Origin of the sequence: Anaerostipes hominis (ex Lee et al. 2021) (assembly GCF_002270485.1) — a bacterium.
GTDB lineage: Bacteria > Bacillota > Clostridia > Lachnospirales > Lachnospiraceae > Anaerostipes > Anaerostipes hominis.
The window spans coordinates 1-46,361 of the sequence record NZ_NQOG01000022.1 but is presented as its reverse complement, the minus strand read 5'-3'; the positions used below and the strand labels follow the sequence as shown (position 1 = coordinate 46,361).

At 42.2% G+C, this 46,361-nt stretch carries 43 protein-coding genes and 1 tRNA gene; 29 read left to right on the top strand and 15 right to left on the bottom strand.

What is annotated here, in order from left to right:
- Nucleotides 1-200: 200 nt before the first annotated feature.
- Nucleotides 201-971 carry a hypothetical protein gene (locus tag CI597_RS14960; RefSeq protein ID WP_235824654.1) on the bottom strand — a complete coding sequence of 257 codons (771 nt, stop codon included), beginning with the start codon at nucleotides 969-971 and terminating at the stop codon, nucleotides 201-203.
- Nucleotides 972-1,079: 108 nt separating this feature from the next.
- Here CI597_RS14960 and CI597_RS14955 point away from each other — a divergent pair, with 108 nt between their 5' ends.
- Nucleotides 1,080-2,030 carry an alpha/beta fold hydrolase gene (locus CI597_RS14955; protein ID WP_024729062.1) on the top strand — a complete coding sequence of 317 codons (951 nt, stop codon included), beginning with the start codon at nucleotides 1,080-1,082 and terminating at the stop codon, nucleotides 2,028-2,030.
- Here the strand turns inward: CI597_RS14955 and rsmG are convergent.
- Genes rsmG through rpmH form a run of 8 tightly spaced genes read right to left on the bottom strand, consistent with a single transcriptional unit; the run spans nucleotide 2,027 to nucleotide 8,610 of the window.
- Nucleotides 2,027-2,737, bottom strand: coding sequence for a 16S rRNA (guanine(527)-N(7))-methyltransferase RsmG (rsmG, locus tag CI597_RS14950; protein WP_024729061.1), 711 nt, complete (start codon nucleotides 2,735-2,737; stop codon nucleotides 2,027-2,029). The genes CI597_RS14955 and rsmG overlap by 4 nt on opposite strands.
- A gap of 8 nt (nucleotides 2,738-2,745) precedes the next feature.
- Entirely contained in the window at nucleotides 2,746-4,629 is a 1,884-nt protein-coding gene (gene mnmG, locus CI597_RS14945) for a tRNA uridine-5-carboxymethylaminomethyl(34) synthesis enzyme MnmG (RefSeq protein WP_024729060.1), read from the bottom strand.
- A 2-nt stretch (nucleotides 4,630-4,631) separates the two neighbouring features.
- Nucleotides 4,632-6,005, bottom strand: coding sequence for a tRNA uridine-5-carboxymethylaminomethyl(34) synthesis GTPase MnmE (gene mnmE, locus CI597_RS14940; protein ID WP_024729059.1), 1,374 nt, complete (start codon nucleotides 6,003-6,005; stop codon nucleotides 4,632-4,634).
- A 55-nt stretch (nucleotides 6,006-6,060) separates the two neighbouring features.
- Nucleotides 6,061-6,843, bottom strand: a complete 783-nt coding sequence (gene jag / locus CI597_RS14935; protein WP_024729058.1) for an RNA-binding cell elongation regulator Jag/EloR — start codon at nucleotides 6,841-6,843, stop codon at nucleotides 6,061-6,063.
- Between the two features lies 1 nt (nucleotide 6,844).
- Nucleotides 6,845-7,840: a YidC/Oxa1 family membrane protein insertase gene (locus CI597_RS14930; protein WP_024729057.1), complete on the bottom strand. Its 996-nt coding sequence runs from the start codon at nucleotides 7,838-7,840 to the stop codon at nucleotides 6,845-6,847.
- Nucleotides 7,837-8,079: a membrane protein insertion efficiency factor YidD gene (gene yidD / locus CI597_RS14925; protein WP_024729056.1), complete on the bottom strand. Its 243-nt coding sequence runs from the start codon at nucleotides 8,077-8,079 to the stop codon at nucleotides 7,837-7,839. The genes CI597_RS14930 and yidD overlap by 4 nt, the downstream gene beginning before the upstream one ends.
- Nucleotides 8,076-8,423 carry a ribonuclease P protein component gene (gene rnpA, locus CI597_RS14920; RefSeq protein WP_024729055.1) on the bottom strand — a complete coding sequence of 116 codons (348 nt, stop codon included), beginning with the start codon at nucleotides 8,421-8,423 and terminating at the stop codon, nucleotides 8,076-8,078. The genes yidD and rnpA overlap by 4 nt, the downstream gene beginning before the upstream one ends.
- Nucleotides 8,424-8,475: 52 nt before the next feature.
- Nucleotides 8,476-8,610: a 50S ribosomal protein L34 gene (gene rpmH, locus CI597_RS14915; protein ID WP_006568113.1), complete on the bottom strand. Its 135-nt coding sequence runs from the start codon at nucleotides 8,608-8,610 to the stop codon at nucleotides 8,476-8,478.
- A gap of 429 nt (nucleotides 8,611-9,039) precedes the next feature.
- Between rpmH and dnaA the strand changes: the two genes are divergently transcribed.
- The 11 genes from dnaA (at nucleotide 9,040) to CI597_RS14860 (ending at nucleotide 21,233) form a co-directional block, all read left to right on the top strand.
- Nucleotides 9,040-10,383, top strand: a complete 1,344-nt coding sequence (gene dnaA / locus CI597_RS14910) for a chromosomal replication initiator protein DnaA (protein WP_024729054.1) — start codon at nucleotides 9,040-9,042, stop codon at nucleotides 10,381-10,383.
- 254 nt (nucleotides 10,384-10,637) lie between these two features.
- Nucleotides 10,638-11,741 carry a DNA polymerase III subunit beta gene (gene dnaN, locus CI597_RS14905; protein ID WP_024729053.1) on the top strand — a complete coding sequence of 368 codons (1,104 nt, stop codon included), beginning with the start codon at nucleotides 10,638-10,640 and terminating at the stop codon, nucleotides 11,739-11,741.
- Between the two features lie 13 nt (nucleotides 11,742-11,754).
- On the top strand, nucleotides 11,755-11,964 hold the full coding sequence (locus tag CI597_RS14900) for an RNA-binding S4 domain-containing protein (RefSeq protein WP_024729052.1): 210 nt from the start codon (nucleotides 11,755-11,757) through the stop codon (nucleotides 11,962-11,964).
- Nucleotides 11,965-11,975: 11 nt separating this feature from the next.
- The gene (gene recF / locus CI597_RS14895; protein WP_024729051.1) at nucleotides 11,976-13,061 is read left to right on the top strand and encodes a DNA replication/repair protein RecF; all 1,086 of its coding nucleotides are present in this window, start codon (nucleotides 11,976-11,978) and stop codon (nucleotides 13,059-13,061) included.
- Nucleotides 13,062-13,070: 9 nt separating this feature from the next.
- Complete coding sequence (gene gyrB / locus CI597_RS14890) at nucleotides 13,071-14,993, top strand: DNA topoisomerase (ATP-hydrolyzing) subunit B (RefSeq protein WP_024729050.1); 1,923 nt, start codon at nucleotides 13,071-13,073, stop codon at nucleotides 14,991-14,993.
- Between the two features lie 15 nt (nucleotides 14,994-15,008).
- Complete coding sequence (gyrA, locus tag CI597_RS14885) at nucleotides 15,009-17,495, top strand: DNA gyrase subunit A (protein WP_024729049.1); 2,487 nt, start codon at nucleotides 15,009-15,011, stop codon at nucleotides 17,493-17,495.
- A 93-nt stretch (nucleotides 17,496-17,588) separates the two neighbouring features.
- Nucleotides 17,589-18,431, top strand: coding sequence for a fumarate hydratase (locus CI597_RS14880; protein WP_024729048.1), 843 nt, complete (start codon nucleotides 17,589-17,591; stop codon nucleotides 18,429-18,431).
- A 12-nt stretch (nucleotides 18,432-18,443) separates the two neighbouring features.
- Complete coding sequence (locus tag CI597_RS14875; protein WP_024729047.1) at nucleotides 18,444-19,004, top strand: Fe-S-containing hydro-lyase; 561 nt, start codon at nucleotides 18,444-18,446, stop codon at nucleotides 19,002-19,004.
- A 76-nt stretch (nucleotides 19,005-19,080) separates the two neighbouring features.
- Entirely contained in the window at nucleotides 19,081-19,689 is a 609-nt protein-coding gene (locus CI597_RS14870; RefSeq protein ID WP_024729046.1) for a DUF4867 family protein, read from the top strand.
- Between the two features lie 258 nt (nucleotides 19,690-19,947).
- Nucleotides 19,948-20,679, top strand: a complete 732-nt coding sequence (locus CI597_RS14865) for a hypothetical protein (protein ID WP_024729045.1) — start codon at nucleotides 19,948-19,950, stop codon at nucleotides 20,677-20,679.
- A gap of 5 nt (nucleotides 20,680-20,684) precedes the next feature.
- Nucleotides 20,685-21,233, top strand: a complete 549-nt coding sequence (locus CI597_RS14860) for an MFS transporter (RefSeq protein ID WP_081723920.1) — start codon at nucleotides 20,685-20,687, stop codon at nucleotides 21,231-21,233.
- Between the two features lie 60 nt (nucleotides 21,234-21,293).
- Here CI597_RS14860 and CI597_RS14855 read toward each other — a convergent pair whose 3' ends face one another.
- The 5 genes from CI597_RS14855 to CI597_RS14835 all read right to left on the bottom strand — a co-directional run bounded on the left by CI597_RS14855 (nucleotide 21,294) and on the right by CI597_RS14835 (nucleotide 25,252).
- Nucleotides 21,294-21,839, bottom strand: a complete 546-nt coding sequence (locus CI597_RS14855) for a PD-(D/E)XK nuclease family transposase (RefSeq protein ID WP_024729043.1) — start codon at nucleotides 21,837-21,839, stop codon at nucleotides 21,294-21,296.
- Between the two features lie 229 nt (nucleotides 21,840-22,068).
- Nucleotides 22,069-23,097, bottom strand: coding sequence for a LacI family DNA-binding transcriptional regulator (locus tag CI597_RS14850; RefSeq protein ID WP_024729042.1), 1,029 nt, complete (start codon nucleotides 23,095-23,097; stop codon nucleotides 22,069-22,071).
- A 193-nt stretch (nucleotides 23,098-23,290) separates the two neighbouring features.
- Entirely contained in the window at nucleotides 23,291-24,169 is an 879-nt protein-coding gene (locus CI597_RS14845) for an MFS transporter (RefSeq protein ID WP_024729041.1), read from the bottom strand.
- A 7-nt stretch (nucleotides 24,170-24,176) separates the two neighbouring features.
- A complete protein-coding gene (locus tag CI597_RS18205; protein ID WP_024729040.1) occupies nucleotides 24,177-24,644 on the bottom strand; it encodes a hypothetical protein in 468 nt (155 codons plus the stop codon).
- 62 nt (nucleotides 24,645-24,706) lie between these two features.
- Nucleotides 24,707-25,252 (bottom strand): hypothetical protein, encoded by a 546-nt coding sequence (locus CI597_RS14835; RefSeq protein WP_024729039.1) that lies wholly within the window; start codon nucleotides 25,250-25,252, stop codon nucleotides 24,707-24,709.
- Nucleotides 25,253-25,588: 336 nt separating this feature from the next.
- On the opposite strand from CI597_RS14835, the gene CI597_RS18025 reads away from it, so the two are divergent.
- A complete protein-coding gene (locus tag CI597_RS18025; protein WP_024729038.1) occupies nucleotides 25,589-25,837 on the top strand; it encodes a hypothetical protein in 249 nt (82 codons plus the stop codon).
- Nucleotides 25,729-26,175, top strand: coding sequence for a DUF4867 family protein (locus tag CI597_RS14830; RefSeq protein WP_081723919.1), 447 nt, complete (start codon nucleotides 25,729-25,731; stop codon nucleotides 26,173-26,175). Before CI597_RS18025 ends, CI597_RS14830 begins: the two co-directional genes overlap by 109 nt.
- An 84-nt stretch (nucleotides 26,176-26,259) precedes the next feature.
- Here the strand turns inward: CI597_RS14830 and CI597_RS14825 are convergent, their stop codons facing one another.
- Nucleotides 26,260-26,610, bottom strand: coding sequence for a PTS fructose transporter subunit IIB (locus CI597_RS14825; protein WP_024729036.1), 351 nt, complete (start codon nucleotides 26,608-26,610; stop codon nucleotides 26,260-26,262).
- Between the two features lie 224 nt (nucleotides 26,611-26,834).
- Between CI597_RS14825 and CI597_RS14820 the strand changes: the two genes are divergently transcribed.
- The 15 genes from CI597_RS14820 (at nucleotide 26,835) to CI597_RS14750 (ending at nucleotide 46,057) form a co-directional block, all read left to right on the top strand.
- Nucleotides 26,835-27,950 (top strand): GntR family transcriptional regulator, encoded by a 1,116-nt coding sequence (locus tag CI597_RS14820; RefSeq protein ID WP_024729035.1) that lies wholly within the window; start codon nucleotides 26,835-26,837, stop codon nucleotides 27,948-27,950.
- Nucleotides 27,947-29,440, top strand: a complete 1,494-nt coding sequence (araA, locus tag CI597_RS14815) for an L-arabinose isomerase (protein ID WP_024729034.1) — start codon at nucleotides 27,947-27,949, stop codon at nucleotides 29,438-29,440. Before CI597_RS14820 ends, araA begins: the two co-directional genes overlap by 4 nt.
- A 45-nt stretch (nucleotides 29,441-29,485) precedes the next feature.
- Nucleotides 29,486-31,090 (top strand): xylulokinase, encoded by a 1,605-nt coding sequence (locus tag CI597_RS14810; RefSeq protein ID WP_369882360.1) that lies wholly within the window; start codon nucleotides 29,486-29,488, stop codon nucleotides 31,088-31,090.
- 17 nt (nucleotides 31,091-31,107) lie between these two features.
- The gene (locus tag CI597_RS14805) at nucleotides 31,108-31,794 is read left to right on the top strand and encodes an L-ribulose-5-phosphate 4-epimerase (protein ID WP_024729032.1); all 687 of its coding nucleotides are present in this window, start codon (nucleotides 31,108-31,110) and stop codon (nucleotides 31,792-31,794) included.
- Between the two features lie 75 nt (nucleotides 31,795-31,869).
- Entirely contained in the window at nucleotides 31,870-33,495 is a 1,626-nt protein-coding gene (locus tag CI597_RS14800) for a response regulator (RefSeq protein ID WP_024729031.1), read from the top strand.
- Complete coding sequence (locus CI597_RS14795; protein WP_034550536.1) at nucleotides 33,495-34,934, top strand: sensor histidine kinase; 1,440 nt, start codon at nucleotides 33,495-33,497, stop codon at nucleotides 34,932-34,934. Before CI597_RS14800 ends, CI597_RS14795 begins: the two co-directional genes overlap by 1 nt.
- 284 nt (nucleotides 34,935-35,218) lie before the next feature.
- Complete coding sequence (locus CI597_RS14790) at nucleotides 35,219-36,217, top strand: ABC transporter substrate-binding protein (RefSeq protein ID WP_024729029.1); 999 nt, start codon at nucleotides 35,219-35,221, stop codon at nucleotides 36,215-36,217.
- A gap of 131 nt (nucleotides 36,218-36,348) precedes the next feature.
- Nucleotides 36,349-37,866, top strand: coding sequence for a sugar ABC transporter ATP-binding protein (locus tag CI597_RS14785; protein ID WP_024729028.1), 1,518 nt, complete (start codon nucleotides 36,349-36,351; stop codon nucleotides 37,864-37,866).
- A complete protein-coding gene (locus tag CI597_RS14780; RefSeq protein ID WP_024729027.1) occupies nucleotides 37,866-38,909 on the top strand; it encodes an ABC transporter permease in 1,044 nt (347 codons plus the stop codon). Before CI597_RS14785 ends, CI597_RS14780 begins: the two co-directional genes overlap by 1 nt.
- The gene (locus CI597_RS14775; RefSeq protein WP_024729026.1) at nucleotides 38,906-39,943 is read left to right on the top strand and encodes an ABC transporter permease subunit; all 1,038 of its coding nucleotides are present in this window, start codon (nucleotides 38,906-38,908) and stop codon (nucleotides 39,941-39,943) included. Before CI597_RS14780 ends, CI597_RS14775 begins: the two co-directional genes overlap by 4 nt.
- 14 nt (nucleotides 39,944-39,957) lie before the next feature.
- Nucleotides 39,958-41,442, top strand: coding sequence for an L-fucose/L-arabinose isomerase family protein (locus CI597_RS14770; RefSeq protein ID WP_024729025.1), 1,485 nt, complete (start codon nucleotides 39,958-39,960; stop codon nucleotides 41,440-41,442).
- A 139-nt stretch (nucleotides 41,443-41,581) separates the two neighbouring features.
- Nucleotides 41,582-42,631 carry an aldose epimerase family protein gene (locus CI597_RS14765; RefSeq protein ID WP_024729024.1) on the top strand — a complete coding sequence of 350 codons (1,050 nt, stop codon included), beginning with the start codon at nucleotides 41,582-41,584 and terminating at the stop codon, nucleotides 42,629-42,631.
- Between the two features lie 88 nt (nucleotides 42,632-42,719).
- Nucleotides 42,720-44,195, top strand: a complete 1,476-nt coding sequence (locus tag CI597_RS14760) for an L-fucose/L-arabinose isomerase family protein (protein WP_024729023.1) — start codon at nucleotides 42,720-42,722, stop codon at nucleotides 44,193-44,195.
- A 20-nt stretch (nucleotides 44,196-44,215) separates the two neighbouring features.
- Nucleotides 44,216-45,682: a xylulokinase gene (gene xylB / locus CI597_RS14755; RefSeq protein WP_024729022.1), complete on the top strand. Its 1,467-nt coding sequence runs from the start codon at nucleotides 44,216-44,218 to the stop codon at nucleotides 45,680-45,682.
- A 287-nt stretch (nucleotides 45,683-45,969) separates the two neighbouring features.
- Nucleotides 45,970-46,057 (top strand) — tRNA-Ser (locus CI597_RS14750).
- Nucleotides 46,058-46,361 lie beyond the last annotated feature (304 nt).

The window sequence follows — 46,361 nt, the reverse complement described above, 5'->3', positions numbered from 1 at the left end:
TGCCCCCTGTTGACCGTGAAATCACGGTAGAACAGGCCATCATCATAGCAAGGAATCAAGGTTATAAGATCAAGTCAGCAACTGCATAACCTTAACTTTTCAATATTCACTTTTTAAAGTAGCCACCGGAAGATGGCTTATTTGTTATGCGATTAAATAAATGGATACCCTCTACTTCTCATTTTCAATCTTCTCCTCACTTATACTTCTATAATTGCCTGCAATACCACTGAATTCTCCTGCCATCTGGTAATTGCAAATTCTCTTGTCAACATGTCTTCCAATATATTTCTGTTTTTTTTAAATTTTTGTATAGACACCTGTTTCTTGGGTTTCATGACAAACTGCAGCATAATTCTGTCCTGTTCGATAAAGGTATCTATGTTTAAAGACCGGATTCCTATTTTTTGAACAGAAAATTTCATCATCTGATGAAATCCTGTCAAAAATGAAAATGTAAAAATAACCGGTGAATCTTTTTCTATTCTTTCACAGCTGACTATAATCTCGGGATGAACCTCTCTGAAATGGTTCATAAGTTCATAAAATGCAGGAAGAAACAGAATTTCCTCCTGACTCTTATCCAACTCCTCCAGGCCGGAAACCACAAAATAAGTTTCTTCCAGTCCTTTTAAATAAGATTTCAGCCTGTCACACTTTTTTTGGATTTTTCGTATATTTCTGGATAGTGTATCTAATGCATGTTCCACTTCTCTTGTATCCGGCTCCTTCACTTCTTCCATGCGGTTTTCATCTAAGGACAAAGGAGAAAATACAGACCGGATCTGTCTCTTTTCTTTTTCCAGCATCACACACCGGATCAGCCGCTCTTTTTCTTCTTCCAGCTTATATTTTTCTTCTATAAATTTTTCTTTCTCAGCCACACACTCCATATATTCTTCGGATAAATAGGCAGCCAGATCTGACATCAGCTGATCCTTATCAATCTTCTTCTCATCCAAATATCTCACCACCTCTTCTCTCTATGATAAACGAATTTTTAAGGAATGCAAAGTATTATTGTATCAAATCATTGTTTGTCATATAATAATAGTAATAAATTAGAAAGGAGACTCTGTATGCGTTTCTACAAAAAACTGCGAAATCTGGCCACCATTACAACTGTATCAACAATATGTGTATATCTGATAAATAAACTTGTCTTCTCATTATCCTCCATGAGAGACGCTTTGTTCTCCAAATACGGCAATACTTACTCCTGGAGATTTGGCAATATATACTATACAAAACATGGAACCGGTTCTCCGATTCTCCTCATTCATGACCTGAACAACTGCAGTTCTGAACTGGAATTTCATAAAATAAAGGAAGAACTCTCCAAATCACATACCGTCTATACCTTGGACCTCCTTGGATGCGGCCGTTCCGACAAGCCCCGGATCACTTATACAAGCTACCTTTATGTTCAGCTCATCAACGATTTTATCAAAAATATAATTGGCACGAAGACCGATATTATCGCCAGCGGCAATTCATCATCCCTGAGTTTCCTGGCATGCTACACAGAACCGAGGAACTTCAGCCGCCTCATGATGATCAATCCTGAAAATATGACGAAGGCGGGGCGTTATCCCGGGAATCGCAAGAAAGTACTCAAGTATTTTATTGAACTGCCGATCATCGGCACACTCACTTACAATATCCTGCACAGCAGGCCCATGATCCAGAAAAAACTTGCCCGGGAATATTTCCACAGACCTAAGGACATTAAGCAGAAATATGTGGATATCTGTCATGAATCCGCTCACAAATGTGGATCAGATACAAAATATTTATATGCAAGCCTCATTTCGGACTACCTGAACTGTAATCTAATCCCATCCATAAAAAACTTAAACCACAGTATCTACTTTCTCATGGGAGACCATGCCCCGGAAGCCGAGAACACCATTGAACAGTACCAGGTGTTGAACCCTTCTATAGAATATCATTTTATAAAAGGCTCAAAACTCTTGCCCCATCTGGAAAATACGGATGAAGTCCTGAAAGCCTGCAAGATCTTTTTTTAACGGATAGGCTCTTTTGACGGCAGCCCTGCTTTGCGCGGATAGCGCTTTGGGGCTGCCTTTTGTTTTTTTATTTTAAGAATAGTCCTCTCCATATCTGTACCCGGAAGTACAAATGACACAACATCCTCGATTTTTCCTCCCAAGAGATGTACTGCATTCTTTCCTTCTCTCATCTCTTCTTCGATCCTGCCGGATTTATAAGGAAGGAACATTCCGGATACCTTCACATATGGAAGACAATACTCCGAAAGCGTGCTCAAATTAGCAACTGCCCTGGATACAACCAGGTCAAACTGCTCACGGTATTCCTTTTTCCTGGCGAAATCCTCTGCTCTTCCATGAATTGCCCTGATATCACGAAGTTCCAGCGCATCGATCACTCCCTCCAGAAATTTAACTCTCTTATTCAAGGAATCCAAAAGTACAATCTTTAATTCGGGAAATGCAATCTTTAAAGGGATTCCTGGAAACCCTGCTCCCGTCCCCACATCCAGGACTTTTTGTGAAGAGAATCCACACTCTGCCTTCACCAATGCCACACTGTCCACAAAATGCTTCAGTATAACATCCTCTCTGTCTGTAATCGCGGTGAGATTCATAACCTTATTTTTCTCTGTCAGCAGTTCATAATATGTTTCAAATTGAGCCAGCTGCCTGTCTGTCAATGTAATGCCTAACTCTTCTGCTTTTTCTCTTAAACTAATCATATACACTCCTAAGCCCTTTGACCGAGCTGTTCCAAAAAGATAAGAAGTACCGAAATATCTGCAGGGGATACCCCGGAAATCCTGGATGCCTGTCCAATAGATGCAGGACGAATCTTAGACAGCTTCTGTACCGCTTCAATCCTTAAGTTTCCTATTTCTTCATACCTGATTCCCTCGGGAATTTTCTTTTTCTCTAAACGCTTAAACTGTTTCACCTGAGAAAGCTGGCGTTTAATATAACCTTCATATTTAATATTAATATTGACCTGTTCTCTCACATCCTCAGGATATTCCGGCCTGTTCGGATCAATGGGTGCCAGCATGTCATAAGTGAGCTCCGGTCTCCTGATCAGTTCCGCCATAGTGGCAGAAGACTTTAATTCCGTACTCTGACATCCCGTAAGCAGATTCTGAACTTCTCTTGAAGCCCCGACATTTACACGGTTAAGCCGTTTGATTTCTTTTTCTATCAGCGCTTCTTTCTCCATCAGCTTTTGATATCTCTCCTCACCGATAAGTCCCACTTCATATCCTATCTTTGAAAGGCGGAGATCCGCATTATCCTGTCTCAGTAAAAGCCTGTATTCTGCCCTGGAAGTCATCATCCGGTACGGTTCGCTCGTCTCTTTTGTCACAAGGTCATCAATCAGAACGCCGATATAAGCCTGAGAACGGTCAAGGACCAGCGGTTCCTTTTCCTTTAGCATTCTTACAGCATTAATCCCTGCGATCAGTCCCTGGGCTGCTGCCTCTTCATATCCAGAGCTTCCGTTGAACTGTCCTGCCGAAAACAGCCCCCCGATTTCCTTAAATTCCAGCGACGGCTTCAGCTGCGTGGCATTAATACAGTCATACTCGATAGCATATGCATTTCTGATGATTTTAACATTCTCAAGCCCCGTTACACTGCGATACATGGCATACTGGACGTCTTCAGGCAGAGAACTGGACATTCCTCCCACATACATCTCATTCGTATATTCACCCTCAGGTTCGATAAATACCTGATGCCTGTTCTTATCCGGGAATTTTACAATCTTATCTTCAATAGAAGGACAATACCGGGGACCCGTACCCTCAATGGCGCCTGAAAATAATGGGGAACGTCCGATATTTTCACGGATGATCTCATGTGTCTCCTCGTTTGTATAAGTAAGCCAGCAGGAGATCTGATCTCTCTCTATATCTTCTCTTGTATTTGTAAAACTGAACGGAATAATTTTTTCATCTCCGAACTGTTCTTCCATCTTATCAAAATTAATACTGTTTTTATCGATTCTGGCCGGAGTTCCAGTCTTAAACCGGCGCATTTCGATTCCAAGTTTCTTCAGAGACTTCGTCAGATAATTGGCGGCCTGAAGACCGTTAGGTCCTGTCTCATTGCTCACATCTCCATAAATACACCTTGCTTTTAGATAAGTACCTGTTGTGAGGATCACTGCTTTCGCATGATAAACAGCACCCGAGTAAGTCTTCACGCCCGTAACTTTACCGTCCTGTGTGAGAACTTGTGTCACTTCTCCCTGTCTGACAGTCAGATTTTTTGTATTTCCCATAGTCTGTGCCATAGCCATCGAATACATCTTTTTGTCCGCCTGTGCCCTGAGGGAATGAACGGCAGGACCCTTAGAGCGGTTCAGCATTTTGGACTGAATATAAGTCTTATCTATATTAATGCCCATTTCGCCGCCAAGAGCATCTATTTCTTTTACCAAATGTCCCTTAGAACTTCCTCCTATGTTTGGATTACACGGCATCATAGCTATGCTGTCCATGCTCACCGTAAAACAGATTGTTTTAAATCCGAGGCGCGCAGAGGCCAATGCCGCCTCACAGCCTGCATGACCTGCACCCACTACTACAATATCATAAAATTCTTCTAAATTTTTCATCTCTATTTACCCATACAAAATTCTGCAAATATTTCATTTACCAGATCCTCACCTACAGACTCCCCAATAATATATCCAAGCTCCTCATAAGCATTCATAAGATCAATCGAAAAGAAATCCTCCGGCATCCGGTCCTCTATGCTTTTAAGAACCAGGTCAAGGCTGTCCTTTGCATTTGACAACGCTTTCTTATGTCTCATATTTGTAATATATACTTCGTCATTAAACGATACCCTTCCGTCAAAGAAAAGATCATTGATCCTCTCATAAAGATCTTCAAGACCATAAAGACTTTTTGCCGATACCGGAACGATATTTTGAAATCCTCTCTGAAGAAATTCACTTTCAGAAACTTTTGTTTCCAGATCTGATTTATTTAACAGCACAATGACCTGCTTTCCCGTAAGAAGCTTCATAATGTCTTCGTCTTCTTTTGTCAGGGGAACCGAAGTATCCACAACATAGAGGACGAGATCCGCTTTTATCACCGAATCTCTCGCTTTATCCACACCGATCTTCTCAACAACGTCTTCTGTATACCGTATTCCCGCCGTATCGATGACATTCAGCGGAATTCCGTTAATCTGGATAGACTCTTCCAGAGTATCCCTTGTAGTCCCTGCGATATCTGTAACAATGGCTCTTTCTTCACCCAGCAAAACATTTAATATTGAAGACTTCCCGGCATTGGGTTTTCCGACAATTGCCGTGTGAATGCCTTCTTTCAATATACGTCCGTTGTCGGAAGAATCAATATACTTCTGAATATCATCTCTCGCATGTTCTACCTGTATTTTCAGCTGTTCAGAGAATCCATCCACAGAGTAATGCTCAGGGTCATCTAAAGCGGATTCAATGAACGCCACACTGTGAACAATCTCTTTTCTCAGAGAACGGATTTTATCAGAAAGGCTTCCCTTTAACTGCTTTAAAGATGTTTCCATGGCAAACTCATTTTTAGAGTGAATCAGATCCATCACAGCCTCTGCTCTGGAAAGATCGATTCGTCCGTTTAAAAATGCCCGTTTCGTAAATTCACCCGGTTCTGCCGGCCTCGCCCCGGCCTCAATAATACAGGACAGTATTTTTTTCATTATAACAACTCCACCGTGACAGTTAATCTCCGCCACATCTTCGGCAGTATAGGAATGAGGGCCTTTCATAATCAAAAGAATACATTCATCGATATCCTTTCCGTCCTTCACTGCATGTCCGTAATGAGCCGTATAAGTGGCTGCCTGTTTTATATCTTTTTCTCTTTTCGGGCGGAATACTTTAGAAGCAATATCTATGGCTTCCGGCCCGCTGATCCTTATAATCCCGATTCCGCTGTTGGACAGCGGTGTAGCGATCGCTGCAATTGTATCTGTTCCCATTTCAATGTCCTCCGCAAGGCAAAAAAGGGCTGCCGCAAAAGGCAACCCAAATTCATTATTTTTTCAGCATGACAACCACTCTGCGGTAAGGATCTTTACCCTGACTTTTTGTCACGATCTTAGGATCTCTCTGAAGTGCAGAATGGATAATACGGCGTTCATTCGGATTCATAGGCTCCAGATGAACCGGTTTTTTTGTCTTCTTAACTTTATTTGCAATGCTGAGTGCAAGCTTTTCTAAAGTTTCCTGTCTGCGCTCCCTGTAATTCTCCGTATCAAGCTTTACTTTAATAAAAGCCTCGCTTTCTTTATTCACAAACAGGCTTGTGAGATATTGGAGTGCATCCAGAGTCTGTCCGTGCTTTCCGATCAGAGCACCCATCTTTTCTCCGGTAACATTAATCTTCAGCACATTTCCGGTGGTATTATAATAAAGATTCAGTTTAGGAACAAGTCCCATCGCCTTTAACACTTCATCCAGATATGCTTCTGTGTCGTTTATGATCTGATCAATATTATCCGGACGTTTATATACCTTTTCTTTAGGGTTTTCACAGGCAGTCTTCTTCTGTTCCTGGGTTTTTTCCTGTTTCTGTTTCTTTTCTGGAGCAGCCGGCGCTTCCGCTGTTTTCTCAGATTTATCTTCCTTTACAGGCTCAGCCGGTTTTTCTTTTTCCGTCAATTCAATGATCACCGGTTTTTTAAAGAGTCCTAAAAATCCGTTGCTTCCTTTATCAATCACTGCATACTGAATTTCTGTGCTCGGAATTCCCAGCTCCATGGCCGCATTCATAACCGCATCAGATTCCGTTTTGCCAGTAAAACGCTTTACTGCCATTTTATTTTCCCCCTTTATCCATCCGGTTCTTCACGATGTTTGCCTTAGATGCAATTCCTCCCTGGGATTCTGTGTTATACTCTACGTTTTTTGTGACTTTCTTTTTGGCAATACTGCTGATCGTATTATCCTGGGATGATTCTGACGGAGTGCTGCCGCTTGCAGCTCCCATCATTTTTTCATACATAGAAGGACCTTTTTTCTTGGCTTTCTTCTTGGCTGCTTTCTCTCTGCTCTTCTCAATGATCTTCTGCATATTTGTATGATTATAGTAATTGTTGATCAGAATCTGCTGTACCCACTGGAACACTGCACTGGCAGTCCAGTAAATACCGATTCCCACCGGAAGAGTGATACACATGAATAAAGACATAATAGGCATCATCAGCATCATATTCTTTGACATACCTGCCGCCGGATTATCTGAATCCATGTCTGCCATAGATGTACGCGCACTTAAATATTGGAATAAAGCGGACAAAATCGGGATAATAAGATAAATGCTCAATTTAAATCCCGGTGTATTCTGGATATTGATTCCAAGAATAAATTCATATGCACTCTTAGGAATATCAGGAATATAACTTTCCAGATTTCGTACTACATAATACAGAGCCATGATGATCGGAAACTGTATCAGCGTAGTCGCACATCCGCCAGTAGGGCTTGTCCCATATTTATCATAGACTTTCTGCATCTCTTCCTGCTGTTTCATCATAGATGCCTGATCTCTCTTACCCCGGTATTTCTTCTGGATCTTCATCATTTCGGGCTGTGCCACCTGGTTGATCTTCATACTTCTCTGCTGCTTAATTGTCAGCGGAAAAATAATCAATTTCGAAATCAATGTAAACAAAATAATACACAATCCAAGATTCTCAATACCAACAGCTGATAATCCATTGTAAATCCACTTCATGATCTCGCCGAAAACCCAGACGATCGGAGACAATAATCCTCCGCTGCCTGCCTGGGCTGCTTGAGCCAAATACATCATTTCTTTTTACCTTTCACCTTTCTCACTTCCGGAACAGGATCATATCCTCCCTTTGCAAAAGGGTTACATCTCAAGATTCTAAACACAGCCAGAAGGCTTCCCTTCAGTGCGCCGTGTTTTTCCAGTGCTTGAACTGCATACTCTGAACAGGTCGGAGTATAAATGCAAGTTCCTTTTCCTTTTAATTTAGACAAATGTGCTCTATAAAACTGTATCAAATAAATCAAAATCTTTTTCAATGTTTTTCATCTCTTTTTAAACGATGAAGACTCATCAGATGGAGCAAAGCACTTTCCACCGTGTGAAATCCTTCATCCTTAACCGTATTTCTGGCAATGACCACAAGATCAAATCCCTGCTTAAACTCTGACTGACGAAGCCGGTAACTCTCTCTCAGGAGCCTGGTCACCCGGTGTCTCACTACACTGTTTCCAACCTTCTTGCTGACAGAGATTCCAAAACGATTATAATTAAGCTGATTTTCCCTGCAGTATAAAACTAAATATTTGTTTGCTTTTGATTTACCGGTTTTATATACCTGCTGAAATTCCTTAGTTGTTCTTAACGAATGATAATGCTTCATATCTTTTCCTTCCCTATTATTTAGAGAAAAGAAAAGGTCACATCACTGCGACCTATGCTGACAATCTATTTCTTCCTTTTGCTCTTCTGCTCTTAATAACTTTTCTTCCGTTAGCAGTGCTCATTCTCTTTCTGAAACCATGAACTTTAGATCTCTGTCTTTTCTTTGGCTGAAATGTCATTTTCATGTCTAGAAACACCTCCTTAATCAAAAAATAGTAATTTTATATATGAAACCATATATTGTCTAAAAAACATCACTCCTATTATAGTCAAAGTCACCTGCATAAGTCAAGAGAATTCTATGTTTTTTTGCGATAAAGTTATTCCATCCATAGATATTGTAGGACTCTAAAAAGTTATACACAATTTGTGGATAACTTGTGGAAAACTATGTGAAATATTTGTTTATCATATGTTTATATGTGTCGAAACCCCTGATATTTCCTAGTGTTTATTTTGTGAATAAATTTATCCACAGTTTTTCACAGGCAACATATATTGTATTATGATTGTACTTATTATATGAAAGAAACATTGAAAAAAAAATTCTTTTGTTATACACTAGTAATAGTATATTTTTTTAAACTTATTTAGAAAGAGGTCCGTAAAAATCAATGAAGAAAAAAATCGAAGCGATCTGGGATGACGTTTTGTTAAAACTTGAACAGGAACACGATATTTCAAGTGCTGCCATCAACGCCTGGATTAAACCCCTCAATATTAAAGAAGTGAACGACGATCAGATTGTTTTGTCATTGAACAGTAATTTTGATGCCAGAGGCATACATTTTATTGAGAGTAAGATGTATGACTTTTATATTTCTCTGGCCATTCAGGATATAACAGGTAAAAAATACGAAATTTCTTTTGTTCTGGAAGAAGCTAAGAAGAAAAAGGCTCCTGCATCCCGCACGGATACCCAGCTTCAGGATTCTAATAATTTAAATCCAAGATATACGTTCGACAGTTTCGTCGTCGGAACAAACAATCAAATGGCTCATGCCGCCTGCATTGCCGTGGCAGAAGCTCCGGCGGAAGCTTATAATCCGCTTTTTTTATACGGCGGCGCCGGATTGGGAAAAACCCATCTGATGCACTCTATCGCCCATTACATTATGGAAAATAACAGCAAGCTCAAGGTCCTTTACGTGACCAGTGAAGATTTCACCAACGAAGTCATCAATGCGATTCATCATAACAAACAGGAAGAACTCAGAAACAAATACAGGACCATCGACGTTCTGCTGATTGATGATATTCAGTTTATAATAGGTAAGGACAGCACTCAGCAGGAATTTTTCCATACATTTAATGCCCTTTACAACTCCAAAAGCCAGATTATCATATCTTCCGATAAGCCTCCGAAAGAAATCGAGACTTTGGAAGAACGTTTGAGAACCCGTTTTGGATGCGGTCTTACGGCAGATATCCAGCCCCCTGATTATGAGACAAGAATTGCGATCTTAAGAAAACGAGCCGAGCTGGACCACATTTATATCGACGATGCTATTTTTGACTACATAGCTTCAAACATTAAATCAAATATCCGAGAACTGGAAGGAGCACTGAACAAGATCAGGGTATATTCCAAACTCGAAAAGAGGCCGATTGATCTTGATTTGGCTAAAATTGCCCTGAAAGACCTTGTGGACAACGATACTGTTGTAAAAATTACACCAGATCTGATCATCACTACGGTGGCTGAACATTTTAACATCCAGCCGGCTGATATTATATCAAAAAAACGAAGCCATGACATCGCATATCCAAGGCAGATCTGTATGTACCTGTGCAAGAAGCTTACGGATACATCTTTTGTAAAGATCGGTGAATACCTCGGAAAAAGAGACCACTCTACGGTCATTCATGGTTCAGAGAAGATTGAGAAGGATTTACAGAGAGATTCTTCTTTATCCACGACCCTTGACGTTATTATAAAAAAAATGAACCCATCATAAGGCTTATACACAGAATCTTGTGGATAACCTGTGCCTTTTGTGTTGATAATGAAAACCTTAATTTCAGGCTTGTTGATAACCTTCAAGTTATGAAAGCTTTATCCGTGGCTTTTTAACAAGTTATTAACCCTGATTCAGCCTTAAATTAAGCCGTTTTTCAGGGTTATTCACAAATCCACAGCCCCTACGGCTTATACTGCGGATTTTTAATATATATTTAAGTATTTTTGAACCTGAAAGGAGTTATACACAATATGAAAATCGTTTGTAATAAAAGCGACCTGGTTTCCGGTGTCAGCATCGTATCCAAAGCCGTTTCCAATAAGACAACACTTCCTATTCTTGAATGCATTCTCATGGAGGCAAGTGCCGGTACGATTACTTTGACTGCTAATGACATGGAACTGGGCATTGAGACAAACATCAAAGGAAACATTTTAGAACAGGGAAAAATCGCTCTGGATGCCAAGTTATTTTTTGAGATCGTCAGAAAACTGCCGGATAATGATGTTACAATCGAAACCGATTCTGATTACAAAGCAACTATCACTTGTGAAAAAGCATGTTTTCATATTGTGGGACAGGAAGGATCAGAATTTCCTTATCTTCCGGAGATTGAAAAAGAAAGAAGCATCACTTTGTCACAGTTTACTCTAAAAGAAGTAATCAGACAAACAATATTTTCCATATCTGATAATGAAAATAATAAACTTATGACAGGAGAGCTGTTTGAGGTTGAAGACAAAAAATTAAATGTTGTATCATTAGATGGACACAGGATTTCCATCCGAAATATTGAATTAAAAGAGAGTTATGATTCCTTTAAAGTTGTCGTTCCAGGAAAGACACTTCAGGAAATTACAAAAATTATTTCAGGTGATGCAGAAAAAGATGTTATAATTTATGTAACGAATAAGCATATCTTATTTGAATTTGATCAGACCAGAGTTGTCTCAAGACTTTTGGAAGGGGAATACTATAAGATAAGTCAGATGCTGTCCAGTGATTATGAGACTAAAATCACGATTAACAAAAAGGAATTTTTGGACTGTATTGACCGTGCCAGTCTTTTGATCAGAGAATCTGACAAGAAACCTATTGTTATCAATATTACGGATAATTCCCTGGAACTGAGTATTTCATCTTTCTTTGGATCTATGGAGGAAAATATACTGATTCAGAAAGAGGGAAGGGATATTCTGATCGGATTTAATCCGAAATTTTTGATGGATGTACTGCGTGTCATTGACGACGAGGAAATCAATATTTACCTTGTTAATCCGAAAGCGCCTTGCTTTATCAAGGATGATTCCGAATCCTATATTTACTTAATACTACCGGTAAATTTCAATCACTAGAAAGGAAATCTTGATGGAGCAGATTAAATTGAATGAAGAGTATATAAAACTCGGCCAGGCATTAAAGGCTGCCGGTCTTGTAAGTTCCGGGGTGGAGGCAAAGATCGTCATTCAGGACGGACTGGTCAGTGTCAACGGAGAGATTGACACGAGAAGGGGAAAAAAACTGTACGGCGGAGAAGTCATCGAATTTGACGGACAGGCTGTAGAAATCGTGAAATAGTCGGGTGACTTATGTATATTCAGTCTTTAGAGTTAAAAAACTATCGGAATTATGACCGTCTGATCATTGAGTTCTCCAGCGGCACCAATATTTTGTACGGTGATAATGCACAGGGAAAGACGAATATCCTTGAGGCAGTTTATCTGGGGGCAACGACCAAGTCCCACCGCGGAAGCAAGGATAAGGAGATTATCCGTTTCGGAGAAAATGAATCCCATATAAGGATTCATCTGATGAAACAGGACATCGGACACCAGATTGACATGCATCTGAAAAAGAGCAGGACAAAGGGTGCGGCTATTGACCAGATACCCATCAAGAGATCCAGTGATCTTCTTGGCTTTGTCCCTGTCATATTTTTTTCGCCGGAAGATCTGAGTATTATAAAAAACGGGCCTTCTGAGCGGAGAAAGTTTTTAGATATCGAGCTTTCACAGCTTGAAAAAATGTATCTTCATCAGCTTTCCAGCTATAACAAGGTAATGGCACAAAGGAATAACCTGTTAAAGCAGCTGGTTTACCAGCGTGAACTTTTGGATACATTAGACAGTTGGGATCTCCAGCTTGTCAAATATGGATCGGAGGTTATCCGATACCGCCGGAAATTTATAGAGGATCTCAACGAGATCATCAGGGAGATCCACAAGAATCTGACGGGAAAAAAAGAAAAAATTGTTTTGAAATATGATTATAGTGTAAACTATGATGAATTTCTGACCGTTTTACAGAGAAAGAGAGAGATTGATTTAAAATATGCTTCCACAGGGGCAGGACCTCACCGCGATGATATTGAATTTCTGGTAAACGGAATTGATATCCGCAGATTTGGGTCACAGGGGCAGCAGAGGACAGCGGCCCTTTCATTGAAACTTGCTCAGATTGAGTTAGTAAAAAGGCAGACCGGAGAGACACCGATTCTGCTCTTGGATGATGTGCTGTCAGAACTGGACAGCAGCCGGAAGAATTATCTTTTGGACAGTATTAAAGACATTCAGACTTTGATCACATGCACGGGACTGGAAGAATTTATTAACAGTCATCTGCAGATTGACAAAATGTTTCAGGTCAAATCAGGTAAAATTGTCAGAGAAAATTAGGAGGAACGTATGGGCACTGAGAAAAAAGGAGAATATGGTGCGGATCAGATTCAGATCCTGGAGGGACTGGAAGCTGTACGGAAAAGGCCCGGAATGTACATTGGAAGTACATCCGCCAAAGGGCTTCATCATTTGGTATATGAAATTGTGGACAATGCGGTCGATGAATCACTGGCAGGTTACTGTGATACGATTTATGTGACACTGAACAAAGATAATTCTGTTACAGTGCGTGATAACGGAAGGGGTATTCCGGTAGGGATCAATAAGAAAAAGGGCGTATCCAGTGTGGAAGTCGTATTTACGATTCTTCACGCGGGAGGAAAATTCGGAGGCGGAGGATATAAGGTTTCCGGAGGACTTCACGGCGTAGGATCATCCGTAGTAAATGCGCTGTCTAACTGGCTGGAAGTCAATGTCCATACGGATGGAAAAATATATAATCAGCGCTACGAAAAGGGAAAAGTGTGCTATCCTTTGAAGGTTGTGGGAGAGACTGAATTAAACGGAACCGAGGTAAGCTTTCTTCCCGATGATACAATTTTTGAAGAAACATTGTTTGAATATAAAGTTTTGAGACAGCGTCTGCGTGAGACAGCATTCCTGACAAAAAATCTGAAGATTATTCTCACAGATGACCGTCAGGAAGAACCTGTACAGGAGATTTTCCACTATGAGGGCGGGATCAAAGAGTTTGTCACTTATTTAAACAGAGGAAAAGAAGCACTGTATGACCAGGTTATTTATTGCGAAGGAGAAAAAGACGGTGTTTATGTAGAAGTTGCCATGCAGCATAACGATTCCTATAATGAAAACTCTTTAAGCTTTGTAAATAATATTATTACGCCGGAAGGGGGAACCCATCTGTCCGGTTTTAAAAATGCGCTGACAACAACATTTAATGATTATGCAAGAAAGAATAAACTGCTAAAGGAAAACGAGAGTAATCTTTCCGGAGAAGATATCCGTGAGGGGCTTACATCCGTCATCAGCATTAAGCTTGGCGAGCCTCAGTTTGAGGGACAGACAAAACAAAAGCTTGGAAACAGCGAAGCCAGAGGAGCAGTCAACAGCATTGTCAATGAGCAGCTCACTTATTTTCTGGAACAAAATCCTGCAGTTGCAAAGATTATATGTGAGAAAGCGGTTTTGGCACAGAGGGCCAGAGATGCTGCCAGAAAAGCCAGAGATCTTACCAGAAGAAAGACGGCTTTGGACGGATTCAGCCTGCCTGGAAAATTAGCGGACTGTTCCGACAAAAACCCAGAAAACTGTGAGATTTATATCGTCGAGGGTGATTCTGCGGGAGGTTCTGCAAAGACGGCCAGATCCCGTGCAACCCAGGCTATCCTTCCTCTGAGGGGAAAAATCCTTAACGTAGAGAAATCCAGACTCGATAAAATTCTGATGAATAAAGAAATCCAGGCAATGATCACAGCCTTCGGCACAGGCATACACGACGATTTTGATATTGAGAAATTACGGTATCATAAGATCATCATCATGACGGATGCCGATGTGGACGGAGCCCATATTGCAACGCTTCTCCTTACGTTCCTTTACCGGTTCATGCCGGATCTGATCAAGGAGGGATATGTATACATGGCTCAGCCGCCACTTTACCGGGTGGAGAGAAATAAAAAGTTCTGGTATGCTTACTCTGATCAGGAACTGAACAATATTGTCAATGAGATAGGCAGAGACAATAACAACAAGATCCAGCGCTATAAAGGTCTGGGCGAGATGGATGCGGAACAGCTCTGGGATACTACCATGGACCCGGATAAGAGAGTACTGCTTCGGGTAACCATCGACGAGGATTCCGCATCTGAGATCGACCTGACCTTTACGACACTGATGGGTGATCAGGTGGAACCAAGGCGTGAGTTTATTGAAGCCAATGCAAAATATGTCCAGAATCTGGACGTATAGGAAGGAATATAATATATGGACCAGAATACAATTTTTGATAAAGTTCATGACGTTGATCTGAAGCAGACAATGGAGAATTCCTACATTGATTATGCCATGAGCGTTATTGCTGCAAGGGCCCTTCCTGATGTAAGGGACGGGCTGAAGCCGGTTCAGAGGAGAATCCTTTATGCGATGATCGAACTGAACAACGGACCGGATAAACCGCACCGTAAGTGTGCACGTATCGTCGGGGATGCCATGGGTAAATATCATCCTCACGGTGACAGTTCTATCTACGGGGCATTGGTCAATATGGCTCAGGAGTGGTCTACCCGGTATCCTCTGGTAGACGGCCACGGAAACTTTGGTTCTGTAGACGGAGACGGCGCCGCTGCCATGCGTTATACGGAGGCAAGGCTCAGCAAGATTTCCATGGAACTTCTGGCCGATATCGGAAAAGATACGGTCAACTTTATTCCGAACTTCGATGAGACGGAAAAAGAGCCCCAGGTGCTGCCGTCAAGGTTTCCGAATCTTTTAGTCAACGGTACACAGGGAATTGCGGTCGGAATGGCAACAAACATTCCGCCTCATAATCTCACAGAGGTGATCAATGCGGTTGTAAAAATCATCGATGATCAGGTGGAGAGAAACCAGGTTACAGATATAGAAGAGTTATTAAATATCGTAAAAGGACCGGATTTTCCGACTGGAGCGACGATTTTAGGAAAAGCGGGCATCAGCCAGGCATACCGGACGGGACGCGGAAAGATTAAAGTCCGTGCCGTTACGGATATCGAGCCGATGGCCAACGGAAAACAAAGAATTGTGGTTACCGAGCTTCCGTACATGGTCAATAAAGCGAGACTCATTCAGAAGATTGCAGAGCTTGTAAAAGATAAAAAAGTAGACGGTATTACAGAAATACGGGATGAATCTGACCGTACCGGTATGAGAATCTGTATTGAGCTGCGCAGGGATGCCAATGCGAATGTCGTCCTTAACCGTCTGTTTAAACATACCCAGATGCAGGATACTTTTGGAGTTATCATGCTTTCGTTGGTAAACAATGAACCTAAGATCCTGAATCTGTTTGATATGCTAAATTATTATCTGGAACATCAGAAGGACGTTGTGACCAGAAGGACAAAATATGAGCTGAATAAGGCGGAAGAACGGGCACATATTTTAGAAGGTCTGCTCATTGCTCAGGACAATATTGACGAAGTCATCAAGATCATTCGGGCAGCTGCCAATATCACAGAGGCGAAGACACAGCTCATGGAGCGTTTTGCCCTGACCGACGCACAGGCACAGGCAATCGTGGATATGAGACTGCGGGCTTTGAACGGTTTGGAGCGCGCCAAGCTTGAAAAAGAATATAATGAGCTCATGGCAAAAATCACAGAATTAAAGGCAATTCTGGCAGATGAGAAACTACTTTTGGGAGTGATCAAAGATGAGCTGGTTTTGATCCGTGATAAATATGGGGATGAGAGAAGAACCTCTATTGGATTTGATGTAGATGATATTTCCATGGAGGATCTGATTCCAAGGGAAAATACGATCATTACTATGACAAAACTTGGATATATCAAGCGTATGACAGTAGATACCTTCAAGAGCCAGAACAGAGGCGGAAAAGGTATTAAGGGAATGCAGACCATTGATGAGGACTATATCGAGGAATTGTTTATGACAACGTCCCATCACTATATTATGTTCTTTACAAATATGGGAAGGGTGTACCGGCTGAAAGCCTATGAGATACCGGAGAGCAGCCGGACGGCCAGAGGAACGGCGATTGTGAATCTGATTCAGCTGCAGCCGGAGGAGAAGATAACGGCGGTGATTCCGATCAATGAGTATAAAGAGGATCATTATCTGTTTATGGCTACTAAGAGCGGAATCGTGAAAAAATCACCGATCATGGAGTATGCAAATATAAGAAAGACAGGACTTTTGGCGATTACGCTGAAAGAAAATGATGAATTGATCGAAGTGAAGTTTACGGACAATGACCAGGATGTATTTCTTGTGACAAAGAACGGACAGTGTATCAGGTTCCATGAGACAGATGTCAGATCTATCGGACGTACGGCGATGGGTGTCAGGGGAATCAACTTAGACGGAGACGATGAAGTCATCGGCATGCAGCTGAATTCCCAGGGAGAGGCATTGCTGTTTGTATCTGAAAATGGAATGGGCAAACGGACTGCCATGACCGAATTTACTTCTCAGCATAGAGGCGGAAAGGGTATCCGCTGCTACAAGATCACAGAGAAAACAGGAGATGTGGTCGGAGTGAAGGCTGTGGATGAAGAAAATGAAGTTATGATGATCACTACGGAAGGTGTCGTGATCCGGATGGGAGTAGAGGGAATCTCTATGCTTGGACGGAATACATCGGGAGTCAAACTCATGAATGTAGACGACAATGTGATTGTAGCAAGCCTGGCAAAAGTACGGGATGAAGAAGTGGAAGAAGAAAGCGAAATTTCAGAAGAAAAAACAGAATAAAGATCAAAAGTCAGAACATGGCGTCAGGAGTCTGTGTTCTGACTTCGCGTATCACAGATAAAGAGTGGATGAGAATAATTTTTTGGAGGAAATATGAGAACGATCCATACAGATAAGATTATCCGTAGTATCAGGGACATGTGTATTGAAGCCAACCTGACCTTGTCGAAAGACATGAAGTGCAGGCTGAAAAGTGCAAAAGAGGCAGAAAAGACTCCGCTGGGAAAGCAGATCCTCTGCCAGCTCAATGAAAATATGAAAATTGCCGAAGAAGAACAGATCCCGATCTGTCAGGATACGGGGATGGCTGTTGTATTTTTGAATATCGGCCAGGATCTGCACATTGAAGGTATGGATCTCCACGATGCGGTCAATGAGGGTGTCAGACAGGGATATAAAGACGGATATCTGAGAAAATCTGTCGTAAAAGATCCTCTGATCAGGGAAAATACGAAAGATAATACACCGGCGATTGTGCATATCGACATCGTTTCCGGGGATAAACTTGAAATTTTAGTGGCTCCCAAGGGATTTGGAAGCGAAAATATGAGCCGGGTATTTATGCTGAAACCGGCAGACGGAGCGGAAGGTGTCAGGAAATCTGTTTTGGAAGCCGTGAAGGATGCAGGACCAAATGCGTGTCCGCCGATGGTCGTCGGAGTCGGTCTTGGGGGAAGCTTTGAAAAAGCAGCTTTTCTGGCAAAAAAAGCTCTGACCAGAAACCTTGATCAGAGATCTGAAAAAGAACATATTCGTACCTTGGAAGAAGAACTCTTACAGGAGATCAATCAGCTCGGAATCGGGCCGGGCGGACTCGGAGGCAGCACCACTGCCCTCGGAGTAAATATTGAGACTTATCCGACACATATAGCAGGAATGCCTCTTGCCGTAAATATATGCTGTCATGTCAACCGCCATGTACATCGGGTTTTATAAGGAGTTAGAGAGATGAATAAATATGTAACAGTGCCTGCCGGAGCCGGTGAACTGAAAAATCTGCGGGCAGGAGATTATGTTTATTTGACTGGGACGATTTATACTGCAAGAGATGCGGCTCATAAAAGACTGTATGAAACGGCAGAGGAGAAAAAGGAGATGCCGGTAGACTTAAAAAATCAGATTGTCTATTATCTCGGACCCACACCGGCAAGGGAAGGCCAGGTGATCGGTTCGGCAGGACCTACGACCAGCAGCCGCATGGATAAATATACCCCGTGTATGCTTTCTCTTGGACTAAAGGGTATGATAGGAAAAGGCAAGAGGTCTATGGATGTGATCGAGTCCATGAAAGAAAATGGCGCAGTCTATTTTGCAGCAGTAGGGGGCGCAGGAGCACTTTTGTCAAAGTGCATTAAAAAATCTGAAGTTGTTGCATATGAAGACTTGGGAACAGAGGCAATTCGGAAGCTTGAAGTTGAGAATCTTCCGGTAATCGTTGTGATCGACAGCCTTGGGAATAATTTGTATGAAACGGCAGTTGAAGATTATAAAGCAAAATTTTTGGAATAATCTTTAAAATATTGTCAACACTATACTTGTACTTCACAAATACTTAAAAAATGAAAGACAAGAAGGAGCAGATAATATGTTAAGGTATATTTTTGACCCCGAATTTAAAAAATATGGGAGAATAATAGAAGATTTTGATTTTAGCCAGCTGAAACAGTATATGGACCGTATAACGGCTTCAAAATATCTGGAAGAACAGCTGTCCGTCGAAGAGATGGAGAAAATGCCGGTGTGTCATAAGATTCAGTGCGAACTGTTTCATGAGCTTCCGGTACAGATTGGTTATATGAGCGGACATAATCACAGAATCCATGGAGTAGAGTATCACAAATCGAAAGTCATACATATTGCAGCGACAGACTGTGTTATGTACTTGGGTCTGAGCCAGGATATCGAACCAACCCACGAGTATCATACATCCAGAATGGAAGCGTTTTTTGTCCCGAAGGGCACAGCCGTGGAGTTAAACTGCGGCGTACTTCACTGTGCTCCATGCAATGTAAACGGATATGGGTTTAAGCTTATCTGTATTGCACCAAAACATACAAGTGAACCATTTTGTATGAAAGTAAGGACGGAAAAGGATAAGATTCTGTTTGCAAGGAACAAGTGGCTGATTGCTCATAAAGATTCCGATATTGAAGGGGCGTTTTACGGGCTCAAGGGTGATACAGAAGCAGTATAATAGAAGTCAGGACCAGTAACGGCATCAAATTTAATTTGGTGCTGTTTTTTTTGATTCTTTTATGTTTTTTTAGAATTTGACGATTTATCTGGATTTTAAGAGAAACAAGTTGCGCACACAAGCAACAAGTATTATTGTTTTCTTCGTTAAATAATAAACAAAAACGTCATGCTCGGACGTTCTTTGAAATTATTAACAAATTCCCTTTTTAACACTTGTTGTTTATTTTTAGAGCTCTTAAAATCGAAAGGAGAAATCATGCAAGACAATCAGAATATATCCGATGAATTGCTTCAGAAGATGGATGCGTATTGGCGTGCTGCAAACTACTTGTCTGCCGGACAGCTGTATTTATTGGATAATCCTCTGCTTCGTGAACCATTGACGGAAGAACAGATTAAGAAAAAAATCGTAGGACACTGGGGAACCGTGCCGGGACAGAACTTTATCTATACCCACTTAAACCGTTTGATTAAAGAGTATGACCTGGACATGATTTATAGCTCAGGACCTGGTCACGGCGGAAACTTTATGGTTGCCAATGCTTACTTAGAAGGAACTTACAGCGAAGTTTACCCAAATGTCAGCCGTGATATCGAAGGAATGAAAAAACTGTTCAAACAGTTTTCTTTCCCGGGAGGAATTTCAAGCCACGTTGCACCAGAGACACCGGGATCTATCCATGAAGGAGGAGAACTCGGTTATTCACTGGCACATTCTTTCGGAGCCGTACTTCCGATCCTTCACTTAAACGGATATAAGATCAGCAACCCGACAGTCTTCTCAAGAATTTCTCATGAAGAACTGGAAAAATTCTTCGAGGGATGCGGATGGAAGCCATACTTCGTAGAGGGCAGCGATCCGATGCCGATGACGATGGAACAGCCGGAACATATGGATCAGCTGAAAGAATGGTTATTAAGCTATCGTCCGGAAGAACTGTTTGATGAAAACGGAGAAAAGACACAAAACAGAAATCTTATCCGTTAAAGACGATCAAAGTATTATGCAGAAATAAATATTTTATTTTAATTACTCTGGCATTTGCAGTTATTTATGTGTCTCTGGGACTGACATCCGGATCAAGAATCTATTATGCAAAGTATGTCCTTGGAAATGAATATCTGAACAGTACAATGACTCTGTTTAACTACATACCTACTATATTGACGATACTCTTAATCCCTGTATTTACAAAGAAGTTTGGTAAGATCAAGGCTTTGATTGCAGGATTTACCTTTTACGGAGCCGGATTAATACTGGAAATTCTGATGCCGACTTCACTTCCGTTTCTCTATGCAGGGCTGGTTTTCCAGGGAATCGGACATGCGGCATTGGGATGGATTCTGGCAGCAGGAAGCTACGATGGGACTGCAGCAGTTCAGAGTGCTTCCGCAATCTTTGCGATCAAGTCGCTGTTTCTGTATATGCCTCTGATTATCACTGTGGCGGTACTCGTCATCTGGTACCTGTTCCTGGGAATTGATAAAATTTATCCGACTGTACAGAAGGATTTGAAAGCCAGGAGAGAAAAGAAAGCTTAAAATAGATAAAAAGGTAAGACACTAATATTTCTGTAGTTGTCTTACCTTTTTATATGTATATTATTTTATTAAATGATATTCCTTATAAAGTTTTATTCTCATATTCTCATCTCCGACAGCAAGCCGGGCATCTTCAATTCTTCCATCCAGAAATAATCTCTGCATCAGAGATGCAAACATATACTCACCTTCAGCCCTTCCTTCAGTTTTTCCCAGCTCTTTGCTGAACTTCATCTGTGTAGCGTAATCGGATAGATTTTTCTGACGGAAGAGATATTCATCCATGCGATTCGGATCACGTTCTAGTTTTTCCAGTTCCTTGACGGCTTCCTCGATATAGGGATCTTTCTCAATTATCATACGTTCCTCCTCTCTGTCTGCACTGATAAGGCATGCCCACTTATATAGGGTTTTATGATTATCTTTTACTTCAGATTTGTTCAGCTTTTTTAATTCAATTACATGGATTTCCCATTGGTCACTGTACAAAGACTGTCTGTTATCCTCCCGCATATGAAAGGAGGAATAAAAATAGTCAGTATCTGGAAATTGATTAAAGCCAAGAATACTGCCAGGAAATCCTTTTAGTATCTTAGGGTTTTTCATTACTTGTGTAAAAGCATAATCATTTTTTGTGTTCTCCTTTATTTTATCATGAATGGACAAAAATTTCAATATCACCTATAATTTTACAATAACGAAGTTTTATACGGACTAGGTTAAACTAAATACAATCAACTTAATTCTTTCTCTAAGTACTTTTTAGTTGAGGAAAAAAATTAATTATTTCATAAAAAGAAGCCACTGCACATCATCTGCATGGCTTCTTTTTATATTATAATGATGTTCTGTTAACGACCTTACACTTTATCTTTAGGTACTGCTTTTCCAAACGATGATTTTCTCCATCCGCTATCATGTGGTCGGCGACTTCACAGGATTTTCTTCCTATTTGCTTCAAAGGAAGATTTACAGTCGTTAAAGGAGGATATAAATAAGCGGAGAGTTCCCGGTTGTCGAATCCGGTGACAGGAATGTCCTTACCGGGTGTGATGTTCTGATCATGGCACCAGTCATAAACTCCTCCCGCGATGATATCACTCATACATAAGATAGAATCCACAGATTTCCCCATCAAGGCAGCAGCTCCCTCACAGCCTGTCCGGCGGTTCCATTCGCCGTAATAAACAAACTTTTCGGAAAAGGGGAAATGAAATTCCAGAAGAGCACGCCGGAAGCCTTTCAGGCGTTCCGCAGTGTGGTAGCTTCCCGGTTTTCCGGCAATCAGTCCGGGATGTCGGAACCCTTTTTTTAGGACTGATTTAGTGATACGGTAGAAACCGTCCTCATCGTCTGCCAGCACAGAAGGGACCCCCGGGTCGGGGCTGGTACAGTAGGCCATGACAATCGGCAGATTCAGGCCGGAAGACACGGTTTTAATGTCACGTACATGGGGAGCTACATAGATGATGGCTCTGGCCTGTCTGGATCTCAGCTCGTTAATTTCATAATTTATGAGCTGCCCAAGATTGTTTTTTGTGTAATAAAAATCTCCGAATTTCTGGAACAGCCGTAAGTTTGTTAAAAGGATCTGATATTTGTGCTCTTCACAGTATTCTGTAATACCGTCAATGATATCAGGGGAGTTAAATACAGTCATATCCTCTGCGATTACCCCAATCGTGTTGGAGGTCTTTAATTTTAAATTTTTTGCAATATAATTCGGTGTATAGTTCAGCCGCTGGGCTGTCTTTCTCACAAGTTCAATGGTCTCTTTGCTGGCTTTGGCCTTTCCATTCAGAATGTTTGAGACGGTTGCGGTGGAGACATTGCAGGCAGCTGCGATTTCACGGATAGTAGTCATATCATAGGATCCTTTTCATGGAAGATAGAACAAAAGTGTGCTTTACACACCTCGCAAATCAGTTTTTTCTATGCACAGCTTTTGTTCCGCGCGCGAAGCTGTGCATCCTGCCCGCAGGGCTTTTTTATTCCATAGGACGAACTTCCTATGGAATAAAAAATGGGACTGCTTGTACAGTCCCATTATACGTGGATTATCTTCTTTGGGCAAGTTCCATTTTGATGGTCATTTCATTGGCCTCATGTCTGTGGTAGAAAAACATGACGACTGCTCCGCCCAAAAACATAAGAATCGGAAGCCAGATGAAGTTGAACTTAATTGCCATCAGGGAGGAAGCCGCGATACCGGTGCCGACACAGGCGATGAGCCATCCGGCTACCAGCAGAGGAATCGCAGGGCCTGCAATGCCCATGATCACATGTCCGGTACTGGTCAGAGCCAGGCCAAAGATCATGGTAGTACATTTGTTGAATTTTTTCGTAATAAAAGGAATCAAAACCACGCCCAATACCTGGATCAGGGAAAGACCGTTGATCACGGGAACCAAATCTTTTCGGTCCAGATTATACTGAAAATAATAGACAAGGGAGGATGTACGAACCGTGTTGGCAAGCCAGTAAAAAAGGTTGGCTCCAACGATGATGACCCACGGCCAGTTTCCCTTGATTGCGCCGATACTTTTTTTGATGGAAATAGATTTCTCCGCCTGGGCGTTTTCCTCTCTCAGACAGGTAAATGCAAACAAAAACAAAATGACTCCGATGACGGCAAAGATGGCAACGGCACGGGTGAAGCCCGCACGGTCGTTTCCTCTTCCGAGAATACCGACCATTGGGAGAATGAAGGTAACGGCCAGAAAGTATCCTACATTTCCGCCTGTCATACGGTAGGAGTTCAGCACGATTCTCTCGTCTGCATCACTGCTTAAGTTGGGCAGGATAGAAGTAATCGGCGTTGAAATGCCGGAGTACAGCACTCCTGCGGTGATATAGGTGATGACTGCCCAGGCAATCTTTGCGGAGCCGGTCAGGTTCGGTGTCGTAATTTTTTCCGTATTTATTTCTTCTCCCATATCCCAGTCAGGGGTACTGGTGCTGTCGGTAAAGAGTCGGGCAAAAATACCTCCGTCTTTGGCAAAAGTGGACTGTCCGAACCGGTTTCTGGAAAGGTCCGGGCGGTTGATATGAGGCCCGGCTACGCTGTATGTAGATGCAGCTTCCCCACTTGTTCAGCTGACACATGGTCGTGGTCGCATGGTCTTTTTCAAAAGTCATGTCGGCCCTGCTGATGCTGCGGTTTTCAGGGAGTTTTACGTTCATCATAAAAGAATCTCCGCATAAGGTCATCGGTGAGTAATGAATAATAGGATGTCCGAAAGAATACCCCTTTTCATAAAATTGTTTTTCTGTATTATAAGGAGCCATGCGGTATGTCCAGGTTTTTTCTGAACCGGCTGGAAGTTCAGTCGGCTCTCTTTTGTAAATCCAATCTTTTAAAGGTCCCTCATCTTCGGCATAACCTCCTGCCAGGATTAATTTGTGAAACAAAATCCCGTCCAAAGAAGGGGAAACATTTTCAAAGAAAAGATTTTCATAGGCACAGTAAGTACCTACGGAAAAGGTTTCTCCGGCCGTCTGATAAACTCCGAGATGGGGACCCTGATTGTTTCTCCTGTGGAGGGCAATCTTCGTATAGTCGGGAGAGACAGACGGAAAGCGGCTGACTGCCGGATGTTTTTAAGGATATCCTTATCCCGGAACATGATGTAGGCAAAGGATGTCCAAACACCGAAATCCCGGATTACGAGAGGTTCCTGTTCTTTATTTAGAAGGGGGATATGGAAATCAAAAGTGTTAGGGTCAGAACTAAGGTCATAGATAAAGTTAAGTTTGAAACGGTCAAAATCATAGGAGATCACAGCTTTATTATGGGAAGAAAGATTAATAGACGGGGAGACATCCTGAGTCTGGTAAGTCTGATCACCTATGGACAGATCAAAAGAACCAAAAAGTTTATCCGCTTCCTTATATCCTGCCTCAGATAGATAAGAGGGATCCACTACCCAGTTCATGCATGAAGCATTTTTGTTGAATTCCAGACGGATGAGCTGCCCTTTGTCTGAAAAATCTGCTTTGAAGGTATTATTATGTATCATTTTAACATCCTTTCGTGGTATAATAATTTTATGTTAAACGTTTAATTTGTAAAAAATACATATAATAATTGTAAGAGTTTTATGTAATTTGTATAAAGTCTTTAAAGCGATAGGTTGATGAAGCTATCCAGGTTGTCTACTTGTCGCAGGTTTGTCTTGTGTTTTTTCAAAAACAAACAAACTATAATCTAAAATTAAACAACTTATGGAAAACATATACATGAAATTCGTAAAAATTTTAAACAAGTTCATAGGATATTAGGTCGAAAAAATTCATGAACCTTGTAGAATACAAAGTAACAGGAAACACAAGGGATAAATTAGGAGTTGTAAAAAATGAACTATGTATTTGATGAAAAATTCAGCAGGTATGGTGAAGTAGTAAACCAGTTTGATTTCACCGGTGTTGTGGAGTTAATGAAAGGCGTACAAGTTGATAAAGGCATCAAACAGACAGAATCTGCAAGAGAACTTGAGTGCAGGAAAAGTTATTTAACGGAAAGGAAATACAAGTGGGATGGTGTCTGGGACATAACCATAAAATCAATATGGTGGAGTACCATAAAACCTGTCAGCTGTTTATAACGGCTTCCGATTGTGTCATGTTTTTTGGAGAAAAGAAAAATATGGAGTTTAATCAGGTGTATAACACAAAATATATGGAAGGCTTCTTTATTCCTAAGGGAACTGCGTTAAAGATCAATCCGGAAGTACTTCATTGTACTCCGTGTAATATCAACAGCTATGGATTCAAAGTGATTTCAGTGAATGTTAGGCACACGAATGAACCTTTGGAAATTCAGACAGGAGACAGAAAAGACCGAACACTGTTTGCAAATAGAGAAGCAGGCGTGGAAGGTGCCTTTTGCGGATTAAAAGGAGATACAATAGCTGTATATCAGAAAACACAGAATTTCCGATGATAGAAAAAGGCAGCCTCAATCAGTATAGACTCATTGAGACTGTCTTTGTTCAATAATTGAGCAACTGAGGAAATCCCCTTTTGATTATTTCAGGATTTTGGGAAACTGTTTCTTTGATTGTTCATATGTTTCAGATTCCTCGAGTACACGTCCGAGCACAGACTCAGCGTTATTTGTGGCATCCTCCAGGGGAACAACAAGAAGCTTTTTGTTCCCAAACCTTGTCGTCTTTTCAACTTCTGTGTTGGATGCGATGATTACATAATCAGCCTCATCAATCTGCTCCGGAGTAAATTCTCCACCGATTCCCTGTGCGCCGTGTGTCTCTGTCCTGATTTCATAACCAAGGGCTTCAGCAGCCGATTCAAGCTGTTCAGCAGCAACATAGGTTTGGACCATTCCGGTCGGGCATTTTGTGATACAAAGTAGTTTCATAAATGTCTCCTCCATTCTTATGTTACTCCTTCTTAGAATTCTATTATAGCATAAACATTGGCGCAATCTTATACAAAAATGGAAAACAAAAAGAAGGATTTTATGTAATATAATTTGTAAATTTAGCTAAAATATATGACGCATTAACAAAATATCATGCAATATAAACAACTTGTGCGTACCACCGTACAAGTTTTAAAATAAATTTTGCAGGGAGGAAACATATGGCTAATAAAGCGGGTTCAATGAAATATTTTAAGCTGAAAGAAGATCTGAAAAATGATATTTTATCCGGAATTTACAAGCCCGGAGACAAAATGCCTTCAGAAAATCAGCTGGCGCGGGAGCTGTCTATCAGCCGGCATACAGTGAGAAAAGCACTCTCAATTCTGGAAGACGAAGGGTATATCGTTGCATATCACGGAAAGGGCACTTTTTGTACGGAGCGGGCAATCCATAAAAAGCAGTCCAGAAATATTGCCGTTATCACAACTTATATATCAGATTATATTTTTCCGCAGGTGCTAAACGGGATTAACCAGGTTCTCACGGAAAACGGTTACAGTCTGATGTTTAAGACAACAGGAAACAGCCGTGTCAATGAGACAAAATGTCTGGAGGATATTCTGACGAAAGATGTTGACGGTCTAATCATAGAACCGAGTAAGAGTGAACTGTTTTGTAAACATCCGAATCTTTATCAGACGCTGGATCAATATGAGATTCCCTATGTTTTTATTCAGGGTGTTTACTCTGAGATGACAGATAAACCTTATATCGTAATGGATGACTGTAAGGGAGGATATCTTCTGACAAAACATTTGATTGAAACAGGGCACAGATTTATCGCAGGAATTTTTAAGGCGGACGATTATCAGGGAAAAGAACGCCACAGGGGCTATGTCATGGCTCTGAATGAGGCGGGTATCCCGTATAATCCTGATGCGGTCATATGGTTCCACACAGAAGACAGGGCATCAAAGCCCAGGGGAGAAATTCACAGAATGACAAAAGAGGGATTCCCGATGGACGCGGTAGTCTGTTATAACGACCAGATCGCGCTGGAGATTATTTACGAGCTGGAGGCTTTGGGGATCAGCATACCGGATGATATATCTGTCACTGGATATGATAATTCGGCTTTGGCAAGGCTGGGAGTCATTAAACTGACCACAATTGCCCATCCGCAGAAAAAGCTCGGGGAGATGGCCGGACAGCTTCTGCTGGAACAGATTCAGGGAATACCAAATGAAAAATCAAAAGTAACAAGAGTGATCGAGCCTGAACTCATCGTCAGGAACTCGTGTAAAGACAGACGCAGGATGGAGGAAAAAAGATGAACACAAAAAAATATCAATTTTGGTTTGCAACAGGATCACAGGATTTATATGGAGAAGAATGTCTTTTTCATGTAGCACAACACTCAAAAATAATCGTGGAAGCACTGAATAAGTCAGGTATCCTTCCCTATGAAATTGTGTGGAAGCCTACTCTGATTGATAATGCATCCATAAGAAGAACTTTTAATGAAGCAAACTCAGATGAGAACTGTGCCGGAGTCATCACATGGATGCATACGTTTTCTCCTGCAAAATCATGGATTTTGGGGCTGCAGGAATACAGAAAGCCGCTGCTTCATTTACATACGCAGTTTAATCAGGAGATTCCGTATCAGACAATTGATATGGATTTTATGAACGAGAATCAGTCAGCACATGGCGACAGAGAGTATGGACATATTGTTTCACGCATGGGAATTGAGCGGAAAGTTGTCGTAGGATTCTGGGACGATGAGAGAGTAAAGAGAGAAATTGCTTCCTGGATGAGAACTGCTGTCGGAATCATGGAGAGCAGCCATATACGTGTGGCGCGTGTGGCAGACAACATGAGGAATGTAGCGGTCACAGAGGGAGATAAAGTAGAAGCCCAGATCAAATTCGGATGGGAGATCGACGCATATCCAGTCAATGAAATCGCAGATTATGTTGAGGCTGTCTCTAAAGGTGATACGGATGCGCTGGTAGAAGAATATTACGACAAATACGAAATTCTTCTGGAGGGAAGAGATGCCGGAGAATTTAAAAAACATGCCGCCGTTCAGGCTCAGATCGAACTCGGATTCGAGAAATTCCTGACGGAAAAAGATTATCAGGCCATTGTGACTCATTTTGGGGATCTCGGCTCTTTAAAACAGCTTCCGGGTCTTGCGATTCAGAGACTGATGGAGAAAGGATACGGTTTCGGAGCGGAAGGAGACTGGAAGACGGCTGCTATGGTGCGTCTGATGAAGATTATGACGGCAGGAAAGAAAGACGCAAAGGGAACCTCTTTCATGGAAGATTACACCTATAACTTTGTGCCTGGAAAAGAGGGAATTCTTCAGGCTCATATGCTGGAAGTATGTCCGACGATTGCGGAGGGACCGATAAGCATCAAAGTAAATCCTCTCTCCATGGGAGACAGGGAAGACCCCGCAAGACTTGTCTTTACGGCAAAAGAAGGGCCGGCAGTTGCCACATCTTTAGTTGATCTCGGACACAGGTTCCGCCTGATCATTAATGAGGTTGACTGCAAAAAGACGGAACAGCCGATGCCGAAGCTTCCGGTTGCCACTGCGTTCTGGACTCCGAAACCGAATCTTCCGGTAGGCGCCGAGGCGTGGATTCTGGCAGGCGGAGCCCATCACACAGCGTTCTCATATGATCTGACCGCACAGCAGATGGGAGATTGGGCAGATGCTATGGGAATTGAGGCTGTTTATATAGATGCCAATACCAATATCCGTAACTTTAAAAATGAATTAAGATGGAACGAAGCAGCCTTCAGATAGAATTCTGAGGGCCTTGGGTCCACAGCAGGAGGAGATCAAATGGAAATGAACAGTGTAAAAAGTGCAATTGAAAACGGGAAAACAGCGCTTGGGATTGAATTTGGTTCCACAAGGATCAAGGCGATCCTCGTAGGGGAGGACAATGCTCCGATTGCATCCGGAAGTCATGACTGGGAAAACCGGCTGGAGAACAATATCTGGACTTATAGTCTGGATGATATCTGGACCGGGCTTAAAGACAGCTACCGGAAGATGGCCGAGGATGTGAAGAGCAAGTATGGAATTGAATTGGAAACCATTGGAGCCATTGGGTTCAGTGCTATGATGCACGGTTATATGGCGTTTGACAAAGACGGAGAACTTCTTGTGCCATTCAGAACGTGGAGAAATACCATGACAGAGGAAGCATCAGAAAAACTTACAGAGGAATTTAACTATCATATTCCTCAGAGATGGAGTATCGCGCATCTTTATCAGGCGGTTCTCAATGGGGAAGAGCATGTGAAAGAGATTACATATCTTACGACTCTGGCGGGCTATGTGCACTGGAAACTTTGCGGAAGCAAGGTTCTGGGAGTAGGAGAAGCTTCCGGTATGTTCCCGATTGACATCGAAACGAAAAATTACAATGAAACAATGATTTCCAAATTTGATGAACTTGTTGCGGACAAAGGATATCCGTGGAAATTAAAAGAGATTCTTCCGGAAGTCCTTGTGGCAGGAGAAAATGCCGGAGTATTGACGGAAGAAGGTGCGCAACTCCTGGACCCGAGCGGAAAACTTAAGGCGGGAGTTCCGATGTGCCCTCCGGAAGGAGATGCGGGAACCGGCATGGCTGCGACCAACAGTGTGGCCGTGAAGACTGGAAATGTTTCTGCCGGAACGAGTGTGTTTGCCATGATCGTGTTGGAGAAAGAGCTTTCCAAGGTTTATCCTGAGATTGACCTTGTAACTACGCCGACCGGAAATCTGGTGGCCATGGTCCACTGCAACAACTGTACTTCGGATCTGAATGCATGGGTGAATCTGTTTAAAGAATTTGCTGAAAGCTTCGGTATTGAAAACACAGATATGAACAAGCTCTTTGGTAAGTTATATAGTAAAGCCCTGGAAGGGGATGCGGACTGCGGAGGACTTCTGGCATATAACTATTTTTCCGGGGAGCATATCACCGGATTTGAGGAAGGACGTCCTCTGTTCGTGAGACAGCCGGACAGCAAATTTAATCTGGCAAACTTCATGCGTGTTCACCTGTTTACGGCCCTCGGTGCGTTAAAGACCGGCCTGGATATTCTGATGAAGCAGGAAAATGTACAGGTGGAAAAGCTGCTTGGCCATGGAGGGTTATTTAAGACAAAAGGTGTCGGTCAGAAGATTATGGCTGCGGCAGTCAACGCACCGGTTTCTGTTATGGAAACCGCGGGAGAAGGCGGAGCCTGGGGAATTGCCCTGTTGGCATCTTATATGAAAAATAAAACAGAAGGGGAAACACTGGATGATTATCTGATTCAAGAAGTATTTGCAGAAGACGAAGGAATCAGTATGGAACCGGATGAAAAAGACGTAAAAGGCTTTGATACATTTATAAAAAGATATACAGAGGGACTTCCAATTGAACGTGCGGCAGTGAATGCATTGAAACAAATGTAAAAGTGGGGTAAAATAATATGTTAGAAGAGTTAAAAAAACAAGTTTATGAGGCAAATATGGAGCTCCCACAGAAGGGGCTTGTCACCTACACATGGGGCAATGTCAGCGGGATTGACAGGGAAAGAGGTTTGTTTGTCATCAAACCGAGCGGAGTGGAGTATGAAAAGCTGTCACCGGAAGATATGGTTGTGATGGATCTCTCCGGCAATAAGGTCGAGGGAGAGATGAATCCTTCTTCTGATACACCGACTCATCTGGAACTATATAAGGCATTTAAAGATCTCGGCGGAGTGGTACATACCCATTCCCCGTGGGCCACTTCATGGGCACAGGCAGGAAGAAGTATTCCATGTTACGGAACAACTCATGCAGATTACTTTTATGGGGATATTCCTTGTGCCAGAGGACTGACAAAGGCAGAAATAGAAAAGGATTATGAGAAAAACACCGGGTTGGTCATCATAGAGACATTTAAGGATAAAAACCCCATCTATGTACCTGGAGTACTCTGTACAAATCATGGACCTTTTACATGGGGTAAAGATGCCGGTGAAGCAGTTCATAACGCAGTTGTACTGGAGGAAGTGGCTAAGATGGCGTATCGGGCGGAGCATTTAAAAGACGGGATCAGCCCTGCACCTCGGGTTATTCAGGATAAGCATTTTTTCCGCAAACATGGGGAAAACGCTTATTATGGTCAATAGAGATCGGAATCTGGGATCTGATCGGTGGAAATAATAGTTGTACCTGGAGCTTTACAGCAGGAGAGGATGCGGCATATGATAAAGGTTTTTTTAGTGGAAGATGAAGTAATTATACGGGAAAGTATAAAGAACAATGTGGAGTGGGAAAAGCATGGATATGAGCTGGTTGGAGAAGCAGGCGACGGAGAGATGGCGCTTCCGCTCATTAAAGAACTGAAACCGGACATATTGATTACAGACATTAAAATGCCTTTCATGGACGGTGTGGAACTTGGAAAGATTTTAAAAACAGAGATGCCGGATCTGTCTGTTATTTTTCTGACCGGCTATGATGATTTTTCTTTTGCAAAAGAGGCAATCTCCATCGGGGTGGAAGAATATTTGATGAAGCCTGTCACAGGAGAACAGCTCATTGCCGCACTTGACAAAGTGAAAAATCAGATTGAAAAGAAAAAGATACTGACAGACAATATGACACGGCTTGAGCAGGAGAGTCAGAAAAATATACAGATCAAACGATACCGTTTTTTCGGAGAACTTGTGCGCAGCAAGATGCCGGTATCAAAGCTGATCAGAATGGGAAATGAACTGGGTATTTCTGTGATGGCATCTGCTTATACGGTAATACTTTTAAAGTACTATTTTAATCATTCGGACGATGAAGAGAGAAAACGGAAGGCAGAGGAAGCAAACAGGCTGCTTTCACATACAGACAGTCAGGAACATGTTGTTATGTTCCAGAGAGCGACAGAAGGATACATCTTTCTTTTGAAGGTACAGAGTGACGAAGATATTGATAAGATTAGAGAGAGATTTGTAAAAAAAGTGGTTGAAATTGCTTCCCGCTTTGAGGATCTTGGATATTTTATCGGAGTCGGAGAGACAGTCCACAGAGTGCATGAGATTTCCCGCAGCTATGACACGGCAAGTGTGGCTTTCGCAAAGCAGTATGAGATGGGCAAAAACAGAGTCTTATATTACAGCCAGCTTGATAAAAGAGAAGAAATAGAGGACATCTCCGTAAATATTGATTTTCGGGAGATTAATATGGAAAAAACAGACAAAGCAGTCCTGGTCAAATTTTTGAAAAATGGAACAGGAGAAGATGTAGACGAATTTGTTGAGGACTATTTCAAAGCTTTTGGAGAGAAGAACATGGAGTCTTTTTTATTCCGACAGTATATTATTCTTGATATTTGTTTTATTATCAATGAATTTTTGGAACAAATCCATGGTGCAAAGAAGAAAGTGGCTGATCAGATGTTCGGAGAGAACTATAAGTTTACCGATGTGGATACTCTGGATAAGACAAAAGCTTATGTAAAGAGATTAATAAGAATGGCCATAGAACTGCGGAGCGAGAGTGTTGTTAAAAAGTATCAGCCGATGATCGAGGATGCTACGGATTACATCAGGAAGCACTTCAGTGATGATGACATTTCGCTGAATGTTGTTGCTTCTATTGTGGGGCTGAGCCCGAGCCATTTCAGCACGGTTTTTCGTCAGGAGGTTGGAAGTACCTTTGTAGAATATCTTACCATGGTGCGTATGGAGGAAGCGAAGACACTTCTCAAATGCACAAGTTTGAAAAGCTCGGAGATTGGTTACAGAATTGGTTATAAAGATCCCCATTATTTTAGTTTTCTGTTTAAAAAGACTCAGAAATGTACTTCGAAAGAGTACCGCATGAAAGGAATCTGATGAAAAGATTTAGTATAAAGCTTTCAGTATCCTCTCTGGAGAAAAAATTAAACTGGATTCGTTTATGTGTGCTGGTGCCATTCTTTGGAATGGTGCTGGCTCTTCTTGTCATGATGGTCAGTTTCAATGAACAGTATGACACAAGTGTACAGAATATCAGTCAGGCAAGTGAATTTAATTTTCAGTTCAGGGAAGACATTGATAACAAGATGTACAGGGTAGTAATAGGAGCAGATACCTTTGAGGAAATGAACCCTTATGTGGAAAGCTTTAAGGCCAGGATGACACTGGAACAGCTCAGAAAGACTGCTTTAAAACAGGAGAGCAGAGACCGTCTGGATCAGATCAACCGCCTTTTGGCCAGCTTGGAAACGTATATTCAGAAAATACAGACATCTGATATTATGAAAGACTATAAGGTCAATGACCGTATTTTAAGGGATGATGTGAATATCTTTACTGAAATCATTGAAAAGAAGATTAGCGAGTATATTTATTTTGAGACAGGCAACTTAAAACAACTGAGGAGCGGTCTGAGAAAAAATATTATGACTGCAGTCGCTGTTTCTGCGGCTATTTCCGCATTTCTTATCGTTTTTATCTGGATATTCACAAATCGGATCGCCAAAAGTATCTCGGAGCCGATCGTGGATCTGTGCAATAAGACAAAGCTTGTCGGAAAAGGGGATTTTACAGTAAGAGCCTTAAACAGTGAGACAGAAGAAGTCAGGATTCTGAGCAAAAACTTTAATCAGATGGTGAGAAGGATTGAACAGCTTGTGGAGGATGTGACTAAGGAGCAGATGAATCTGAGGAAAACAGAGCTGGAACTTCTCCAGTCCCAGATTAACCCCCATTTTTTGTATAATACTCTTGATACGATCATCTGGTTTGCGGCAGACGGACAGAATGAACAGGTGGTTCAGATGGTACAGGATCTGTCCACATTTTTCAGGGAATGTTTAAGTAAGGGTGAAGGCCTGATTTCTCTAAAGGATGAACTTCTGCATGTAGAAAGCTATCTTAAGATCCAGAGTGTCCGCTATCAGGATATACTCGATTTTTCAATTGACGTGCCAGAAGAAATCTTAGGCAGCAACATTATTAAAATGACCCTTCAGCCTCTTGTGGAAAATGCACTGTATCACGGCATTAAGCGGCGGAGAGAAAAAGGAAAGATTGAGATCAATGGAGTCTATGATGAGGATAATATTTATCTGTCGGTGGAAGATGACGGTCCGGGCATGGATGCAGATCATGTGGCGAGAATCAATCAAGAGATGATGGGCGGAAGCCGGGATCGCAGAGTAACCGGATTTGGAATGTCCAGTGTAAACCAGAGGCTGAAGCTGCAGTTTGGAGAAGAGTATGGACTAATCGTAGAAAGTGAAGAATCTGCAGGTACAAGAGTGATTGCTGTTCTGCCAAGAGAGACCTGATTTTAAGAAAGTCAGAATGAATCTGAAATAAAAATGGTTCATTCTGACTTTTTGTTTCTTGTGTGCTATGTTGTATGTTCACCTTAAGGGCTATGAACCATGTTTAAGTAAAAAAATGAACTCATTTCAAAAGAAAAAAAACTTTTTTAACCTCATATTGAAAAAAAATAAAAAAGTGTACTTAACTCAAAAGATATTGCATTGAAACAAGTGCAGATACAAGTAAAATGTATATTGTAAGTAAGAACCGCATGAAGTTCAGAAAATTTAAGGAGGAGAAAGTCATGAGAAAAGGATTTAAGAAAGTTCTTAGTATTGCTCTTTGTGCAGCAATGATGGGCACCATGTTGACAGCCTGCGGCGGAGGTGGAAAAAAGGATGCCGCTAAGAAAGATAACAAGGAGATCACGATCGGATTTTCACAGGTAGGTGCGGAGAGTGACTGGCGTGTTGCCAACACAAAGTCCATGAAGGAAGCACTGTCTGCGGGAAATGGTTTCAAATTATCTTTTGCTGATGCTCAGCAGAAACAGGAGAACCAGACAAAGGCTGTCCGCGAGTTTATTTCACAGGGTGTGGATGTCATCGCGATCGCGCCGGTAACAGAGACCGGATGGGAAACTGTTCTGAAAGAAGCAAAGGAAGCAGGCATCCCGGTAATCACTGTTGACAGACAGATCAAGACATCTGATGATTCACTGGTTTCCTGCTGGGTAGGTTCCGACTTCAAGAAAGAAGGAGTGGAAGCAGGAAAATGGCTGATCAAAGACATGGAAAAAAAGGGTAAGAAAGCTGCCAACATCGCAGTTTTACAGGGAACAATCGGTTCTTCCGCTGAGATCGGACGTACAAAAGGATTTAAAGAAGGCATTAAAGACGCTAAGGACTTTAAGATCATAGCTTCTCAGACAGGCGAGTTTACACAGGCTAAAGGACAGGAAGTAATGGAATCCTTCCTGAAACAGTACAAAAACATTGATGTCGTAGTGGCTCAGAATGACAACATGGCATTTGGTGCGATTGATGCATTAAAGGCAGCAGGTAAAAAACCTGGAAAAGATGTCACAATCATTTCCTTCGACGCTGTAAAAGCAGCATTAAAAGAAGTACAGAACGGACAGATCAATGCTGAGTTTGAATGTAATCCGCTGCATGGACCTCGCGTAGCAGACCTTGCTAAGAAGCTCATGAACGGTGAGAAAGTAGAGAAGGTTCAGTATGTAGAAGAACAGGTATTTACAAAAGATAACGTAGACAAGTTTATCAACGAACGCCAGTACTAAAAATCAGCTGGATGTACATAAAAATTGCAGGCTCTGGACCAGAAAGCCGATTTCTGGCCTAACCTGTAATTTTTATACTTAGATTGCCCAGGGGCAGACCTAATAACAGTGAAAAGAAAGGTGGAATTGTCATGAGTGATGAAAAAAAGACAGTTCTTTCCATGAAAAATATCAGTAAGAGTTTCCCCGGTGTAAAAGCATTATCCGATGCGCAGTTGACTTTACGGGAAGGTGAGATTCATGCATTGATGGGAGAAAACGGTGCAGGAAAATCAACTCTGATCAAAGTCCTGACTGGTGTGGAAGAATTTGAAACCGGCGAAATCATTATGGATGGAAAGAGCATCGTAAACGGATCTCCGCAGGAAGCGGGCATGAATGGAATCAGCACAGTTTACCAGGAAGTAAACCTCTGTCCGAATCTTACGGTTGCGGAAAATATTTTTATCGGACGAGAACCTATGAAAATGGGACATATCGACTGGAAGACGATCAACAGGGAAGCACAGAAAATCCTTGACAACTTAAAATTAGAAATTGACGCCACAGAGCTTCTGGAAAACTATTCTGTTGCAATCCAGCAGATGGTTGCCATTGCAAGGGCTGTAGATACACAGGCAAAAGTCTTGATTCTGGATGAACCTACTTCCAGCCTGGATGAAGGAGAAGTAGAAAAATTATTCGAAGTTATGAACATGCTGAAGAAACGAGGAACAGCGATCGTGTTTGTTACTCATTTTCTTGAACAGGTTTATGCAGTATGTGACAGGATCACTGTTTTGCGAAACGGACATTTTGTAGGGGAATACAAGACTGAAGAACTTCCGAGAGTCAAATTGGTTGCGACCATGATGGGCAAAGAGTTTGATGATCTGGCTGATATTAAGAATAAAGCCGGAAATGGTTCCAGGAGAAACAATGAAGCTGTGATCGAGGCTAAAGGGTTATATCATAAAGGATCTATCAAGCCATTTGATCTGACTATACATAAGGGAGAAGTCATTGGATTATCAGGACTATTAGGGTCAGGACGATCTGAACTGGCAAGAGTTATTTATGGAGCAGATAAACCGGAAGGCGGAGAACTCTATGTGAATGGAGAGAAACTTCACGTAAAGGCTCCGATCGAAGCAATGCAGAAAGGAATGGCATATTGTCCGGAAGACAGAAAGGCCGAAGGTATCATCGCCGACTTGTCCGTACGAGAGAACATGATCATTGCGCTGCAGGCAAAACGTGGAATGTTTAAGCTGATGAGCAAGAAAGAACAGGAAGAATTAACAGATAAATATATTGAAATGCTCCAGGTCAAGACGGCCAACAGAGAGGTGCCGATCAAGACTTTGAGCGGAGGAAACCAGCAGAAAGTCATTCTTGGAAGATGGCTGATGACCGACCCGGATTTCCTGATTCTGGATGAGCCTACAAGAGGTATTGATGTCGGTACAAAGACAGAAATTCAGAAGCTTGTTGTAAAACTGGCTGGAGAAGGAATGTCTGTCATGTTCATTTCCTCTGAAGTTGAGGAAATGCTCCGTACCGTAAATCACATGGGTATCCTGAGAGACGGAAAAAAGGTCGGAGAGCTGGAAGAAAGTGAATTATCACAGGAGAATGTTATGAAAGCAATCGCAGGAGGTGACAAGTAATGGATAAGTTGAAAAAATTGACAACCTGCCGCCTGTTTTGGCCTCTTGTATGTCTGTTTCTCGTACTGCTGTTTAACTTTATTAAATCACCGTCATTCTTTAAGATTTCAGTGAACAACGGTGTGTTATACGGATATCTGGTAGACATATTCAACAGATCCAGTGAGCTGATCATTTTGGCAGTCGGGATGACTCTCTGTGTGGCATCCAGTGCAGGAACCGATATTTCCGTCGGTGCTACAATGGCTTTGGCAGGAGGTGTATCTGTATATCTTCTGGGAACAGGAAATACATATAATATGCCGTGGATTCTTGCAATCCTGGCCGGACTTCTTGTCTCAATCGTATGCGGAATGTGGAATGGATTCCTGGTAGCAAAAATGAAAATACAGCCCATGGTGGCCACACTGATACTGTTTACTGCCGGGCGCGGTATGGCACAGCTGATCACCGGAGGAAATATTTTATACATCAAAGTGCCGAACTTTAAATATTTAGGAGGATTTCTTCCGCATATTCCGGTGCCGACCCCGATTCTTGTAGCAATTATTGTGGTAGTGCTTGTAAGTTTATTCTTAAACAGAACAGCGACAAAATTATATGTTGAAAGTGTCGGTATTAACCCGAAAGCCAGCCGTCTGTTCGGACTGAATTCCAACAGGATCATCTGGCTGACATATGCAGCCTGCGGACTCTGTGCAGGAATCGCAGGTATGATCGCTACATCAAGAATCTCATCCATTGATGCCAATAACGTAGGTAATCTGATGGAATTGGATGCAATCCTTGCAGTAGCCCTTGGAGGAAACTCACTGGCAGGAGGAAAGTTTTCTCTTGGAGGAAGTGTCATCGGAGCGATCACGATCCAGGCATTGTCAACGACACTCTATGCACTGAAAGTAACCGGAGATCAGCTTCCGCTTTATAAGGCGATCGTAGTTATCATTATTGTGACACTGCAGTCTCCGGAATTCAAGAAATTTATGAATCGATACAAAGCAAAAAGAGCGGCGAAAGCTGCTGGAGAGAAGGTGGCATCATGATAGAGAAAATCAAGAGCAAACTGCGCGGGAATGGTTTCCTGCTGTTTGTCACCATCGTGCTGTTCTTCATCTTGTATATCGCAGGAGCCATCGCCTATGGTGACCGTAACTTCACAAGTCCTCAGGTATTTTTAAACCTGTTTATCAGCAACGCAGGGCTGATCATTGCAGCAGTCGGCATGACCTTTGTCCTTATCACTGGAGGGATTGATATTTCCATAGGTTCTGTCATCGGCGTTGTATGTATGATGCTTGCATGGATGATGGAGATCAAACATATGAGCGCAGGGCTGGCAATCGTCTTAGTGCTGGCATTTGGAATTATATTCGGTCTGGTACAGGGATTCCTGGTAGCATATTTAAAAATTCAGCCTTTCATCGTAACACTGGGAGGTATGTTCTTTGCCAGAGGTTTGACCGCCGTGATCAGTTCTGACATGATCAGTATTAAAAATGAGACGTTCTTAAACCTTGCAAATAATAAAATTTACTTAAGCTTTATCACTTACTATAACAACAGAGGAATCGCAATGCACCCATATATTTACCTGAGCGTTGTTATCGCACTCCTGGTTGTGGCAATTGCATTTGCACTATTGAAGTTTACAAAGTTCGGACGTGCAGTATTTGCCGTGGGTGGAAATGAACAGTCTGCACTGCTCATGGGACTGAATCCGAGAACAACAAAATTAAAGGTTTATGTATTAAACGGATTTTTAGCATCCCTGGCCGGTTTTGCTTTCTGCTTAAACTCCTGCGGAGGATTTGTAGAGCAGGCCCGCGGATTCGAGATGGATGCCATTGCGGCAGCTGTCATCGGAGGAACACTGCTGACCGGAGGTGTAGGAACTGTTATCGGTTCACTTTTCGGATCTCTGATCAAAGGTATCATTGAAACGATCATCACATTCCAGGGTACATTGTCATCCTGGTGGACGAGGATTGCCATTGCAGCCCTGCTTTGCTTCTTCGTCATCTTACAGAGCGTATTTAAATCCATCCGTGAAAAACGGCTGGCCCAAAGTGAAGATTAGCAGGAGGTAGGAAAATGAATAACATGCCGAAAGTAAAAATCGGGATCGTAGCAGTCAGCCGTGACTGCTTCCCGGAAAGCCTTTCCGTTTCCAGGAGAGAAGCTTTAGTGAAAGCTTATAAAGAAAAATATGGGGAAGAAGACATCTATGAATGTCCGGTCTGCATCGTAGAGAGCGAGATCCATATGGTGCAGGCACTGGAGGATATCAAAAAGGCAGGGTGCAACGCGCTGGCAGTATATCTCGGAAACTTCGGACCGGAGATCTCAGAGACACTTCTCGCCAAACATTTCGACGGACCAAAAATGTTCGTTGCGGCGGCTGAGGAAAGCGGAAACAATCTGCTGGACGGACGGGGAGATGCCTACTGCGGAATGCTGAATGCAAGTTATAACTTAAAGCTTCGGAATATTAAGGCATACATCCCGGAATATCCGGTTGGAACTGCGCAGGAATGTGCGGATATGATCCATGAATTTGTACCGATCGCGAGAGCGGTAAAAGCACTGAGTGAGCTTAAGATTATTTCTTTCGGTCCAAGACCACTGAACTTCCTGGCCTGCAATGCACCGATCAAGCCATTATATGATCTGGGCATCGAAATTGAAGAAAACTCAGAGCTGGATCTGTTCGAGGCGTTCAACAATCATAAAGATGATGAACGGATTCCTTCTATAATAAAAGAAATGGAAGAAGAACTGGGTCAGGGAAATAAGAAGCCTGAAATTCTGGCAAAGCTTGCCCAGTATGAACTGACATTGAAAGACTGGGTGGAAGAGCACAGAGGCTACAGGAAATATGTTGCCATCGCGGGCAAATGCTGGCCGGCATTCCAGACCCAATTCGGTTTTGTTCCATGCTACGTAAACAGCCGTCTTACTGCCCAGGGAATCCCTGTGTCATGTGAGGTGGATATCTACGGAGCGCTAAGTGAGTTTATCGGAACTGCGGTAAGTGAAGACGCGGTAACGCTTCTTGACATTAACAATTCTGTTCCTGCCGATATGTATGAAGAAGATATCAAAGGAACATTTGACTATACACAGAAAGATACCTTCATGGGATTCCACTGTGGGAACACTGCAAAGAGCAAGCTGTCCTTCTGCGAGATGAAATATCAGAAGATCATGGCAAGGACACTGCCGGAGGAAGTGACTCAGGGAACCCTGGAAGGAGATATCACACCGGGAGATATTACATTCTTCCGTTTACAGAGCACGGCAGACACAAAATTAAGGGCCTATGTGGCACAGGGAGAAGTTCTTCCGGTAGCAACAAAATCCTTTGGATCCATCGGAGTGTTTGCCATCCCAGAGATGGGAAGATTTTACCGCCATGTACTGATTGAGAAGAACTACCCGCATCACGGGGCAGTCGCTTTCGGACACTTTGGAAAAACATTATATGAAGTGTTCAAGTACATCGGTGTGGATGTCGGTGAAATAGGATTCAACCAGCCGAAGGGTATGTTATATCCGACGGAAAATCCTTTTTCATAAAGTAAAAGTAACTTTTTACTCCTTCTTAGACGGAGACAGACTCTAACCAGGTCTGTTTCCAACAGCACTTGGATAAAGCCGCAGAACATTTTGTTTTACGGCTTTGTCATATTTGTTTTTCACAGAAAAGGAATATACTATGAAGAAAATAGGAATACAGCCATTTGGCACAACTTCTGCGGGAGAGGAAGCAAATTTATACACAATTGCATTTAAAGACGGAAGTTCATTTTCCGCCACCGACTACGGAGCCAGTATCGTATCCTGTGTGGTTCCTGACAAAGACGGAAAGATGACAGATGTTGTTTTGGGATATGAGAATGTCAAGGATTATGAACAGCAGGATATGTTTATGGGATCGGTTATTGGAAGACATGCAAACAGGATCAAAGGGGCATCTTTCACTTTGAACGAAAAAGAATACAGGCTGTGTGCGAACGAAGGATGCAATCACCTGCACGGAGGCAATTCGGGCTTTCAGAAGAAGTTATGGAAAGGAGAGAGCCGGGATAACAAGATTATCTTTTCCCTTTTCACTCCCCACATGGAGGAGGGGTATCCCGGCAGTTTACAAGTCAGTGTTATTTATTCATTTACAAAATACCATACACTGCATATTGATTATACCGCCGTCTGCGATCAGGATACAATCATTAATCTGACCAATCACGCTTATTTTAATCTTGCGGGTCATGATGCGGGTAACATCCAAAACCATTTTTTGAAAGTCAACAGCGATTTCTATACTCCGGGAGCAGCGGATTCTGTTCCCACCGGGGAAATTATGAGTGTGGAGGGCACCCCGTTTGATTTCAGAGAAGAAAAACAAATAGGGAAAGATATAAACAAAGAAAATCAACAGCTGGAATACGGCTGCGGATATGACCATAACTTTGTACTTGCAAAAGAAAAGGAAAGCTATGGGGAAGCAGCCAGGGCATGGTGCAGCACAACGGGGATAAGTCTTATTGTGGAGACAACCCTTCCCGGAATGCAGCTGTACAGCGGAAATCATATCCATGGAGAGCCTTTGGGCAAGAACGGGACGGTGTACCATAAACGTGATGGTTTTTGCCTGGAAGCTCACTTTTTTCCTTCAGGCCTTACTTATTCTCATTTTCCTCAGCCCATTCTCAGAAAGGGAGAGATTTTCCGTCACCGGACGACTTATTCATTCGGTATTCGATAGGTTTGTTTTTGTGGCTCTTTAGGTATAACAGTGGTAAAATAAAAGAGATATCATAATTACTTAAATCCATTGACCAGGAGGGACGTTTATGGAAAATATACCAGAAGTAGTTTTAGGAATTGCAGCGGTCAGCAGGGATTGTTTCCCTATGTCACTGTCCGAGAACAGGAGAAAACTTGCTGCAAAAGCCTATCGGGAGAAATACGGGGAAATCTTTGAATGTGAGACTTGTATTGAAAATGAATTGGACATGAAGAAAGCCCTTGAAGAGCTTAAAAAAGCAGGATGCAACGCATTGGTTGTTTACCTGGGAAATTTCGGACCTGAGACGGCTGAGACATTACTGGCTAAAGAATTCGACGGGCCGGTGATGTTTGCGGCGGCAGCCGAAGAGACACAGAATAAGCTGACCGATGACCGGGGTGATGCTTACTGTGGTATGCTCAATGCCAGCTATAATTTAAAGCTTAGAAATGTAAAGGCTTATATTCCGGAATATCCGGTGGGGACTGCCGAGGAAGTGGCAGACATGATTCATGACTTTGTACCGGTGGCAAGGGCAGTGATCGGCGTGCGTAACTTAAAGATTATTTCTTTCGGTCCGAGACCACAGGATTTCCTTGCCTGCAACGCACCGATCAAACAGCTTTATAATCTGGGAGCCGAGATTGAAGAAAATTCTGAACTGGATTTGTTTGAGTCTTTTAAGGCACATGAGGGTGATGAGAGGATTCCGGATGTGGTAAAGGACATGGAGAAGGAGCTGGGAGAGGGAAATAAAAAACCTCAGATACTGCCTAAACTTGCACAGTATGAGTTGACCCTCCTGGATTGGATCGATAAGCATAGGGGTTCCAGGAAATATGTGGCCATTGCAGGGAAGTGCTGGCCTGCTTTTCAGACTCAGTTCGGCTTTGTTCCATGCTATGTCAACAGCAGGCTGACGGCAAAGGGAATCCCGGTGTCCTGTGAGGTGGACATTTACGGAGCTCTGAGCGAATTTATCGGAATGGCAGTCAGCCAGGATATTGTGACTCTTCTGGATATTAACAATACAGTACCTGATGATATGTATGAGTCAGAAATCAGGGATAGTTATGAATACAGCCGCAGAGATGTGTTCATGGGATTTCACTGCGGAAATACGGCTTCAGAAAAGCTCTCTTCCTGCGAAATGAAAAATCAGCTGATCATGACGAGAACGCTGCCCGAGGAATCTACACAGGGAACGCTGGAAGGTGATATCATACCGGGAGACATTACATTTTACCGGCTTCAGAGTACATCAGATTCAAAATTAAGAGCATATATCGCACAGGGAGAAGTACTCCCGGTGAGGACAAGATCATTTGGAGGGATAGGTGTTTTTGCCATACCGGAAATGGGAAGATTTTACCGTCACGTACTTATAGAAAAGAATTTCCCGCATCACGGAGCAGTTGCTTTTGGACATTTTGGAAAGCTTCTGTTTGAGGTATTTAGGTATCTGGGGGTGGAACAGACGGAACTCGATTTTAACCGGCCGAAGGGAATGTTGTATCCTTCCGAGAATCCATTTGCATAATAGAGGAAAGGAGTTGGAAGATGTATTACATAGGACTTGACCTGGGGACTTCTGCACTGAAGCTATTATTAATGAGCGGGCAGGGTGAGATTTGTAAGATTATTTCCAAAGAGTATCCCATTTCATTCCCAAAACCAGGGTGGTCGGAACAGAATCCTGTGGACTGGTGGAATGCTGCTGTGGATGGAATCCGTGAATTGGTCCGAGATGTGGATAAAGATCAGATCAAGGGGATCAGCTTCGGAGGCCAGATGCATGGACTGGTCGTTCTGGACAAAGACGATAATGTCATCCGTCCCGCAATTCTGTGGAATGACGGCAGGACATCAGAAGAATGTAAGTTTCTAAATGAAGTGGTGGGCACAGAAAAACTGTCTCAGTATACTGCCAATATTGCTTTTGCAGGTTTTACCGCGCCTAAGATTTTATGGATGCAGAAACACGAGCCTGAGAATTTCAGCAAGATTCATAAAATTATGCTGCCGAAGGATTATCTTGCCTACCGTCTGTCAGGTGTATTTTGTACTGATGTTTCAGATGCATCAGGAATGCTTCTGTTTGATGTGGAACATAAACGCTGGTCGGAAGAAATGTTGAATATCTGCGGTATAAAGAGAGAACAGATGGCAGATATTTATGAAAGTTATGAAGCAGTGGGCACAGTGACGCCTGAAGCTGCAAAAGAATTGGGACTTTCTGAAGCTGTAAAAATTATAGCAGGTGCAGGGGACAATGCGGCAGCAGCCATCGGAACAGGAACCGTGGGAGACGGCAAATGCAATATTTCTCTGGGAACATCAGGGACTATTTTTATATCAAGCAAAAATTTCAGAGTGGATAAAAATAATGCACTTCACTCTTTTGCCCATGCGGACGGACATTTTCATTTGATGGGCTGTATGCTGAGTGCTGCATCCTGCAATAAGTGGTGGATGGAAGATATCATTGGAACAAAAGAGTATGGAAAAGAGCAGGAGTCTCTTCAGGTGCTTGGAGAAAATCATGTGTTTTTCCTGCCATATTTGATGGGAGAACGCTCCCCATATAATGATCCGGATGCCAGAGGGGCATTCATCGGCATGTCTATGGACACAAAGAGATCGGATATGACACTGGCAGTGCTGGAAGGTGTTGCTTTTGCAATGAAAGACTCACTGGGAATAGCAAAATCTCTGGGAATTGATATCAAGAAAACAACTATCTGCGGAGGAGGGGCAAAGAGTCTGCTCTGGAGAAAAATCATGGCTAATGTCCTGAATCTTGAAATTAATATTATAGAAAGTGAAGAAGGTCCTGGATATGGAGGAGCAATTCTTGCAGCAGTTGGATGCGGTGAGTATAGTTCCGTGGAAGAGGCAGCGAAGAAACTGGTGAAAGTCGTGGATACAGTAAAACCCGATTCAGAGCTGGTCAATAAGTATGAAGAACGATATAAGATTTTCAGGCAGATTTATCCGAGTCTGAAATTCCTCTACCCAATGCTCTAAATCATTTAAAGCAGTACAGCAAATAAGACTTTTCTCCGCTGTTTGTTCTTTTCAGCAGTGGAGAAAAGCAGTTTACAAGAGCTTAGAAATATAAAAACTCATATTCAGGAAATCTGGAAGTTGTGAAAAATACATGCTGATACTACTATATATAGTAGAAAAGAATTATATTCCAATTTTTATTAAATTATTTCATAAAATCTATTGACAAAGAGTTGTGAGTTTGATAATATATTCAAGCGTCACATGAAGACGCAGTATCATAACGTAATTGTTTAGGCGCTTTTGGAGAAGTACTCAAGTGGCTGAAGAGGCGCCCCTGCTAAGGGTGTAGACCGTTTGCGCGGTGCGAGGGTTCAAATCCCTCCTTCTCCGTTTTTATAAATTCTTAAAAAGAACTTATAAAAAATGAAAAAAGTTGTTGACACAGAGAAATAAATATGATATTCTAATATAGCTGTCGCAAGAGGAACGACAAAAAACGACAGCAGATCTTTGATAATTGAACAATAAGACAACCTTGAAAATTCTAAGAGATTTTCAGTATCTTTAAAAAAGATACACGAACGTTCTTTATAAAAGGACACAGTAAAACAAGGATAAAAAAGCTAGCGCTTTTTAGATCCAAGATTGAACATGAGAGTTTGATCCTGGCTCAGGATGAACGCTGGCGGCGTGC

Coding starts and splice junctions, on each gene's coding strand:
- dnaA (WP_024729054.1), top strand. CDS start 9,040: ATGAAGAAAAAAATCGAAGCGATCTGGGATGACGTTTTGTTAAAACTT.
- rpmH (WP_006568113.1), bottom strand. CDS start 8,610: ATGAAAATGACATTTCAGCCAAAGAAAAGACAGAGATCTAAAGTTCAT.
- CI597_RS18025 (WP_024729038.1), top strand. CDS start 25,589: ATGAACTATGTATTTGATGAAAAATTCAGCAGGTATGGTGAAGTAGTA.
- CI597_RS14825 (WP_024729036.1), bottom strand. CDS start 26,610: ATGAAACTACTTTGTATCACAAAATGCCCGACCGGAATGGTCCAAACC.
- CI597_RS14875 (WP_024729047.1), top strand. CDS start 18,444: ATGAATAAATATGTAACAGTGCCTGCCGGAGCCGGTGAACTGAAAAAT.
- jag (WP_024729058.1), bottom strand. CDS start 6,843: ATGGCAGTAAAGCGTTTTACTGGCAAAACGGAATCTGATGCGGTTATG.
- gyrA (WP_024729049.1), top strand. CDS start 15,009: ATGGACCAGAATACAATTTTTGATAAAGTTCATGACGTTGATCTGAAG.
- CI597_RS14795 (WP_034550536.1), top strand. CDS start 33,495: ATGAAAAGATTTAGTATAAAGCTTTCAGTATCCTCTCTGGAGAAAAAA.
- CI597_RS14770 (WP_024729025.1), top strand. CDS start 39,958: ATGAATAACATGCCGAAAGTAAAAATCGGGATCGTAGCAGTCAGCCGT.
- CI597_RS14810 (WP_369882360.1), top strand. CDS start 29,486: ATGAACAGTGTAAAAAGTGCAATTGAAAACGGGAAAACAGCGCTTGGG.
- dnaN (WP_024729053.1), top strand. CDS start 10,638: ATGAAAATCGTTTGTAATAAAAGCGACCTGGTTTCCGGTGTCAGCATC.
- CI597_RS14765 (WP_024729024.1), top strand. CDS start 41,582: ATGAAGAAAATAGGAATACAGCCATTTGGCACAACTTCTGCGGGAGAG.
- CI597_RS14900 (WP_024729052.1), top strand. CDS start 11,755: ATGGAGCAGATTAAATTGAATGAAGAGTATATAAAACTCGGCCAGGCA.
- CI597_RS14880 (WP_024729048.1), top strand. CDS start 17,589: ATGAGAACGATCCATACAGATAAGATTATCCGTAGTATCAGGGACATG.
- mnmG (WP_024729060.1), bottom strand. CDS start 4,629: ATGAAAAATTTAGAAGAATTTTATGATATTGTAGTAGTGGGTGCAGGT.
- CI597_RS14855 (WP_024729043.1), bottom strand. CDS start 21,839: ATGAAAAACCCTAAGATACTAAAAGGATTTCCTGGCAGTATTCTTGGC.
- CI597_RS14805 (WP_024729032.1), top strand. CDS start 31,108: ATGTTAGAAGAGTTAAAAAAACAAGTTTATGAGGCAAATATGGAGCTC.
- CI597_RS14870 (WP_024729046.1), top strand. CDS start 19,081: ATGTTAAGGTATATTTTTGACCCCGAATTTAAAAAATATGGGAGAATA.
- CI597_RS14780 (WP_024729027.1), top strand. CDS start 37,866: ATGGATAAGTTGAAAAAATTGACAACCTGCCGCCTGTTTTGGCCTCTT.
- CI597_RS14790 (WP_024729029.1), top strand. CDS start 35,219: ATGAGAAAAGGATTTAAGAAAGTTCTTAGTATTGCTCTTTGTGCAGCA.
- CI597_RS14820 (WP_024729035.1), top strand. CDS start 26,835: ATGGCTAATAAAGCGGGTTCAATGAAATATTTTAAGCTGAAAGAAGAT.
- araA (WP_024729034.1), top strand. CDS start 27,947: ATGAACACAAAAAAATATCAATTTTGGTTTGCAACAGGATCACAGGAT.
- rnpA (WP_024729055.1), bottom strand. CDS start 8,423: ATGAAGCATTATCATTCGTTAAGAACAACTAAGGAATTTCAGCAGGTA.
- CI597_RS14785 (WP_024729028.1), top strand. CDS start 36,349: ATGAGTGATGAAAAAAAGACAGTTCTTTCCATGAAAAATATCAGTAAG.
- CI597_RS14800 (WP_024729031.1), top strand. CDS start 31,870: ATGATAAAGGTTTTTTTAGTGGAAGATGAAGTAATTATACGGGAAAGT.
- CI597_RS14955 (WP_024729062.1), top strand. CDS start 1,080: ATGCGTTTCTACAAAAAACTGCGAAATCTGGCCACCATTACAACTGTA.
- CI597_RS14865 (WP_024729045.1), top strand. CDS start 19,948: ATGCAAGACAATCAGAATATATCCGATGAATTGCTTCAGAAGATGGAT.
- CI597_RS14850 (WP_024729042.1), bottom strand. CDS start 23,097: ATGACTACTATCCGTGAAATCGCAGCTGCCTGCAATGTCTCCACCGCA.
- CI597_RS14845 (WP_024729041.1), bottom strand. CDS start 24,169: ATGGGAGAAGAAATAAATACGGAAAAAATTACGACACCGAACCTGACC.
- mnmE (WP_024729059.1), bottom strand. CDS start 6,005: ATGGGAACAGATACAATTGCAGCGATCGCTACACCGCTGTCCAACAGC.
- recF (WP_024729051.1), top strand. CDS start 11,976: ATGTATATTCAGTCTTTAGAGTTAAAAAACTATCGGAATTATGACCGT.
- xylB (WP_024729022.1), top strand. CDS start 44,216: ATGTATTACATAGGACTTGACCTGGGGACTTCTGCACTGAAGCTATTA.
- CI597_RS14760 (WP_024729023.1), top strand. CDS start 42,720: ATGGAAAATATACCAGAAGTAGTTTTAGGAATTGCAGCGGTCAGCAGG.
- CI597_RS14775 (WP_024729026.1), top strand. CDS start 38,906: ATGATAGAGAAAATCAAGAGCAAACTGCGCGGGAATGGTTTCCTGCTG.
- CI597_RS14930 (WP_024729057.1), bottom strand. CDS start 7,840: ATGATGTATTTGGCTCAAGCAGCCCAGGCAGGCAGCGGAGGATTATTG.
- CI597_RS14835 (WP_024729039.1), bottom strand. CDS start 25,252: ATGATACATAATAATACCTTCAAAGCAGATTTTTCAGACAAAGGGCAG.
- rsmG (WP_024729061.1), bottom strand. CDS start 2,737: ATGATTAGTTTAAGAGAAAAAGCAGAAGAGTTAGGCATTACATTGACA.
- gyrB (WP_024729050.1), top strand. CDS start 13,071: ATGGGCACTGAGAAAAAAGGAGAATATGGTGCGGATCAGATTCAGATC.